Genomic DNA, 57,272 nt, shown 5'->3' on the forward strand with positions numbered 1-57,272 from the left:
TCCTGAATACGCCGAATCTGGTCGGCTCGATGGGCGCGTTGAGCGAGGCGGAGAGAGCCAGGGCGAGGACCTCGCGGGTCTGCGCCGGGTCGATCACGCCGTCGTCCCACAGCCGCGCGCTGGAGTAGTAGGGGTGGCCCTGGCGCTCGTACTGCTCGAGGATAGGCGCCTTGATCTTTGCCTCGTCCTCGGCACTCAGCGCGTTGCCGGCGCGTTCGGCCTGTTCGCGCTTGACCTGGGCCAGCACGCCGGCGGCCTGCTCGCCGCCCATCACGCCGATCCGCGCGTTGGGCCACATCCACAGGAAGCGCGGGTCGTAGGCGCGGCCGCACATGCCGTAGTTGCCGGCGCCGAAGCTGCCGCCGATGATCACGGTGAACTTCGGCACCTGGGCGCAGGCTACTGCCGTCACCAGCTTGGCGCCGTGCTTGGCGATGCCGCCGGCCTCGTACTTCTGGCCGACCATGAAGCCGGTGATGTTCTGCAGGAACAGCAGCGGGATGCCGCGCTGGCAGGCCAGTTCGATGAAGTGCGCGCCTTTCTGCGCGGCCTCGGCGAAGAGGATGCCGTTGTTGGCGAGGATGGCGATGGGGTAACCGTGCAGGTGGGCGAAGCCGCACACCAGGGTGGTGCCGAACAGCGCCTTGAACTCGTCGAACTCGCTGCCGTCCACCAGGCGGGCGATGATCTCGCGCACGTCGAACGGCTGCTTGCTGTCCACCGGGATCACCCCGTACAGCTCCTCGGCGGGGTACAGCGGCGCGCGCGGGGGCAGGGTGTTGAGCTTGCCCTGCTTGCTCCAGTTGAGGTTGGCGATGCAGCGGCGGGCGATGGCCAGGGCGTGCTCGTCGTCCTCGGCGTAGTGGTCGGCCACGCCGCTGGTCTTGCAGTGCACGTCGGCGCCGCCGAGGTCCTCGGCGCTGACCACTTCACCCGTGGCGGCCTTCACCAGCGGCGGGCCAGCGAGGAAGATGGTGGCCTGCTCGCGGACCATGATGGTCTCGTCGCTCATGGCCGGCACATAGGCGCCGCCGGCGGTGCACGAGCCCATCACCACGGCGATCTGCGGGATGCCCTGGGCGCTCATGTTGGCCTGGTTGAAGAAGATCCGCCCGAAGTGTTCGCGGTCCGGGAACACCTCGTCCTGGCGCGGCAGGTTGGCGCCGCCGGAGTCCACCAGGTAGATGCACGGCAGGCGGTTCTGCTGGGCGATGGCCTGGGCGCGCAGGTGCTTCTTCACGGTCAGCGGGTAGTAGCTGCCGCCTTTCACCGTGGCGTCGTTGCCGACGATCATGCATTCCACGCCTTCCACGCGGCCGATGCCGGCGACCACGCCGGCGGCGGCCACGTCTTCGCCGTAAACCCCGTGGGCGGCAAGGGCGGAAACCTCGAGGAACGGCGAGCCGGCATCGAGCAGGCGGTTGATGCGCTCGCGCACCAGCAGCTTGCCGCGCGCGCTGTGCTTGGCCTGCGCGGCGGCGCCGCCGCCTTCGTGGACGCGGCCGAGCAGGGCGCGCAGGTCCTGGACGCTCTCCAGCATGGTCGCGGCGTTGGCGGCGTATTCAGGAGAGCGCGTATTGATCTGGGTGCTAAGGATGGTCATCACGGACTCCGTCCGGGCTACAGGCTTCAGGCTGCAAGCGGCGGGCCGGCCTGAAGCCTGTAGCCTGCCGCCTGTAGCCGCTGTTATTTCGTTTCGTTGAACAGCTCGCGGCCGATCAGCATGCGGCGGATTTCGCTGGTGCCGGCGCCGATCTCGTAGAGCTTGGCGTCGCGCAGCAGGCGGCCGGTGGGGAACTCGTTGATGTAGCCGTTGCCGCCGAGGATCTGGATGGCGTCCAGGGCCATTTGCGTCGCGCGCTCGGCGGTGTAGAGGATCACCCCGGCGGCGTCCTTGCGGGTGGTCTCGCCGCGGTCGCAGGCCTGGGCCACCGCGTACAGGTAGGCGCGGCTGGCGTTGAGCTGGGTGTACATGTCGGCGACCTTGCCCTGGATCAGCTGGAACTCGCCGATGCTCTGGCCGAACTGCTTGCGGTCGTGGATGTAGGGCACGACCACGTCCATGCACGCCTGCATGATGCCGATCGGGCCGCCGGCGAGCACCACGCGCTCGTAGTCCAGGCCGCTCATCAGCACCTTCACGCCGCCGTTGACCGCGCCCAGGACGTTCTCTTCCGGCACTTCCACGTCGTCGAAGAACAGCTCGCAGGTGTTCGAGCCGCGCATGCCCAGCTTGTCGAACTTGTTGCCACGGCTGAAGCCCTTCCAGTCACGCTCGACGATGAACGCGGTGATGCCGTGGGCGCCCTTTTCCGGCTCGGTCTTGGCGTAGATCACGTAGGTGTTGGCGTCCGGGCCGTTGGTGATCCAGGTCTTGCTGCCGTTGAGCACGAAGCGGTCGCCGCGCTTCTCGGCGCGCAGCTTCATGGACACCACGTCGGAACCGGCGTTGGGCTCGCTCATGGCCAGCGCGCCTATGTGCTCGCCGCTGATCAGCTTGGGCAGGTACTTGGCCTTCTGCTCGGCGTTGCCGTTGCGCTTGATCTGGTTGACGCACAGGTTGGAATGCGCGCCGTAGGACAGGCCGACGGAAGCCGAACCGCGGCTGATCTCCTCGATGGCGATGACGTGGGCCAGGTAGCCCATGTTGGCGCCGCCGTATTCCTCGGCGACGGTGATGCCGAGCAGGCCCATGTCGCCGAACTTCTTCCACATGTCCACGGGGAACAGGTTGTCGGCGTCGATCTGCGCGGCGCGCGGGGCCAGTTCGCTGGCGACGAAGCCCTGCACCTGCTCGCGGAGCATGTCGATGGTTTCGCCGAGGCCGAAGTTGAGGGACGGGTAGCTCATGGTTGCACCTTTGTTGTACTTGGAATGCGGGGTAGGGCGCGTCAGGCGTTGGCGCGCTGTTTCTTCTCGGTCTCGGCCAGGGCCGCCAGGCAGCGTTCCTCGGCCGTGTCCAGTTCCAGCTTCATCTGCTCGATGTCGAGCAGCTGCTGCTCCAGCTGCGCGCGGCGCGCGGCGATCTTGCCCATGAAGGTCTCGAGCTGCTTGCGGTTGCCGCTGCTGGGGTCGTAGAGGTCGATCAGCTCCTTGCACTCGGCCAGCGAGAAGCCGATGCGCTTGCCGCGCAGGATCAGCTTCAGCGCCACCAGGTCCTTGGGGCTGTAGATGCGCTCCTGGCCGCGGCGCTCCGGGCTGAGCATGCCCTGCTCCTCGTAGAAGCGGATGGCGCGGGTGGTCACGTCCAGTTCGCGGGCCAGGTCGGAAATGCTGTAGGTGGTCGGCATCGGGCTTGCTCGTTTGTTTACCTTTACGTTAACGTAAACCTGCGTCGAGGGGCTGTCAATCACTTCGCCTCAAGCCGGCTGGCCCGCTAATTGCGTGCGTTGCCGGGCAACCGAGCGTCCTCTTTACTCAAGGGGAGGACGGGTGTAGACAGTCCCTGACCAGCCTGAGCGTCCCGCGCGGCCATGCACTGCGCGGACAAGCGGAGCCGAGATCGACATGACAAGAACAATAGGCAGCGACCTGCTGCGCGAGGCCCACCGGGCCCGTGAACGCCTGCAGCGCGAGGGCGAGCTACCCGCCGGCGTGCTGCGCGAGGAAATCGACGCCTCCTGGCGGCGCAGCCTGGGCCACGGCCTGGATTGCGGCGGCGCCAACGACCAGGAGCTGGACAACCGCGCCGGCATCGAGCTGCTGCTGGAGAACAACCGCCTGCTGCTCGACGCCGCCACCCCCGAGCTGGATTTCCTGCGCCAGCGCCAGGGCCACGACGCCCTGGTGATCCTGGCCAACGCCGACGCCACCATCGTCTCGGTGGCCGGCGCCCACGAGCGCCTGCGCCGCATCGGCCTGGAAGACATCACCCTGGGCGCCTGCTGGAGCGAGGCCGCGCGCGGCACCAACGCCCTGGGCACCGCCCTGGTGGAAGGGCGCGCCACCCAGATCGACTGCGGCGAGCACTACCTGGAACGCCTCAGCCGCTTCTCCTGCACCTCGGTGCCCATCAGCTGCCCGCAGGGCACGCTGCTCGGGGTGCTCGACCTGACCCGCGAAGGCCCCCTGGCCGGCCCGGTGGAAAGCCTCAGCCTGCTCAACCGCGCCGCGGTGCAGATCGAGGAACGGCTGTTCGCCGCCAGCTTCCCGGGGCAGGTGGTGCTGTCCTTCCACAGCCGCCGCCAGTACCTGGATTCGCCCTGGCAGGGCCTGCTGGCGCTGAGCCTGGAGGGCCGCATCCTGGCCCTCAGCACACCGGCCTGCCAACTGCTCGGCGCCGCCCGCGAGGTACTGATAGGGCGCCGCTGCGAGGACCTGCTGGGTGCCCGCGGCGAACAGCTGCTGGCGCGCCTGCAGCCCGGCGCCCTGGGCAGCCTGCAGACGGCCAAGGGCGAGTTCTTCTACAAGGTGCTGCAGGCGCCGCTGCGCAGCACCGCGGTGTCGGTGCCGGCGCGCCAGCCGCAGCGCCCGGCCCCGGCCGCGCCGGACCTGGAGGCCCTGGCTGGCGGCAACCCGCGCTACGCCCGCGCCCTGCGCATGGCCCGCCAGGGCCTGCTGAACGAGTTGCCGGTGCTGCTGCTGGGCGAGACCGGCAGCGGCAAGGAGGTGGTGGCGCGCGCCCTGCACCAGGGCAGTGCGCGGGCCGGCAAGCCGTTCATCGCGGTGAACTGCGCGGCCATCCCCGAAGGCCTGATCGAATCCGAACTGTTCGGCTACCGCGAGGGCGCCTTCACCGGCTCGCGCCGCGGCGGCATGGTCGGCCGGCTGCAGCAGGCCCACGGCGGCACCCTGTTCCTCGACGAGATCGGCGACATGCCCCTGGCCCTGCAGGCGCGGCTGCTGCGCGTGCTGCAGGAGCGCAAGGTGGCGCCGCTGGGCGCGGGCGAGGAGCAGGACATCGACGTGGCGCTGATCTGCGCCACCCACCGCGACCTCAAGCGCCAGGTGGAAGAGAAGCAGTTCCGCGAGGACCTCTACTACCGCGTCAACGGCATCAGCGTGCGCCTGCCGGCATTGCGCGAGCGCGACGACCTCGGCGAGCTGGCCCAGGGCCTGCTGGCCAAGCTGGGCGCTCCCGGGGTGCGCCTGGACGACGAACTCTTCGCGCTGCTGGCCGACTACCACTGGCCGGGCAACATCCGCCAGCTGGAGATGGTCCTGCGCACCGCCCTGGCCATGCGTGAGGAAGGCGAGGCCACGCTGGGCCTGGAACACCTGCCCGACAGCACCCTGGAAGAGCTCGCCGCCGGCGAGCGGCAGCCCTGCGGGCGCATCCGCGAGACCGAGATGGAGCTGATCCGCCAGGCCCTGGACCGCCACCAGGGCAACGTCTCGGCGGCGGCCGACGCGCTGGGTATCAGCCGCGCCACCCTGTACCGCAAGCTCAAGCAACTGAAGGGCGGCTGATGTTCTTCACCCGCCTGATCGACAGCGACGACCCCAAGGCCCTCAAGGACGCGCTGCACTGGCTGTACGGCTTCGTCCGCCCGCAGCGCCTGGCCATCCTCGGCCTGCTCGGCCTGGCCCTGTGCGCCTCGCTGCTGGCGCTGGCGCAACCCTGGCTGACCAAGCTGCTGATCGACGACGGCCTGCTGGCCCGCGACTTCCCCATGCTGGCGCTGCTGGCCGGGGCGATGATCGTGATCGGGCTGGTGGGCACGGTCCTCTCGGGGCTCAACCGCTACCTGCACACGCGCCTGTCCGGGCGCATCCTGTTCGCCCTGCGCGACGCGCTGTACCGCCACCTGCAGAGCCTCTCGCCGACCTTCTTCGCGCGCCGCCGCATCGGCGACCTGATGTCGCGGCTGGACGGCGACGTCGCCGAGATCCAGCGCTTCGCCGTGGACTCGCTGTTCTCCGCGGTGTCCGCGGTGATCGGCCTGGTCGGCTCGCTGGCGCTGCTGCTGACGCTGAGCTGGAAGCTGTCGCTGCTGGTGGCCGTGCTGATCCCGCTGGACGTGCTCTGGCTGCGCTGGATGCGCAAGAAGGTGGAGCGCGAGGCGCGCCAGCTGCGCGAGCGCTCGGCGGACCTGTCGTCGTTCTTCGTCGAGACCCTGCCGGCGATGAAGTTCATCCAGTCCGCCGGCCAGCAGGGCCGCGAGGCGCGGCGCCTGGAGGGCCTCGGGCAGGGCTACCTGGGCCAGCTGCTGCGCCTGCAGGTCACCGAGTTCTTCACCCAGGCGCTGCCGGGGACGCTGATGTCGCTGTCGCGCGCCTGCGCCTTCCTGGTTGGCGGCTACTGGGTGGTGCAGGGCACCTGGCAGCTGGGCTCGCTGATCGCCTTCTCCACCTACCTGGGCATGGCCATCGGCCCGGTGCAGAGCCTGCTCGGCCTGTACGTGGCGCTGCAGCGCATGACCGTCAGCCTGGGCCGGGTGATGGAGCTGCGCGGCGAGGCGCCGGGCGTGGCGTCGCCGGCGCAGCCCAGGCCGATGCCGAGCGTCGGCGAGCTGCGCCTGGAGGGCGTGAGCTTCAACCACGCCGGCCGCAGCCAGCCGCTGCTGGAGGGCGTGGACGCCTGCATCCCGGCCGGACGCAAGGTGGCCCTGAGCGGGCCGTCGGGCGTCGGCAAGTCGACCCTGACCGACCTGCTGCAACGCTTCTACGACCCGGACCAGGGGCGCATCCTGCTCGACGGCGTGGACCTGCGCGAGCTGGACCTGTTCGAGCTGCGCCGGCGCATCGCCGTGGTCAGCCAGGAGCTGGTGCTGTTCCGCGGCAGCCTGGCCGACAACCTGTCGTACAGCGCGCCCCACGTCAGCCGCGAAGAGATCGAAAGGGTGGCGACCCTGGCCCAGCTGGACGGCCTGGTCGCCAGCCTGCCCGAGGGCCTCGACAGCCCCCTGGGCGAGCGCGGCCAGCAGCTTTCCGGCGGGCAGAAGCAGCGCATCGCCATCGCCCGCGCCTTGCTGCAGGACCCGCTGGTGCTGATCCTCGACGAAGCCACCTCGCAGGTGGACGAAAGCACCGAGCGCGAAGTGATAGCCGCCATCGACCGGCTGTTCGCCGGGCGCACCCGCATCCTCGTCAGCCACCGTCCCTCGACCCTGGCCGAGGCCGACCTGCGCCTGGAGCTGCAGGACGGCCGGCTGAGCGTGCGCGAGGTGCCGCTGGTGGCCGTGGGAGGGCAGGGTGGCTGAGGTCCGGGTGGGCGTGGTCGATAGCGGCCACACCGAGGTACAGGCCGGTGTCGTGCTGGCCGGCCAGCGTTTCAGCCTGGCCGATGATGGACTGGACCGACTGCCATTGGCGACGGATGCCCTGGGCCATGGCTCGGCCGTGATCCAGGCGATTCTTTTCCGCGCGCCGCAAGCGCGCTTCAGCGTGGCCCAGGTGTTCGACGGGCGCGGCGTGACCAGCCCGTTGCAGATCGCCGCCGCGCTGCAGTGGCTGGGCGGGCAGGGCGTGCGCGTGGTCAACCTGAGCCTGGGGGTGCGCCAGGACCGGCCTCTGCTGCGTGAGGCGGTGGCCGAGCTGGTGGCGGCCGGGGTGCTGGTCTGCGCATCCAGCCCGGCGCGGGGCGAGCCGGTGTTTCCGGCGGCCTATCCGGGGTGGTGCGGGTGACCGGGGATGCGCGGTGTGGCGAGGGGGAGTGGTCCTGGCTGGGCAGTGCGCAGGCGGATTTCGGGGCGGCCGTGCGGGTGGCCGGGCAGGCGGGAGCGAGTCTGGGGTGTGCGGCTTTTTGTGGGCACCTGGTGGCGTTGCTGGGGGAGCGGCCGGCGTTATCGAATGAAGAATTGTTGGCGTTGATGCGTGAGGGGGCCGTGTACAAGGGGATCGAGCGGAAGGTGGGGTTATGAGTGGGGTTGGGGTTTCTTTCCCTCTCCCCAGCCCTCTCCCTGAAGGGAGAGGGGGCCGTTCGGCGTGGCTGGGAGTCCGGAGTCATCCTGTTGCTCCAGAGTTGCCGGCAGAATGCCAATCCTTGCCGCCGCTCCTTACAGTCCCCTCTCCCTTCAGGGAGAGGGTTAGGGAGAGGGGGCGGGCTTATCATCGGCACCACAGGCCCAGGCCCGCGATAGGGTTCAAATCCCCATGCCCCCAATCCTGATCCTCGGCGCCGGCCCCGCCGGAACCGCCACCGCCATCGGCCTGCGCCGCCTCGGCTACCCCGTCACCGTCATCAGCGAATGGCGCCGCTTCGCCGCCGTCGAAGGCGTCTCCCAACGCGTGCTCGACGGCCTGCGCCACGCCGGCCTCAACCACGCCCTGGCCTGCGCCGCGCCGCCCTCGCAACGGCGGGTGAACTGGAACGGCGCCGAGAGCGCCCAGAACGTCGAATTCATCCTCGACCGCCCGCTGTTCGACCAGGGCTTGCGCCAGGACCTGCGCGACGCCGGCGTCGAGGTGCTGGAAGACCGTGTGCTCAGCGTGGAGTCCGACGCCACGGGCCACCACGTGCGCCTGGAAAGCGGCCGGCAGCTGCAGGCCGGCTTCCTCGTCGAAGCCCGCGGCCGCCAGGCGCCGCTGAACCAGAAGGCCGGCAAGGCCCGCCGCGGCCCGGAAACCCTCAGCCTGCTCAGCCGCTGGCAGGGCGCGCCGGGGCCGGTGGCCAGCGCGGTGCAGAGCCTGGCCGATGGCTGGGCGTGGATGGCGCGGCTGGCCGATGGGCGCTGCTACTGGCAGCTGACCCTGGACGTGGCCAGCAGCGCGCTGCCACCCAAGGAGCAGCTACTCGACTACTGCCGCGAACGCCGCCAGCGCGCCGAACTCAGCCAGGCATTCTTCGGCGGCCACCCCGAGCAGGACCTGGAGCTGCATGCCCGCAGCAGCACGCCGATCCTCTGCCTGGAGGCCTGCGGCGAGGACTGGATCCGCGTGGGCGATGCGGCCATGGCGGTGGACCCGCTGTCCGGCAACGGCATCTTCCAGTCGCTGTCCTCGGCGCTGCAGGCCCCTGCGGTCATCAACACGCTGTTGCGCGCGCCGGCGCGCGGCGACCTGGCCAGGCGCTTCCACCAGCGCCGGGTGGAGCAGTTGTTCCTGCGCTTTGCCCGCGTCGGCCGCGACTTCTACGCCGAAGAAAAACAATGGCCCGACCAGCCCTTCTGGCAGGCCCGCCGCGCCTGGCCGGACGCGCAGCCCAGCCATGCCCCGGCGGACTTCGACGCCCTGCGCATCGAGCGCGCCCCGGTGCTGCGCGACGGCCTGGTGGACGAGGCCGAGGTGGTGGTCAGCCCCGACCAGCCCCTGGGCATCTGGCACCTGCAGGGCCTGGAGCTGGCGCCCTGGCTGCGGCGCCTGCGCAGCGAGCCGCAGGACCGGGTGCTGGCCGCGCTGCCGGCGGAGCAGCGGCGCATCTTCCAGGGCTGGCTGCTGAGCCAGGGCTACCGCCCGCGCTGATCAGGCCTTGAACTGCTGCACCAGGCGGTGCTGCTGCTCGGCGCTGTGGTTCAGCTGCTGGCTCAGGTGCGCCGAGCGCTCGGCCTGGTCCGACAGGGCCTGGGTGACGTCGCGGATGGTGCCGATGTTGCGGCCGATCTCCTCGGCCACGCTGCTCTGTTCCTCGGCGGCGCTGGCGATCTGCAGGTTCATGTCGCTGATCAGGTTCACCGCGCCGGTGATGCGCTGCAGCGCGTCTATGGCCTGGCGCGCCTGCTCGACGTTGTCCTGGGCCTGGCGGTAGCTGGCGTGCATGGCGTCGGCCACCGACAGGCTGCGCGCCTGCAGGTTCTCGATCACCTGGCGGATTTCCTCCACCGAGTCCTGGGTGCGCCGCGCCAGGCCGCGCACCTCGTCGGCGACCACGGCGAAGCCGCGCCCGGATTCGCCGGCGCGCGCCGCCTCGATGGCGGCGTTGAGGGCCAGCAGGTTGGTCTGCGCGGCGATGCTCTGGATCACCTCCAGGATCGCGCCTATCTGCTCGTTGCTGCGCGCCAGGTTCTGCAGCTCGCCCATGGCCTGGTTCATATCGCCGGCCAGGGCGTCGATGCCGGCGCTGGTGGCCGCGATGGTGGCGTAGCCGTCCTGGCTGGCGCGCTCGGCCTCGCCGGCGGCCTGGGCGGCGCTGGCCGCGCTCTGGGCCGAGGCGTTGGCGGTGGCGGACATCTCCTGCAGGGCGGTGGCGACCATGTCGATCTCGCGGAACTGCTGCTGGATGCCGTCGCTGGTCCGGCGGGCGATGGCGGCGGACTGGTCGGCGCCGGCGCGGGCCTCGCCGCTGGCCGCCTGCACCGCGGCGATGCTCGGCTGGAGCTTGTCGAGGAAGCGGTTGAAGGCTAGGGCCAGGCGGCCCAGCTCGTCGTGGCGCGGGTGGTTCAGGCGGCGGGTGAGGTCGCCTTCGCCATCGGCGATGTCTTCCAGCATGCGCGCCAGGCCGAGGATCGGCCGGCTGATGCCGCGCGCGGTGAGGGTGATGACGCCCATGCCCAGCAGCGCCACCAGCACGCCCAGGCCGACCTCCAGCCAGGTGCTGCGGGCGCGCAGGGCGTCCAGGGTATTCTTCAGCGACTGCGCCGGGGCCAGCAGCACCTGGCGCGGCACGCTGAGCAGGATGCCCCAGGGCTTGGCCCCGGGCAGCGGCGCCAGGCTGCTGAGCACGGAAACGTCGGCGCCCTGGTCGTAGGTCAGCGAGCGGCCCTGGGCCATGTCGCCCAGCACCTGGGACAGCGCCGCGTCCTTGAACGGCTGGCCGAGGCCGGCGGCGTTGGCGCTGTCGCTGGCCAGCAGGCCGTTGGGGCTGAGGATGCGGATGCGGCCCTGGCCGTCGAACAACTGGCGGCTGCCGGCCACGCTGCTCTGCTGCAGCGCGGCGAGGTCGATGTCGAAGCCCACGGCGGCGACGAACTTGCCGTTCTCCAGCAGCGGCAGGGTGATGCTGGTGACCAGCCGGCGCTGCCCGGAGGCATCGTCGAAATAGGGGTCGAGCACGCAGGGCGCCAGGCTCTCCCGCGGGCAGGTGAAGAAGGCGTTGTACGGCTGGCCGCTGGGGCCGGGGGTGGTGTCGGCCAGCACCTGCTCGGTGCCGACCACGCTCTGCTGCTGGCCGCCGCTGCGCAGCAGGTAGAGGGTGAAGCGGCCGTTCTCGTTGCTGCCCAGCTCGTCGCGGCCCTTGAAGCTGGCGTCGGCGCCGTCCAGGGTGTCGACGCCGAACACCACGAAGAGCCCGAGCAGCTCCGGGTGCGCGCCCAGGGTGCCGCCCATTTCCGCCACCAGCTTGCGCCGCAGTGCCTCGGCGCCGAGGTTGCCCTGGCGGTTCTGCTCGCGCAGCGCCAGCAGGGTGCGCGACAGGCCTTCGCCGAGCAGCAGCTTGTCCTGCAGCTGGCGTTGCAGCTGCAGGGCCTGCACCTGGCCCTGGGTCTGCAGGCTGGCGCGGGCGGCGTCGGCGAACAGCTTGCCGCTGTCGTCCTTGATCACCTGGCTGTCCTGGCGCGCCTGGTACAGCGACAGGCCGATCAGGGTGGCGGCGACGCCCAGCAGGCACAGGCCGGCCAGGCAGGTGATGCGGCCCTGGAGGGTGGACAGGATGCTACGCATGCAAAGGCCTCCATGAAAACCGCGAAACCCGCCGCCGCGCCACGGCCGGGATGGGGGCCGGCGGTGGCGCGGGGCGGGCTTGCGGTGCGTGGCTTAGAAGGTGGTGGTGAAAATCAGCTGGCTGTACAGGTTGCTGTCGTTGCTGCCGATCTGCACGCCGCCGTCCTCGGTGCTCTTCTTCGGCTTGTACAGGCCGATCAGCGGGGTGATGGTCAGGTTCGGGGTGACCATCCAGTCGGCGTACAGGTCCAGCTCGCGGCCGCTGAAGTTGCCCAGGTCGTTGTCCAGGGTATGGAAGTCGAACCATTGCAGGCCGACGTCGAAGCTCTCCGACGGGGTGATCTTGGCGCCGATGTTGTGGACCCGGGTGTTGCTGTTGAAGGGGCCGGAGTAGTTGCCCGCCACCTCGCCCTGGAACCAGGTGCCGAAGCCGCGGCTGAAGCCGTAGAACAGCGGGTCGAAGCCTTCCGAGAAGCGGCTGAAGCGGTAGCTGAGGTAGGGCTTCCAGGGCACGTCGGCGAAGGTCCAGCCGGCTTCCAGGTACCAGGCGTTCTCGTCGTCGGCGTGGCGCTTGTCCTGCCAGGCGTACTCGCCGGAGAGGAACAGGTTCTCGACGCCGGCGTTGCCCTGGCCGCGCACGCTCCAGGTCTTCATGTCCTTGCGGTCGAGCTGGGCGGGGGAGGCGTACTGCTCGTCGATGTCGGTGATGTCGATGTAGGTCAGGCCCAGGGTGCCGGCCTCGTCGACGTGCTCCAGGGTGCCGACGTACAGCTCGGGCTTGGCCTGGGCCGGGTTGTCGGACTTCAGGCGCATGATGTCGCCGCGCCAGCCTTCCTTGCCGCCGATGCGCAGCACCGCGGTCTCGTCGAAGCTGCGGCGGCCGGCCAGGTAGTAGGCGCCGCCGCGGTCGAACATGCCGTCGGCCAGGCCGTTGCCGAAGTTGAGGGCGTCGCCGTTGATCAGGAAGCCGTCGCCGACCACGATGTTCTGGCGGCCGAAGGACAGGTCGATGCCGTCCTCGCCCAGCACCGGGAACAGCTTGCCGGAGCGCCAGCCCAGGTAGGCGTCCTCGATCTTGGTGGTGCGCTCGGAGCCGTCGGTGAAGCCGGCGGCGTCGCCGTCGCCCCAGGTCGCCGAGCTGAGCAGGGCGAAGGCGCCATAGGCCGTGCCGGCCTCGCCCAGGCGCTGGTCGCCGCTCAGGCCGTACTTGATGAAGCCTTCCTGCCAGGAGGACGAGCCCTTGTCCTTGGTGCCGCTCTGCGCGTAGTTCTCCTGGCTGTGGAACAGCGCGTAGACCGCGGTGAGGTCGGCGTTGAGGTGGGTATCGTCGGTGGAATACAGCGAGTAGGCGCTGGCCTGGCCCGCGCCGGCGAGCAGCAGGGCGAGCAGCGTCGGGCGCAGGACGGTGGGTCTGGTCATGGCGTGCATCCGTATCGTTATTGTTGGCAGGGGACGAAACTGCCTGGGATGCTAAGGCCACGGGCGCTGCTGGCCTTGTGCCTGTCTGCCAAGTGCTTGGATGTGCTTGCCAGATGTCTGCGGGATCGCGGACGGAGTCCGCTCCTACGGTGGGACAGGTGCCTCACGGAAACCTGTAGGAGCAGGCCCTGCCTGCGATTCGCGCGCAGGGCGCGCTCCTACATGGGAATGGCGTGAGTGGCGCAGCGTAGGAGCGGATCTCATCCGCGAACCGCGCCGGAATTCCCGGCTATCGCGGACAAGGTCCGCTCCTACGTCCGTGCTCGACCGTAGGGCGAATAACCGTTCGCGGTTATCCGCCGTTGGCCGGAACGCCGGTGCCTGACGGCCGCGGCGGATAACGCCGTAGGCGTTATGCGCCCTACGGGTTGGAAAGAGGCGGCGCAGCCTGCAAGACAGTTGCTCCTACCATACGGGCGGGCTCGGCTTCTCGTAGGAGCGAGCTTGCTCGCGAAGGGGTTTCCGAATTGGGCATGGTGCGTGCTCTGAAGAGCGCCCTCTCCCTAATCCTCGGCTGCGCGCCCCGCCCTGAAGGGAGAGGGGACCGTTGGGCAGAGTTGGGTGTTCTGGAGTTAGCCGGTAGCACTGAAGGTTTCCGGCTGAAACCATTCTTTCGCTCGGCACGAACAAGCCCCCTCTCCCTTCAGGGAGAGGGCTGGGGAGAGGGGACGGTCTCCACCACAAACACAGCAGCTACCGGCAAGCCCCCTTCGCGAGCAAGCTCGCTCCTACGAAAAGCGGCCCCGTGGTGCCTGTAGGTGAACCAGGCCGGCGGCGCTGTCCGGGGCGCCGACAATCCCCCGGACAACGCCGCCGGCTTGGCTGCTCAGTGCCCGGCCGGTCTTGCGGCGGCGCGGCTGGCCAGCATGCGGCCGAGCAGGGCGATGAGGGTTAGGGCGATCAGCAGCACCGAGATGGCCGCCACCGCCGGGTCGATGTTGTCGCGCAGGCCGGACCAGATCTGCCGCGGCAGGGTGTTGACCTCGGTGCTGGTGACGAACAGGGTCACGGCGATCTCTTCCCAGCTCAGCGCGAAGCACAGCAGCGCGGTGCTGGCCACGCCCAGCTTGAGGTTCGGCAGCACCACCAGGAAGGTGGTCTGCGCCAGGCTGGCGCCGAGGTTGCGCGCGGCCAGTTCGATACGCCGGTCCAGTTGGCTCAGCGCCACCAGCATGGTCACCACGCCGTAGGGCACCACCATCACGATGTGGGCGATGGTCAGGCCGAACAGGGTGTCGTAGCCCAGGCCCGGGGCGAACTTGCTGACGGTGGTTTCCATGAAGTACAGGACCATCGCCGAGATCATCGGTGGGATCGCCATGGGCAGCAGCACCAGGCCGATCAGCAGGGTCGCCCAGCGCGAGCGCAGGTACCAGATGCCCAGGGCGAAGCTCACCGCCAGGGCGGTGGCGACCACGCAGGTGGCGCTGGCCACCACCAGGCTCTGGCCCACCGCCGAGAGCCACTCGGGGCTGTCCAGCAGCGCCTTGTAGTGGCGCAGCGACCAGTTGCCGTCGGGCATCGAGAGGAAGCGCTTGCCGGTGAAGGACACCGGGATCACCGCCAGCAGCGGGAACAGCATGAAGATCATCGCCATCGCGGCGAGCAGGCGGCTTGGCGCCTTGCTTTCGTGTGCGTTCATCTCGTCAGCCCACCAGTTTATCGACGCGGGTCATGCGCAACAGCGCCCAGATCAGCCCGGCCACCAGGGCCAGGAGGACCACCGAGAGCGCCGCGCCCAGGCCCCAGTTGCTGGTCTGGAACATCTGCAGGTAGACGTACTCGGCCACCATCACCGTCTGCCCGCCGCCGAGGATCGCCGGGGTGATGAAGAAGCCCAGGCAGAACACGAAGACGATGATGAAGGCGCCGAGGATGCCCGGCACCGTCTGCGGCACGAAGATGCTCCAGAAGGTGCGCAGCTGCCCGGCGCCCAGGCCGCGCGCGGCCAGCAGCACGCGCGGGTCGAGGCGACGCATGGTGGACACCAGCGGGAAGAGCGCGAAGGGCACCATGAAGTGGACCATGCCGATCACCACGCCCAGTTCGTTGCGCGTCAGCTGCAGCGGCTCGCTGGTGATCCCCAGCGCCTGCAGCCAGCCGTTGAGCAGGCCGTTGCTGCGCAGCGCGATCAGCCAGCCGAAGGCGCGCACCAGCACCGACAGCCAGAACGGGATGAACACGCAGATTTCCACCATGCGCTGCCAGAACGGCGAGCTGTACACCCAGCAGTAGGCCATCAGGTAGGCGATCAGCAGCGACACCACGCTCACCGTGGTGCACAGGCGGAAGGTGCGCCAGAGCACGTCGTGGATCGCCGGGTCGCTGGCGATGCGCTGGTACTGCTCGATGCCCGGGGTGGGCAGGCTGAAGCTCCAGCCCACCACCCCGGCGAAGGGCAGCACGTAGAACAGCAGCAGCACCAGCGGCAGCGGCGCCAGCAGGAAGGCCAGCTTCAGCCGCGAGGGGTTCTCGGCCATTGGCTTATCTCACTTGGACACGTGGGTCAGGTACTGCTCCAGGGCCACCGCATAGTGGTCGGTGTACCACTCGTGGCTGAGCATGATCTGCCGTGGCAGGTTGTCCGGATCGGTGCAGTTCAGGTGCCTGCGGTCGGCCGGGATGAGCGAGGCGGCGGCGGGGTTGGCCGGGCCGTTGCCGAACAGCTTGAACAGCTCCACCTGCGATTGCGGGTCCTGGGCGTAGGCGATGAAGCGCATGGCCGCGTCCTTGCCCGCCGGGTTGCCCTTGAGCACGCCCCAGTTGCTGCAACCGAGCAGGGCGTTGTCGAAGGTCCACTTGATGCGCCCTTCGCTGTCCTCGGTGATCACCTGGGCGCGGGTGTTCCAGATGGCGCCCATGCTCACTTCGCCCTCGATCAGCAGCTGCTGGGTCTCGGCGCCCGAGCCCCAGAAGGCCAGGATGTGCGGCTTGAGTTCGTCGATCTTCTTCAGCGCCCGCGGCACGTCCAGCGGGTAGAGCTGGTTCGCCGGCACGCCGTCGGCCAGCAGCGCGGCTTCCAGCATGCCGTTCATCCACTTGTACAGGGTGCGCTTGCCGGGGAAGGCCTCGATGTCCCAGAAGTCCTTCCAGGTCTTCGGCGCCTTGTCGCCGAAGCGCTCGCTGTCGTAGGCGATCACGTAGCTGAGCATGTAGTCGGCGATGCCGTATTCGTAGGCGAAGCCGGGCAGCACCTTGTCCTTCGACACGATGCTGTAGTCGATGGGCTCGACCAGGTTCTCCCTGCCCAGGTTCTGCAGGATGGAGCTTTCCGCGTCGACCACGTCCCAGCTCACCCGGCCGCTGCTCATCTGGGTGCGGATGGCGCCTTCGGTGGGGCCGCTGCCGTCGATCTTCACCGGGATGCCGGTGGCCTTGGAGAAGCCCTCGGTCCAGGCCTTGCCGAATGCCTTGATGGCGTCGCCGCCCCAGTTCACCACCACCAGCGGCTTGTCGCCGGCGGCGAAGCCGACGCCGCTGCGCAGGGCCAGGGGCAGGGCGGCCAGCAGGCCCATGCCCTTGAGGAAGGTGCGGCGGTCGACCTGGCCGCGACGGGCCTTGTCCATGAGGACTTCGATGCAGTCTTGCTGGTGCGGGTTGAACATGTGTGCAGCTCCCAGGCAGGGGATGGCGAAAGGGGGAGGGCGCGCGCGGGCGCCCCGGCGATCAGGCGAGCAGCAGGCTCTTCTCGATGGGCCAGCTCAGCCACACGCGGGCGCCCTGGTCCAGGCGCGCGGCCTGGTGCTCGGCGTGCACCGCCAGGCTCATGGGCGGCGCGCCCTCGGCGGCGGTGGCCAGGCCCAGCTCGGTGCTGGCGCCCTGGTAGGTCTTGGTGGTCAGCACCGCCTGCACCACGTTGTGGCCTTCCACCAGTGGCGGCGCGCTGTGCAGCTGCATGTGCTCCGGGCGCACCGCCAGCAGCGGCGCGGCGGCGTCCAGGGCGGCCGAGGGTTCGGCGTGCAGCTCGGCGTCGCCGAAGCGCCCGCGGGCCAGGGCGCCGGCGCGGCCCACCTGGCTCAGCGGGAACAGGTTCATCTTGCCGAGGAATTCGGCGACGAAGCGGTTGGCGGGCTGGTTGTAGATGGTCTGCGGGCTGTCGATCTGCGCCACGCGGCCGCGGTTGAAGATGGCGATGCGGGTGGACAGGGCGAGGGCTTCGTTCTGGTCGTGGGTGACGAAGACGAAGGTGGTGCCTACCTGGCGGTGGATGCGCTGCAGCTCCGCCTGCAGCTGCTCGCGCAGGTTCTTGTCCAGCGCCGAGAGGGGCTCGTCGAGCAGCAGCAGGTCGGGCTCGAAGACCAGCGCGCGGGCGATGGCCACGCGCTGCTGCTGGCCGCCGGACAGCTCGCCGGGGCGCTTGCCGCGGTGCTCGCCCAGGCCCACCACTTCCAGCATCCGGCGCACCCGGCGGTTGCGTTCCTCGGCCTTCACGCCGCGGATCTTCAGCGGGAAGGCGACGTTGTCGTCGATGCTCATGTGCGGGAACAGCGCGTAGCCCTGGAACACCATGCCGAAGTTGCGCTTCTCGGCCGGACGCCGGGTGATGTCCTGGCCGTGGGCCTCCAGGCGCCCGCTGGATGGGTCCTGGAAGCCGGCGAGGATCATCAGGAAGGTGGTCTTGCCGGAGCCGGAGGGGCCGAGGAGGGTGAGGAACTCGCCCTGGCGAATGTCGATGGAGACATCGTTCAGTGCGTGGAAATCGCCATAGCGCTTGCCGATGTCGATGGCACGAAGTTGGGGCTGTCGCTCCACTGCATTTACCTCGTTTTTTCTTGTTCTTCTCGGGTTGCCGACCCTTCGGTCAGCAGCCCTTTTGCGCAGTATTGTCAAATCCCTCTTCGCTTCAATCGCGTTTTTTCGCCGTCATTGTTCAAATTCCTTCACCTGTTTCCTTCGCCAATCACGCCGCCGCGACTGCCCTTGCGGAATTGCTCGGACAGCCGCAGCTCGGCCTTCATCCAGGCCTTGAAGGCCTGCACGTCGGGGCGTTCGGTCTTGGCCGCGTCGGTGACGAAGTAGTAGCGGTTCGGCGGCTCGATGGAGACGTTGAACAGCCGCACCAGCTGCCCCTTGGCCATGGCGTCGCCGCTGACCAGGGCGTCGCCCATGGCCACGCCCTGGCCGGCGATGGCCGCCGACTGCACCAGGTGCGCGTCGGAGAAGACGATGCCGTTGCGCACGTTGAGGTCGCGCACCCCGGCGGCCGCGGCCCACAGCAGCCAGTCGGAGTGGTCGACCATGTGCAGCAGCGGCAGGTTGGCCAGGTCCTCGGGCGAGTCCAGGCCGCCGGCGGCGTTGAGCAGCGAGGGGCTGCACACCGGGAAGGTGTCGAGGGTGGCGATCAGCTCCACGTGCAGGTCCGGCCAGTCGCCCACGCCGTAGGCGATGAACAGGTCGACGTCGCGGTTGCTGACGTCGTCGGGGATGCGCGGCGCCACCAGGTTCAGCTCCACCTGCGGGTGGGCGCGCTGGAACTGGCCGATCTGGTGGCACAGCCAGTAGGTGGCGAAGCCCGGGGTGCAGCTCACGCACAGGCGCCCGGCGATCTCCTGGGCGTCGGTGAAGCGCCGCGCCTCGTTGAGGATGGCCAGGGCGCGCTGGGTCTCGCGGGCGAAGTATTCGCCGCGGTAGGTGAGCACGATGCCGCGCCCGGCCTTCTCGATCAGCGCGGTGCCCAGGCAGTCCTCCAGGCTGTGCAACTGGTGGCTCACGGCGCTGCGGGTGAGGCTCAGCTCGCTGGCCGCGGCGGACAGGCTGCCCAGGCGGGCGACGGCGTCGAGCACGCGCAGGGCGGTCATCGAGGGGAAACGCATGGAGTCACTCCTGGCGCGCTTGCGCGCGCCGCTGGCGGAAGCCTTCCGGGGTGGTCCCGGCATGGCGCAGGAAGGCACGGTGGAAGCTGGTGACGTGCTCGTAGCCGAGCAGGAAGGCGATCTCCTGCAGGCTCATGTGGCTGGCCAGCAGGTAGCGCTCGGCCAGGGCCATGCGCACCTCGTAGACCACGCCCTTGAAGGTCAGGCCGTGGGCGCGCAGGCGCCGCTGCAGGGTGTGCGGCGGCAGGCGGAAGTGTGCGGCGGCCTGCTCCAGGTCCGGCAGCGGCACGCGGGCGTTCTGCAGCAGGTAGAAGCGCAGGTCGTCGGGCAGCGCCTCGCCGCTCTCGAAACTGGCCAGGGTGGCCGCGCCCTGGGCCTGGCACAGGCGCAGCACCGAGGGGTTGGAGGTGGAGAAGGGGCGGTCGTGGAAGGCCCTGGGGATGCGCAGTTCGGCGCGGCTGGTGGCGAATTCCACGCGGCCGGGGAAGATTTCGTCATAGAGCGCGGCATGGGCCGGCGCGGCGAACGGCAGGCGCACCTGCATGCCGTCGCACTCGGCCAGCTCCGGCAGGCGCTGGCACAGCCAGCGCCAGGTGCTGCTGAACCATTCCTCCAGCAGCGCCTGGCTTTCCATCGGGCTGTAGGGCGGCGCCTGCAGGGCCAGCACCAGGTGCTCGCCGTGTTCCTCGCGGGCCACGTGGATGGGGTGGGGCAGCAGGCTGGAGGGCTGGCCCAGGGAGATGTCCCAGGAGCGTCGCAGGTTGGCCGCGCTGATCAGCGCGTAGCCGATCACCCCGAGGTCGAACAGGTTGTAGCGCTGGCCCAGGCGCAGGAAGAAGTCGCTGGCGCCGAGCAGCCCGGCGGCCTGGCGCAGCAGGCGGTAGTAGCGGGCGAAGGTCATGCCGGCGGCGGCCTCGGCGGCCGGCACGCCCAGGCCGGCGAGCAGCGGCGCCAGGGGCGGCAGGTGCGGGCGGGCCTGCCATTCCTCGAGGAAGCGCTGGTATAGCTGGCGCGCGGCGTAGTCGATCTCGGACTGCTGGTCGGGCATGGATGTTGTTGTTATCTGAGGCTAGCGAGTTGTCATCTTATGCTAGTCCGCGGCCGCTGGCAGCTCCCTATACTCGGCGCAAAACAACAAGGGAGCACCGAGATGACGGCGCCCGATACTTTCCGTTCGTCCCATTCGCCTGCCAACCGCCACGCCGACCTGCTGCTGCGCAACGGCCGCTTCTACACCCTCGACCCGGCGCAGCCCTGGGCCGAGGCCGTGGCCATTCGCGACGGCCGCTTCCTCGCCGTCGGCCGCGCAGAGACGCTGGAGCACCTGGTGGGGCCGCGGACCCTGCAGCACGACCTCGGCGGGGCCTTCTGCATGCCCGGCCTGCACGACATGCACACCCACCCGGACCTGGCCCTGGCGCCACGCTACGCCGACGACCTCGACGTCGGCATCGAGGACCCGAGCCCCGAGCAGCTGGCCGCGGCCATCCGCGCCTACGCCGACAGCCACCCCGGCGACGGCTGGGTCTACGGCCAGTACTGGGTGCGCTACACCTTCCGCGAGGCCGGGCTGAAGCCGGGCCGCGAGTGGCTCGACAGCGTGCTGCCGGACCGCCCGGTGGCGCTGCTCGACCGTATGTGGGGGACCATGATGGCCAACTCCCGCGCCCTGGCGCTGGCCGGCATCGACGCCAGCACCCCCGACCCGCGCAACGGCTACCTGGAGCGCGACGAGCTGACCGGCGAGCCCAACGGCCTGCTGATCGACGGCGCCTACGCGCTGATCCACGCCGCCATGCCGCCGACGCCCATCGAGGTGCTGCGCCGCGCCTACCGCGACGGCGTGCATTTCCAGAGCGCCCGCGGCGTGACCGCCAGCAAGTACGTGCACGTCTGCGAGCGCCGCCTGCAGGCGCTCAAGGAACTGGACGACGCCGGCCAGCTGACCCTGCGGGTGGAAGCAGCCATCAGCTGGCAGGACGACATCTTCCCGGTGCGCCGGCGCTGGGAACTGCTCAGCGGCGAGCGCCACTACTACCGCAGTGCGCGGCTGTCGGCCAACGCGGTGAAGTTCCACTTCGACGGCACCGTGGAACCGCGCTCGTCCTTCCTCATCAGCCCCTGGCCGGGCGAGGACAGCTGGCGCGGCAAGCTCAACCTGACCCCCGAGCACATCACCGACATGGTGGTGGACATGGACCGCCGCGGCATCCGCGTCATCGCCCACTGCACCGGCGACGGCGCCTCCGACGTGTTCCTCGACGCCGTGGCCGAGGCGCGCCGGCGCAACGGCTTCAGCGGCATCCGCCACCAGTGCGCGCACAGCACTATCCTGCACCCGGGCAACCTCAGGCGCTTCCGCGAGCTGGAGGTGATCGCCGAGTTCTCCCCGGCGGCCTGGTACCCCACGCCCTTCGCCAGCGGCGCGCGCTCCGGCTACGGCGCCGAGCGGCTGAAGCGCATCTACGACTACAAGGGCGTGCTGGCCGCCGGCGGCATCGCGGTGATGGGCACCGACTGGCCGGTGGCCTCCATCGACCCCTGGCTGGCCCTGGAGACCATGGTCACCCGGCAGAACCCCTGGAACGACGACCCGGCCTGCTTCGGCGAGCCCATCGGCCTGGAGCAGGCGCTGAAGGTGGTGACCCTCAACGGCGCCCACGCCATGGGCCTGGAGGCGCTGACGGGGAGCATCGAGGCCGGCAAGTCGGCGGACTTCATCGTCCTCGACCGCGACCTTTTCGCCCAGCCGCCGCGCGGCTACATCCACCGCACCCAGGTCGAGCAGACCTTCGTCGAGGGCCGCCCGGTGTACGACCGCCAGGGCACCTTCGCCAACGGCCCGCTGCAGGCGGTATGGCAGGGCGAGGTGCCGCAGGTGATGGGGGACGACCGATGAGCATCCCGGTGACCGTGGTCGCCGGCTTCCTCGGCGCCGGCAAGACCACCCTGCTGCGCCGCCTGGTGCGGCAATGCGCCGGGCAGCGCCTGGCGCTGATCGTCAACGACTTCGGCGAGCTGAACGTGGACGCCGAGATGATCGCCGAGCAGAGCGACGCGGTGTACGCCCTGCAGAACGGCTGCCTGTGCTGCACCATGCAGGACGACCTGCTGGCCCAGCTCGGCCGCCTGGCCCAGGTCCAGCCGCCGGTGGAACGCATCGTCATCGAATGCAGCGGCGTGGCCGACCCGCAGCCGATCGTCCAGGCCCTGGGCTACCCGCAACTGCGCAGGCACATGCACCTGGATGCGCTGGTCACCCTGGTGGACGCCGCCCGCAGCCAGCCGCTGGAAGGCGAATACGCGCAACTGGAAAGGCGCCAGGCGGCCGCGGCCGACCTGCTGCTGCTGAACAAGGCCGACATCGCCACGCCGGAACAACTGCAGGCCCTGCGCCAGCGCTTCGGCGAGCCGCGGCGGATGCTGCAGACGGTGCAGGCGCAGATTCCCGACGAGCTGCTCTACGGCGAACGCCCGGACGCACGCCCGCAGCGCCTGCAGGCGGTGGGCAGGCAGAACCACGGCGAGCTGTTCGACAGCTGGACCTGGCGCCACGCCGGACAGCTCGACCCGCAGCGCCTGCGCGCCTGGCTCGAGCAGTTGCCGGAGGGCCTGTTCCGCCTCAAGGGCCGCGTCCAGGTCCGCGGCCGCGAACAGCCGTTGTGGCTGCAGTACGTGGGCGGCCGCAGCCAGTTCCTGGCGGCGCAGGCGCAGGAGGGGGAGAACTGCCTGGTGTTCATCGCCAGCGCCGATGCCGGGCTGCGCGAAAGGCTGGAGGCCGGCCTGGAGCAGTGCCTGGCGGCCTGAGCCGTTGCGGGCCCTGGGGGCGGCGGATAACGCCGTAGGCGTTATGCGCCCTACGCGGTGATGGGCCGACGGGGAAGATGGGCGATATCACCCTGTAGGAGCGGACTCCGTCCGCGATAGCCGGTCGTTCCGGCGCGATTCGCGGATGAGATCCGCTCCTACGGGTTGCCCATGCACCGTGCCCCCTTTGTAGGAGCGCGCCCTGCGCGCGAATCGCGGGCAGGGCCCGCTCCTGCAGTTGCCGTGAGACACGGCTTTCCCACCCCGTAGGAGCGGGGCGGCTCAGCACACCGCGATATGCGAATCCGCCCGTGGTTCGGTGCCGCCGCAGAGTACACCGGTGACGGGGTCGCGGACGATGATCTGGCCGCGGCCGTAGTCGGTCAGGTCGCAGGCCACCTGCACCTCGTGGCCGCGGCGGGCGAGGGCGAAGGCCAGGTCGCGCGGGGCGGTCTGCTCGATGCCCACCTTCATACCGCCCAGCCATTGCCAGCGCGGGGCGTCCAGCGCCGCTTGCGGGTTGAGGCCGAAGTCCACCAGGTTCATCACCATCTGCACATGGCCTTGCGGCTGCATGTAGCCGCCCATCACGCCGAAGGGGCCGACCGCCACGCCGTCCTTGCTGAGGAAGCCGGGGATGATGGTGTGGAAGGTCTGCTTGCCCGGGGCCAGGGCGTTGGCGTGGTCGGGGTCGAGGCTGAATTCCGAGCCGCGGTTCTGCAGGGCGATGCCGCTGTCCGGCAGCACCACGCCGGAGCCGAAGCCGTGGTAGGCGCTCTGGATGAAGGAGACCATGTTGCCTTCGCCGTCGGCGGCGGCGATGTACACCGTGCCGCTGGCGTGCGGGTCGCCGTGGCGCGGTGGCTGCGCGCGCTCGCCGATCTCCTGGCGGCGGCGGGCGGCGTAGTCGGCGCCGAGCAGGTCGGCGCAGGCCACGCGCATGTGCTCGGGGTCGGTGATGTAGTGCAGGCCGTCGGCGTAGGCCTTCTTCATCGCTTCCAGCTGGCGGTGCCAGGTGAGCTGGCTGTCGCGCTGGTCGAAGTCGAAGCCCTGGAGGATGTTCAGCGTCATCAGGGCGATCAGGCCCTGGCCGCTGGGCGGGATTTCCCAGACGTCGTAGCCGCGGTAGTTGGTCTTGATCGGCTCGACCCACTTCGGTCGGTAGCCGGCCAGGTCCGCCGCGCCCAGGTGGCCGCCGCTGGCGGCGGCATGGGCGGCCAGGCGCCGGGCGATGGCGCCGCGGTAGAAGCTTTCGCACTTCGTCTCGGCCAGTTCGGCGAGGGTCCGCGCCTGGGCCGGGTTGCGGAACAGCTGGCCGGCCCGCGGCGCCTCGCCGTCGACCAGGAAGGTGGTGAACCAGGCTTCCAGGGCCGGTTCGCGCTCGCGGCTGGCCTGGTATTCGCGGCGGGCGATTTCCCACTGGTGGGCCACCACCGGCGACACCGGGAAGCCGTCGCGGGCCAGGGCGATGGCCGGTTGCAGCAGGTCGGCGAAGGGCAGCTTGCCGAAGCGCTCGGACAGCGCGGCCCAGGCCGAGGGAATGCCCGGCACCGTGACCGGCAGCCAGCCGTGCACCGGCATCTTCGCGTGGCCGGCGGCCTTCACCGCGTCGATGCTCAGCGAGGCCGGGGCATGGCCGCTGGCGTCCAGGCCGTGCAGCTTGTCCTTGACCCAGACCAGGGCGAAGGCATCGCCGCCGATGGCGCAGCCGGTGGGCTCGACCACCGTCAGCGCCGCCGCGGTGGCGATGGCAGCGTCGATGGCGTTGCCGCCGGCGCGCAGCATGGCGATGCCGGCCTCGGCGGCCAGCGGCTGCGAGGCGGCGACCATGCCGTTGCGGGCGAAGACGCTCTGGCGCTGGGAGGCATAGGGGTATTCGTGGGCGGAGAAACGCAGCATGGAGGGCGTCCTTGAATCAGAGTACGCGGCTGAGGAATTCCCGCGTGCGCGGGTGGTGGGGGTTGCCGAACACCTGGGCCGGCGGGCCTTCTTCGATCAGCTCGCCCTGGTGCAGCACCACCACGCGGTCGGCCACTTCGCGGGCGAAGCCCATCTCGTGGGTGACCACCACCATGGTCATGCCTTCCTCGGCCAGCTCCTTCATCACCTGCAGCACCTCGCCCACGGTTTCCGGGTCCAGCGCGCTGGTGGGTTCGTCGAACAGCATCGCCTGGGGCTTCATCGCCAGGGCGCGGGCGATGGCCACGCGCTGCTGCTGGCCGCCTGAGAGCTGCGCCGGGTAGTGCTCGGCCTTGTCCGCCAGGCGCACCCGGGCGAGCAGCCGGCGGGCCAGTTCGATGGCTTCGCCGCGGGGGAGGCCGAGCACCTGGGTCGGCGCCTCGATGATGTTCTCCAGCACGGTCATGTGCGGGAACAGGTTGAAGCGCTGGAACACCATGCCGATGTCGCGGCGGCGGCGGGCGATGTTGCTCTCCGAGTCGCGCACCAGCTTGCCGTCGGCGCGCTCGCGGTAGCCCATCAGCGCGCCGTTGACGCGGATGCTGCCGCCCTGGATGTCCTCCAGCAGGTTGATACAGCGGATGAAGGTGGTCTTGCCCGAGCCGGAGGCGCCGATCAGCACCACCACCTCGCCCCGGTGCACGTCCAGCGACACGCCCTTGAGGATTTCCAGCGGGCCGAAGGCCTTGTGCACGTCGCGGGCCTGGATCACCACGTCTTTCGCGGTCGGGATCATCTCAACGCCCCCTCAGCAGTTTCATGGCCTGCTGGCCGAACATCCGGCTCGGCGCCGGGGCGTGGCCCTCGGACCGCCCGAAGCGCTTCTCCAGCCAGCGCTGGAAGAAGCCCCAGAGGGTGGTCAGCAGCAGGAAGTAGATGGCCACCACCAGGTACAGCTCGAACACCCGGAAGGTCGCCGAGGTGACCATCTGGGTGCTCAGCAGCAGTTCCTGCACGCCGATCACGCTGACCAGGGTGGTGTTCTTCAGCATCACGTTGAACTCGTTGCCCAGCGGCGGAACGATGACGCGGAAGGCCTGGGGCAGGACGATGCGCCGCATCAGCTTGGCGAAGGTCATGCCCAGCGAGCGCCCGGCCTCGTACTGGCCCTTGTCCACCGCGCCGATGCCGGCGCGGATGATCTCGGCCATGTAGGCGCCCTCGTTGAGGCCCAGGGCTATGATCGCCGCCTGGATGTTGCCGGGCAGGACGAACAGCCCAAGGTCCAGGTCCTCGAAGCGGAACACCCCGCCCGCGGCCAGCGCCGTGTAGAGGAAGACGATCTGCACCAGCAGCGGGGTGCCGCGCATCAGCCACACGTAGAAGCGCACCGGGTACTGCAGCAGCGGGTTGGACGACAGCCGCATCAGCGCCGCCAGCAGCCCGAGCACGCAGCCCAGGAGCATGGCGCTGACGGCGATCACGCAGGTCAGCCAGAGCCCGTACAGGTAGATGTCGCTCGGCTTGAGCAGGTATTGCCAGAACACGTCCCAGCTGAAGTTCATGGTCGCTTACCTCGGCTCAGTCGAGCTTGTCGCCTTCGATGTGCCACTTGGCGAGCAACGCCTGGTAGCTGCCGTCGGCCTGCATGTTCCTGATGATCTGCTGCACCGCTTCGCTGAGCTGCTTGTCTTCCTTGCGGATGCCCAGCCCGGTGAGGATGCGGGCGAAGGCCGGCACGCCGATCTCGAACAGGTCCGGGGCCATGCCCTGGTAGTAGCCGGCGGTTTCCACGGTGGTGCCGTAGGCGTCGGCCTGCTGGATGCGCAGGGCCTGGAAGGCGTCGGTGTCGGTGTTGTAGACGATGACCTTCAGCGGCGCCTTGCCGGCCTGCTTCAGCTTCTCGTTATGGGCGTCGAGCAGGGTGCGGATGGTCGAGCCGTTGAGCACCGCCACCTTCTTCCCGGACAGGTCGTCCAGGGTATGGATGCCCTTGGGGTTGCCCTTGGCGACCACCACGGCCTGGCTGGAGTACATGTAGTTGACCATGTCGATCACTTCGCGCCGCTCGGGCTTGTCGAACAGCTGGTCCACCAGCATGTCGCACTGCCTGGCCAGCAGCGCCGGGATCAGCCCGGAGAAGGGTGTCACCCGCCATTCGATGCGCTTGTCGCCCAGGCGCTTGGCGATGGCCTCGCCTAGGTCGACGGTCACCCCGGTGAGCTTCTGCGAGGCGTCGTAGAAGCCCATGGGCGGGGAGTCCATGCCGCCGCAGAAGACCACCTTGTCGGCGGTTTTCAGGCGGTCGGGGATCTTCACCGCGTCGGCGTGGGCCAGCGGGGCGGTGAGGCAGAGGGCGAGAAGGCACTGCGGAATCCTGCGTACGAACATGTTCAGCTCCAGTGGGTGGGGTTGCCGTGGCAGTTCAACGGGACAGGCGAAGGCCGGGTCTCAGGCGCCCGTCGCTTCGAGGAACTTCAGCAGCGAGGGCACCGTGCCCTCGATGTGCTCGCAGAGCACCCGCTCGGCTTCGCGGGCGTCGCCGCTGCGCAGGGCGTCGAGGATCACCGCGTGCTCCTCGCGGGCGCTCATCGGCTTGTCGACGTGCTGCAGCCACAGGCGCATGTGTGGCTCGATCACCGAGTACAGCGCGTTGATCTGCCGCAGCAGCCGCGGGCGCTCGGCCAGGCTGCAGAGGTATTCGTGGAAGACGCGGTGGCGGCTCACCCACTCGGCGCTGTCGTCGCGGTAGTCGTCCATCTCGTCCAGCAGGCGTTCCAGGCGCGCCAGCTGGCGTTCGCCCAGCTTCGGCACGGCGAGGCGGATGGCCAGGCCTTCCAGGGCGCTGCGCATCTCGAAGACTTCGCGCATCTCCTCGATGTTCAGCCCGCTGACGATGGCGCCGCGGTTCGGCCGCAGCGTCACCAGGCCCTCGGCGGCCAGGCGGCGGAAGGCTTCGCGCACCGGCATGCGGCTCATGCCGATGTCGTTGGCGATGTCTTCGGCGATCAGGCGGTCGCCGGTGCGGTACTGGCCCTTGCAGATGGCGTCCAGCAGGTAGCTGTAGGCCTCTTCCTCGGCGGTTACGGGTTGGCGGTCGTAGTTGGGTACCAGGCGCATGGGGCGCTCATTTTGGATTTCTGTATCCAATTATCCATGCATGCAATCAAGCAGGTGCCGTGCCAGGATGGTTGTTCGAGGCGCAAGTATTTGATCTGCCGGGAATTCAGGGGAAATGGGGGAGGGCGGCGGGCTGCCGGTGGGGCATCGAAAGGTAACTTCCTGGCCGCGCCGTGCGTCATGCTGGTGCGTGGCGGGCACTTTTGGTAACGCGGCGGGGACGTTCGTCGGGGCGGGGCCCGGGCGGTCGTGTCGCGGCGGTATCGGCGGGCGTCGATGCATGGCCCGCTGCCTTCGCGCCGTCGCATGCCCGCGACCGTCGGTCTCAGCCGAAAGAATGGCCGTGATGCCCACCCTTGACGCCTCGCTGGCGGCCTGGTGAGCTTGGCGCGGGCGCCCAGGGGGCGTTCGCTGGTTCGCTGGCGCTTGCAATTTGACGGCTGTGTTCCAAGCTAGGTCAGGGCATCGCTTTCTGTTAAGGTTCGCGGATTCGATGGCGCTCGCACAGCGCCCGGTTCCACTCTTTATGCATGAGGTGCTGTGTGATCAAGGTGCTGGTGGTCGATGACCACGATCTGGTGCGCACCGGAATTACCCGCATGCTGGCCGACATCGAGGGCCTGCAGGTGGTGGGGCAGGCGGAGTCCGGCGAGGACGCCCTGCGGCTGGCCCGCGAGCTCAAGCCCGACGTCGTCCTGATGGACGTGAAGATGCCCGGCATCGGCGGCCTCGAAGCCACCCGCAAGCTGATGCGCAGCCAGCCGGACGTGCGCGTCCTGGCCGTGACCGTCTGCGAGGAAGACCCGTTCCCCACGCGCCTCATGCAGGCCGGCGCCTCCGGTTACCTGACCAAGGGCGCGGCCCTGGAGGAAATGGTCCAGGCCATCCGCCAGGTCTTCGCCGGGCAGCGCTACATCAGCCCGCAGATCGCCCAGAGCCTGGCGCTGAAGTCCTTCGAGCCGGAGAAGGGCGGCTCGCCGTTCGACTCGCTGTCCGAGCGCGAGATCCAGATCGCCCTGATGATCGCCAACTGCCACAAGGTGCAGAGCATCTCCGACAAGCTCTGCCTGTCGCCCAAGACGGTGAACACCTACCGCTACCGCATCTACGAGAAGCTCTCCATCACCAGCGACGTCGAGCTGGCGCTGCTGGCGGTGCGCCACGGCATGGTGGATGCCAGCAACTAGATGAGCGCGGTGTTCGATTCGGCGGCCTACCTCGCCACCTGCAGCGGCCGCCCCGGCGTCTATCGCATGTTCGATGCGGACGCCAAGCTGCTCTACGTCGGCAAGGCGAAGAACCTCAAGAAGCGCCTGGCCAGCTATTTCCGCAAGACCGGCCTGGCGCCCAAGACCGCCGCCCTGGTGGCGCGCATCGCCCAGGTCGAGACCACCATCACCGCCAACGAGACCGAGGCGCTGCTGCTGGAGCAGACGCTGATCAAGGAGTGGCGGCCGCCGTACAACATCCTCCTGCGCGACGACAAGTCCTATCCCTACGTCTACCTGTCGAGCGAGGACGAATACCCGCGCCTGGCCCTGCACCGTGGCGCCAAGAAGGCCAAGGGCCGCTACTTCGGGCCCTACCCGAGCGCCGGCGCCATCCGCGAGAGCCTGGCCCTGCTGCAGAAGGCCTTCCTGGTGCGGCAGTGCGAGGACAGCTACTTCCGCAACCGCACCCGGCCCTGCCTGCAGTACCAGATCAAGCGCTGCAAGGGCCCCTGCGTCGGCCTGGTCGAGCCCGAGGAATATGCCGTGGACGTGCGCCACTCGGTGATGTTCCTCGAAGGCCGCAGCAACCAGCTGGCCGACGAGCTGAGCAGCGACATGGAGCAGGCGGCGATGCGCCTGGACTTCGAGCGCGCCGCCGAGCTGCGCGACCAGGTCGCCATCCTGCGCCGCGTGCAGGACCAGCAGAGCATGGAGGGCGGCAACGGCGACGTCGACGTCATCGCCGCCATGGTCAACCCCGGCGGCGCCTGCGTGCACCTGATCAGCGTGCGCGGCGGGCGGGTGCTGGGCAGCAAGAACTTCTTCCCCCAGGTGGGCATCGAGGAAGACCTGAGCGAGGTGCTGCTGGCCTTCCTCGGCCAGTACTACCTGAGCCACCATGAGCGCGAGCTGCCGGCCGAGCTGATCGTCAACGCCGTGCACGAGGACTTCCCGGTGCTGGTGGAGGCCATCGCCAGCGCCCGTGGCCGCGAGCTGGAGATCAGCCACCGGGTGCGCGGCACCCGTGCGCGCTGGCAGCAACTGGCAATCACCAATGCCGAGCAGGCCCTGGCCGCGCGCCTGGCCAACCGCCAGCACGTCGCCGCGCGCTTCGAGTCCCTGGCCGAGGCGCTGGACCTGGACGAGCCGCCGCAACGCCTGGAGTGCTTCGACATCAGCCACTCCAGCGGCGAGGCCACGGTGGCCTCCTGCGTGGTGTTCGGCCCCGAGGGCCCGCTGAAGTCCGACTACCGCCGCTTCAACATCGAGGGCATCACCCCCGGCGACGACTACGCCGCCATGCACCAGGCCCTGACGCGGCGCTTCAGCCGCCTGAAGGAGGGGGAGGGCAAGATGCCCGACATCCTCCTGGTGGACGGTGGCAAGGGCCAGTTGGCCATGGCCCGGGAAGTGCTCCAGGAGCTGGCGGTGAGCGGGCTGATCCTGCTCGGCGTGGCCAAGGGCGTGACGCGCAAGCCGGGCCTGGAAACCCTCTACCTCAACGATGCCGAGCACGAATTCACCCTGCCGGGGAATTCCCCGGCGCTGCACCTGATCCAGCAGATCCGCGACGAGTCGCACCGTTTCGCCATCACCGGCCACCGCGCGCGCCGCGGCAAGGCCCGGCGCACCTCGAGCCTGGAAGAGGTGGCGGGCGTGGGGCCCAAGCGCCGCCGCGAGCTGCTCAAGCATTTCGGTGGGTTGCAGGAACTGGGCCGGGCCAGTATCGAGGAGATCGCCAAAGCCCCGGGCATCAGCAAAAAGCTGGCCGAGCAGATTTATGCTGCCCTGCACAGCGAGTAGAATGCCGGGCTCAACTCACCGGCCAGTGGTCCCGATGAATATTCCGAACCTGCTCACTCTGCTCCGCGTCCTGCTCATCCCGATCTTCATCCTGCTGTTCTACATGCCGTTCCCGGGCAGCCACCTGGCCTCCAGCGCGGTGTTCGCCCTGGCCGCGGCGACCGACTGGCTGGATGGATACCTGGCGCGCAAGCTGGGCCAGAGCACGCCGTTCGGCGCCTTCCTCGACCCGGTGGCGGACAAGCTGATGGTCGCGGTGGCCCTGGTGCTGCTGGTGGAAGAGCACGCCAACCTGTGGCTGACGCTGCCGGCGGTGATCATCATCGGCCGCGAGATCGTGGTCTCGGCGCTGCGCGAATGGATGGCCGAACTGGGCGCCCGCGCCCACGTCGCCGTGTCCAACCTGGGCAAGTGGAAGACCGCCGCGCAAATGGCGGCCCTGGTGATCCTGCTGGCCAACGCCCCGGTGTTCACCTTCTGGGTGCTGCTGGGCTACGGGCTGCTGATCGTCGCCGCGGCCCTGACCCTGTGGTCCATGCTGCACTACCTGCTGGCCGCCTGGCCGCACCTGAGCACCACCCCGAAAGAGAAATAACTTTTTTTGAATCAAAGGGTTGACGAGGCTCCAGAAAAAGATAGAATGGCGCCCGTCAACACGACGCGGGAATAGCTCAGTTGGTAGAGCACGACCTTGCCAAGGTCGGGGTCGCGAGTTCGAGTCTCGTTTCCCGCTCCAAATATTGACTTGCAGGGTTCGATGAATTCTGCAAGTCGCTGAAGAAAGGGCCGAAAGGCCCTTTTTTCGTTTCTGCACCATCTGCCGGAATCCACCCCCGGCCAGGGCTTTCAGGCCCATCTTCAAGTCCAGCCTTTCCGCAGGCACTTTCCGGATTCCTGCTGACGAAAGGCCCAATCCCAGGATCGGTCGTAATCAGGCGTTCCGGGTTGCGTACCGGGTTTCGGCAACTGTTTCGTTATCCGTTCCCCGCAGCGCCGTGATCACGACGGCGCTGCGGGCGTTGCGCCACTCAGTCGAGCCCGAACAGGCGTGCGGCGTTGCCGTGGAAGAAACGCTCCTGGACCTGCTCGGCCAGGCCGAGGCGCAGGGCGTCCTCGATGCTCTGGCGGATGGGCCTGAAGGTATAGGACGAGCCGAACAGCAACTGGTCGGCGAGGAAGCCGTTGGCTGCCTGCACGTAGGCTTCGCTACCGGGCAGGAACAGGTACATGTCCGGCACCAGGTGGATGTTCTCGTAGCGGAAGGCCAGGCCGATGGCCTGCTGCACGTTGGGCCAGAAGCCGTGGTAGACGACGATCCGCAGGTCGGGGAAGGCCCGGGCCACTGCCGCCAGTCGGCCGGGGTCGTTGTAGGCCGGGTCCGGCGTCGTCGGCCCGCTCATCAGGAACAAGGGAATGGCGCGCTTCTGCAGGTGCTCGTAGATCGGCCAGTACAGCGCATCGTCAGGGTGCCGGGCCGGTTCGCCGAAGCCGGGTTCCAGGTCGATGCCGGCGAGGCCCAGCTCGTCGATTGCATGATCGATCTCCGCAAGCGCAGCTTCCACGCCCTGCAACGCCGGGTCCACCGCGCCTATGCCAAGCAATTGCGCATGGCCATTCACGATGGCGTGGATCCGTTCGTTGGGCAGGTGCTGCGTTGGCGTATGCCGACCGACCACCACGGCCTTGTACAGGCCGGCGTCGCGCACCTCGGCAAGGAAGCCTTCGTGGCTCAGCGAGCGTTCGAAGTGGGTATCGTCGCCACGGGTGCCGACGCGCCGGTTCAGCCAGCGCGCCGTAGCGTGTTCGGCCGAGCCGGGCACGGCGCCGAAGAAGGGATGCAGGAAGGCGGGGCGGCAGCGCATGTCGATGATCTTCATGCTCGGATCTCCTGTTCCCGGTCGTCGTGGGGGAGGCTTGGGTCGCCGGAAGGTGGTGGGGCGCAGAAAGCGTCCAGACTCATGTTGCTATCCTCGTTGCCATCGTCGAAGTTGGGGCGTTCCCCGTGGGTGCACGCATGGCACGGGGTCTTGCTGGAATTCGGATCGACAGGCGTTCCCTTTGTGCTTTGCCCCGGCAGGCGCAGGCGATGCTGAACATGCCAGTCAGGTTGACGCTGCGCCCCTGGCAGGGCAGGGCTCATGCGAGGTGTTCCCGGGAATACGCCGTGGTGCCCCGAGGCAATCCCTGTGCCACCGGCGCCCCCAGTGGCTCCGGGAGCTGTGGCCTTGCGCCGGGCCTTTACTGTTGCTCTTCCGGCCATACTGTTGGGCGGCTGTCTCCAGGCCAACAGTTGGCCCGGTCCGCCGCAGCCGACTTCAGGGCCTCCAGGCGTGGCCCGGGACGAAAATGTCCTGGCTCATCTTCTGGTCTATTTCGCCGCCGCGAGCCCGCATCCGTCACGGAGGCGCCCGGCCCGTCGCTGGGTGGGCGGCCGTGCGGGCCTGCATCCAGCGGTAGAACCACCGCTTGGCGAACTCCACGGCCAGCAGGTAGGCCAGCACCATCCCGCCGAGCAGGGCGTAGAACATCGCCGGTGGCGGAACGAAGCCGAAGTAGCGTCCCGGCGGCGTGAAGGGCAGGGCTATCGCCAGGGCCACGACCGCCAGCGAGGTCAGCGTCAGCAGCGGGTGAGCATGGCTGCCGAGCGGGTTGCCGCGGGTGCGGATGATGAAGATCACCAGCACCTGGGTGCACAGCGACTCGACGAACCAGCCGGTCTGGAACAGTTTCTCGCCGGCCTGCAGCACGTGCAGCATGACGTAGAAGGTGAGGAAGTCGAACACCGAGCTGATCGGCCCGATGATCAGCATGAAGTTGCGGATGAAGTCCAGGTCCAGCACCTGCGGGTGGCGGATGTCCCGGGTATCCACCTTGTCCAGCGGAATGGCGATTTCCGAGAGGTCGTAGAGGGTGTTGTTGAGCAGTATCTGCGTCGGCAGCATGGGCAGGAACGGCAGGAACAACGCCGCGCCGGCCATGCTGAACATGTTCCCGAAGTTGGAGCTGGTTCCCATCATGATGTACTTCATGACGTTGCCGAAGGTCCGGCGGCCCTCCAGCACGCCGGAGAGCAGTACGTGCAGGTCGTGCTTCAGGAGGATCATGTCGGCCGCCTCCTTCGCCACGTCCACCGCCGAATCCACGGACAGGCCGACGTCCGCCACGTGCAGCGACGGCGCATCGTTGATGCCGTCGCCCAGGTAGCCCACCACATGGCCGCGGGCGCGCAGGGCCCGGAGCACGCGTTCCTTCTGCCCGGGGTTGACCCGGCAGAACAGGTTGGCCGTCTCCACCCGGGCGCGCAGGGCCTGGTCGTCCATCCCGGCTATTTCCTTGCCGGTCAGCAGGCCCCTGACCGGCACGCCCAGTTGCCCGCAGACGTGCCGGGTGACCAGGTCGCTGTCGCCGGTGACGATCTTGATGCCCACGCCAACCCTGGCGAGGGCGGCCAGGGCGGCGCCGGCGCTGGCCTTGGGTGGGTCGAGAAAGGCCACGAAGCCGGCCAGCACCAGCGCGCTCTCGTCGTCGACCCGCGCATGGGGATGGTCCCGTGGGACCGGGCGCCAGGCGATGCCCAGCACCCGTAGCCCCTCCTGTTCGAGGGCGTGGTACTGGCCATGGACGGCTGCCTGCGCGGTTTCGTCCAGGGGGCGTGCGGCGGCTTCCGGCCCGCTTTCGTAGTGCGTGCAGAGGCCGAGAACGTCGTCGGGTGCGCCCTTGACCACCAGCCAGCGTGTCTGGCCATTGTCGATGAGCACGGAGACACGGCGTCGCTCGAAATCGAAGGGGACCTCGTCGATTTTCCGCCAGTTGCCCGGTTCGACCTGGCGATTGGCGAGGATGGCTTCGTCGAGCGGGCTCTTCAGGCCGGTCTCGAAAAAGCTGTTGAAGTAGGCCCGCTCCAGCACCCGCGCGCTGGGCCGGCCGAGTGGATCGACATAGCGTTCGAGGTGGATGACCGCTTCGGTCAGGGTGCCCGTCTTGTCGGTGCACAGGACGTCCATCGAGCCCAGGTCCTGGATGGCCGACAGGCGCTTGACGATCATCTGCTTGCGGGCCATGCGCAGGGCCCCGCGGGACAGGGTGACGGAAACCACCATCGGCAGCAGCTCCGGCGTCAGGCCCACGGCCAGTGCCACGGCGAACAGGAACGACTCCAGCCAGGGTTTGTGGAAGGCGGTGTTCACCAACAGCACGAACAGCACCATGAGCATCGTCAGGCGCATGATCAGCAGGCCGAAGCGGCGCGTGCCGAGTTCGAACGAGGTCGGCGGCGAGGGCCGCGCGATGCTGTCCGAAATGGCACCGATGGCGGTCCGGGCGCCGGTCCTGACCAGGCGCACCCGGGCGCTGCCGCTGATCACCGAGGTGCCCATGAACACCGCATTGCTGGCCTCGGCCAACTCGGTGGCCGAGTCGGGGGGCCGCTCCGGGTGTTTTTCCACGGGGTAGGGCTCGCCGGTCAGCAGCGCCTGCTTGACGAAGAAGTCCCGTGCCTCGAGCACCAGGCCGTCGGCGGGAACCATGTCGCCGGCGCTGAGCAGGACCAGGTCGCCGGGCACCACGTCCGTGACCGCGACCTCCAGCGGTGCGCCGTCGCGCAGTACGCTGGTGCGCACGGCGACGGATTGCTGGAGCTTTTCCGCCGCGGCATTGGCCCGGTATTCCTGGACGAAGTCCAGGGTGACGCTCAGCAGCACCATCGTGGCGATGATCGTGAAGTTGACCAGTTCGCCACTGAACGCCGAGACAGCGCTCGCGGCCAGGAGGATGAGCACCAGCGGATTCCTGAAGCGGCTGAGGTACTGACGCAGCATCGAGCGCCCGCGAGGCCGGTGAAATGCATTGGGCCCGAAGCGGGCGAGGCGCTCCCTGGCCTCGCTGGCCGACAGGCCTTCGTGGGGGCCTGTGGGCTCTGTGCCTGCGCTCGTATCCAACCACCAGGGCCCGGGAGGCGCATCGTTCGGCATGTGAGTGGTCTCGGCCAGGAGCGTCGGTATCACCGCAGTGTAGTGCGGCCCGGCCGCCCGGCAATTCCGCAGAGGGCGCCCCAGGCGCGTACAGCTTCGCGCCACGCATGAGTCTCTTTCGACGGCACCAGCGCCATTGCCCTCGATGCTGGCGCCATGGTTCAGGGCGAAATTGCTGGATCGGTACCGCCCGCAGCTTTTCCCCTTCCTGGTGGACGTGCTGGGCTGGATCGAGCGGCGCAGGGCATCCACTGGTTGCGTTGGAAGAGATGCCCAACTCCGATGGCGTGGGAGAGGATGAGCCTCGGCGGCCGGAGGGCTGCTCGACCGGTCGTCGCTACCGGGCAGCCTTGAGTTGTTGCCAGGCCTCGTCGAGCGAGTGTCGCTGGTCTGCTTTCAGGCTTTCCAGCAGGTAGGAGCGGCGCCGTTGTTCCACACTCATTACCTGCCTGGGCGCCTGCTTCAGTAGCGCCCGCCTGAAGAAGGCGCGCTCAGCCCTCCCTCCTGCCGAGCCCCAGACAGAAAAGACCGCCGGGTTGCCCCAGGCGGTCTTTTCAATCCGCGGCGTTGCTCACAAACAAGCCGTAGCCGGACGCGCTACCCGGGCGGAATCGATCGGGTAGCGCGTCCCGGCCTCACCAGTTGTAGCTCACCTTGGCCGTGATCTCGCGGCCCGGGTTGTAGTAGTCCGCGCTACCGCGACCGACCACGTGCTGCTCGTCGAACAGGTTGCTGACGTTGATGGCCAGGTCGGTGTCCTTGAGTATCTGGTAGTTGAACGCGGCATCGAACAGCGTGGTGGCGTCGCTCTTGCCGGTATTGTTGAAGTCGCCGAAATAGTAGGCCCCTGTGTAGCGGGCGCCCAGGCCGACGCTGACATCCGTTCCCGGCACGCTGTAATAGCTCCAGAGCGAAGCCGAGTGCTTGGGTGCGGAGACGAGCTGGTTGCCCTTGATCGACACGACCTCGTAACCCGTCCCGGCCCATACCTGCAGCGCACCGCGAAGCACCTCGGTGTCCATGTAGGAGTAGCCGCCGACCAGGCTCAGGCTCTCCGTCAGCTCGGCCTTGACCTCCAGGTCGAGGCCACGCACGCGCTGCGAGCCCACGGTCTGCTGGTCGATGACGCCGTTCGGCTGCACGACCGCGGTGGCGACATCGTCCTGGGTCAGCTGGTAGACGGCAGCGGAGAACAGCGCGTTCATCTCCTGCGGCGAATACTTCACACCCACTTCGTACTGGGTGCCGCGCTCCGGAGTGACGCCGACCTCGGGCGGGGAAACCGACTCCACCATGCTGACGTAGGTGGAAACCTCATCGTTGACGATATAGGTCAACGCGCCGCGGAAAGAGTTTTCCGAGAAGCTGTCCGAGGACTTGACCCCGTAGAGGTGGTCGGTTTCGGAAACGTCCATGGAGTCGTTGCGCATGCCGGCGGTGACGATGAAACGCTCGAAGAACGACAGGTTCTGCTGCAGGAACACCGACTTGATGGTGCTGTCCTGGTCCTTGTCCTGGTAGACGATGGCCGGCGAAACGCCGCGGTATACCGGGTTGGCAACGTCTATCGGGTCGGCGGAGCCATAGACGGAAACGTTCTTGGCAGAGGAGTCGAGATATTCCACGCCGACGATGCTGCTGCTATCGATGTTCTCGAAGCGCGCGTCGTACTGCAGCATCAGGTTGCCGTTGAACTGCTCGGCGTCGCTGTCGGAACCCAGGTAGCCACGGTCGACCAGGGTTCCGGTATGCCCGGAAGCGTCGCTGATATAGGCATAGCCGTATTCATCGCTCAGGTCGCTGTGGCGCAGGTTGCTGCGCAGGGTGAAACCGTTGTCGAAATCATGGGTGAAGTTGGCGCTGACGTTGGTGCGCTCGACATCGTGGAAGTTGTAGCTCGGCTCGCCGAAGAACTTGTCGCGGTCATACTCCCTGTCCATCGGGTAACCGCCACTGTTGGGCGTGTTGTCCTGGCGCAGGTGATCCACCACCAGGGTGGCGGAGGTATAGGCCGTCGGCGCCCAGGTCAGGCCGCCCATCAGGAAGTTGTTGTCGTCCTGGGAGTGGTCGTATTCGCGATCGCTGTCCTGGAACTTGCCGGTGAAGCGGTAGGCCAGGGTCTTCTCTTCGTTCGCATCGCCGGTGTCCAGGCCGGCCTCCATGTGGTTGAACGAGCCGTAGGTCGCATAGACCTGGCCGAACTTGTTGAAACGCGGCTGCTTGGTCACGAAGTTCACCGAGCCGCCCGGGTCGGCCGGGCCGAACAGCGTGGAGTTGGCGCCGCGCAGCACCTCGACGCGCTCATAGGCGAAAGGCTCCTCGCGCACGCCACGCATCGAGCCCAGGGTCAGGCCATCACGGTAGGTGGTGGCCTGGAAGCCGCGAATCAGGAAGTAGTCGTTGCGGTCATCGGTGCCGTAGTAGTCGGTGATGGTCCCCGGGGTGTACTGGAGGATTTCCTCGGTCGTGCTGGCGCTGCGCTGCTCGATTTCCTTCTGGGTCACGACGGAAACCGAGGCCGGGGTATTCTGGATGTTGGTCGCCACCTTGCCGCCGACCCACAGTTCCCGGGTCACCACCGAGGCGGAGGGGTCGTCCGCTACCGCCTGGGCGTTGACGATGACGGGAGCGAGGCGATAGGGCTCCGCGCTTGGCGCCCTCTGCAGCCCATAGCTGCCATCGGCCTGCTGAACGGCCTCCAGGCCGGTTCCGGAAAGCAGCGCGGCCAGGCCGTCCGACACCGTGTAGCTGCCTTGCAGGCCTGGGCTGGTCACGCCCTCGGCCACGCTGCCGGCACCGACCAGGTACACGCCTGCCTCACGGGAAAAACGCGTGAGCGCGCTGGCCAGCGGGCCGGCGGGAATGTCGTAGCTGCGCTCGGCGCTGGCCACGACGCCGTCCCCGGCCATGGCGACCGGCGACCAGGCCGCCAGGCCCACGGCGCTGCCCGATAGCGCCAGGTGAAGCGCCAGGGTCAGCGGGCGCAGGGCAAAAGCGTGTGCGACAACACCCGGGTGGGCAGCGTGCGGGTGACAGCGGAGGGACATGGACGGCATTCCTCTGGGGACAAGGGTTGATGAGCGAAGACCCTCGACAGCCGATGCCATACGGCCCCTCAAGGCACCGATGCGGCGATGTTTCACGTCTTCTCACTGGGTAAACCAGCGAGCAGGCGAAACCCGGAACCCTTTTTCCGATTTTTTTTGCCCGCCTTGCTCAGCGCCGGGCTTCGATGCTCGCCCACCAGGGCAGGGGCTGTTCGATACGGATCGGCAACGCCGAGGCCAGCATGCGCAGCACGCGCTCGGAGTCCTGGATAGGGAAGTTGCCATACACCCGCAGGTCGGCCACCTCATCGGCAACGCCGAGGTGGCCGTGGCGATAGCGGCGCAACTCCTGCACCACCTCGCGCAGGGAAATGTTGTCGGCCAGCAGCGAGCCCTGGATCCAGGCTTCACGGGCCGCGTCGGCGGCCTGGCTGTCACCGATGTGGCGGGCGCTGAAATGCGCCTGCTGGCCGGCCTTCACCACGCGGACGGCGCCCTTGGCAGTGCGTATTTCCACCGCGCCCTCATAGACGGCCAGCCAGGTTCGCTCGCCCTCACAGCGCACGTTGAAGCGCGTGCCCAGGGCTTGCAGGCGCCCATGTTCGGTCTCGACGTAAAAGGGCCGCGCGCCCTTGGCGGTGGCGATGAACACCTCGCCGCGCAGCAAGGTGACGCGGCGAGCCCGGGCACTGAACGCCAGGTCGATGGCACTGGCGGTGTTGAGCCAGGCGCGGGAGCCATCGGCCAGGGTTATCGCACGTTGCTCGCCAGTGGCGGTACGGTAATCCGCGCCCCAGGCCATCAGGCCGGGCGGCAGCAGCGCTTCACGCCAGCCCAGCCAACCGCACAGGGTGCCAGTGCCGATGGCCGCCATTGCGGTCAGCAGCCGGCGACGCGAATGCATGCGTTCGGCGGCGATACCCAGCGCATCGGCGGCCAGGTGCATGTCGGGCCGGCCACGCAGCGGCTCGAAGTTGCGGCTGACGCCTTCGACATAACGCCAGGCCTGCTCGTGCATCAGGTCCGCGCCCAGCCATGCCTGCCAGTGGGCGCGCTGCTGGGCACTGGCCTGGCCGTCACGCAGGGTGGCGTACCAGTAGGCCGCCTGCTCCAGCACGGCGTGCGAGGGCAGGGGGCTTTCGTGACCGGGGCTTGCCATCAGTAGAGCGGCTCCTGGCGCAACGCGGCAACCGTCTCGCCGGCGCGCAATGTCAGGCACGCGAGCATGGCCTGGGCCACGTACTTGCGCACCATGCGCCCGGAAACCCCCAGCTGCGCGCCGACCTCGTCGTCGGTCATCTCGCACACCACGGCGAGGGTAAAGGCCCGTGCCGCCTTGGCGGACAGCGTCTGCAGCATGCAGCTGATTTCCTCCAGGGCCTGCAGAACCGCGGCCTGCCGCTCGGCGGAGGGGCACTGCTCTTCCGGCAGCGCCGCCAAGGTGTCGAGCCAGGCGCGTTCGATTTCCTGGCGCCGCCACAGGTTGATGCACAGGTTCCTGGCGGTGGTTCGCAGGTAGGCGCGCACTTCGGCCATGCTGGCGAAGCGCGGCTGGCTGGCCCCGCCGATCAGCCGCAGGAAGGTGTCGTGGGCCAGGTCCGCGGCATCGCTGGCGTGCCCCAGGCGCCTGCGCAGCCACGCCTGCAGCCAGCCGTGATGGTCGCAGTACAGTGTCTCCAGCGATGGGGGAGTGGCATAGGCAGATGAACTCACAGACAGTCACCACGCCGCTGGGTGGTGTCCCGCGGCCATCAGAGTCTTTTGGTAAATGAGAATCGATACTAATCATCACATAGCTTGCCATTGGCCAGCAACTCGGCGCCTCTGCCGGTGCTGCTCATATCGATGAGTCGTATAATTCCTGGGCTGCCGACAGAGGCCCGGCCAGGTCGCCTGGAAGGTCCACACTGGAGATCGGCCCGGAGGTGAGCGAGATGAAAGTCCGTATCTACCGTTATCTCCCGGAACAGGATGCAGCGCCGCGCCTGCAGGACTACACCTACGACCTGCAGCCGGGCGAGGACATGATGGTGCTCGACCTGCTCGAGCACCTGAAGACCCAGGACCAGACGCTGACCTACCGGCGCAGCTGCCGCGAAGGCGTCTGCGGCTCCGACGGCATGAACATCAACGGCGCCAACTGCCTGGCCTGCATCACCAGCGTCTCGACCCTGCTCCACGGCGGGCAACTGCCATCCGGGCAGTCGATCAGGCCGCTGCGGGGCGACGTGGACATCGTTATACGGCCATTGCCCGGCCTGCCGGTGATACGGGACCTGGTCGTCGACATGCGGACGTTCTACAGGCAGTACGAGCGGATAAAGCCCTACCTCATCAACGACGAGCCACCACCAGCCATCGAGCGGCTGCAGTCGCCGGAAGACCGGGCCAGGCTGGATGGCCTGTACGAGTGCATCCTGTGCGCCTGTTGCTCGACACAGTGCCCATCCTGGTGGTGGAACCCGGACCGCTTCATCGGCCCGGCGGGCCTGTTGAATGCCTACCGCTTCCTCGCCGACTCCCGCGACACGGCCACCGAGGCGCGGCTGGCGGCGCTGGACGACCCCTTCAGCGTGTTCCGTTGCCGCTCGATCTACAACTGCATCGCCTTCTGCCCGAAAAAGCTCAAGCCACGGGCGGCCATCGGGCATATCGAGAGGCTGCTGCTGAAGCGCGGTACCTAGCCGGAGGCAGCCGCTCATGCCGGCGGCGAGCGGGGGCCAAGGGCTTGAGGGAGGGCCCGCCCCGTTCCCGCTCGCTGCGGGAGGTTTTCACGGCGGCCCTGCTGGGACGCCTGATGGTGGTGCTCGACGACGCCACCCTGGGCGAGATCATCCGCCTGATAAGCGGACTTCGCCTCTTCTTCCGTTGGGGAGGGAAGCCCGTATCACGGGCGAGTCGGTAGGGGCGTGATGGACTGGCTGCGGGCAGGCAGGTGTCTCCCGGACATACGCTTCAATAGACGTCCCTGAGGTAGCGCTTCTGCTCGCTCAACGAGCGTAGGTACTGTGCGGCACCTTCCTCGTCGAGACCGCCATGGGCCCGGACCACCTCTCGGAGCGACTGGTCGACGTCCTTGGCCATGCGGTTGGCATCCCCGCAGACGTAGAAGTACGCGCCTTCTTCCAGCCAGCGCCAAAGCTCGGCGCCGTGCTCGCGCATGCGGTCCTGCACGTAGATCTTTTCCGCCTGGTCGCGGGAGAAGGCCAGGCTCAGGCGGGTGAGCAGGCCGTCTTTGTGCAGGGTTTCCAGTTCGTCCCGGTAGTAGTAGTAGTCGGTGGCCGCATGCTGTTCGCCGAAGAACAGCCAGTTGCGTCCACCATCGCCGCGCGCCCGGCGTTCGTGCAGGAAGCCGCGGAACGGTGCCACGCCGGTGCCCGGGCCGATCATCACCATCGGCCGGTCGCCCTGTTCCGGCACGCGGAAGTGCCGGGATGCCTGGACGAAGACCGGTACCGGTGACTCGCCGGTCCGGTCGGCCAGGTAGGTCGAGGCTACGCCCTTGCGCCGGCCGTAGCGGACGCTCGAGACGGTCAGGTGGACCTCGCCGGCCTGGGCCTTGGGGCTGGAGGAGATGGAGTAGAGGCGCGGCTGCAGGCGTTTGAGGGCGCCGAGGAACTCGCCGGCGTCGTGGCGCGCCGGGAACATCTGCAACACGTCGGCCAGTTGCCGTCCCCACAGCCAGTCCTTCAGCTCGGCCTTGCGCGGCCCCAGCAGTTCGCGCAGTTCCGCCTGGCCACTGCGTTCGGCGACCAGGGCCAGGGCTTCGCCGCTGGGCCGGGCGATCTCGTAGTGGTCCGCAAGCGCTGCCCGCAAGGGCATGTCGCCGACCTTGGCGACGGTCACGGACTGTTCCCCGCTCAGACCGGTAAGCAGCAGTACTTCCTCGACCAGCTCCGGGCAGTTGCGTGGCCAGACGCCGAGAGCGTCACCGGCTTCGTACTGCAGGCCCGAGTCGTCCAGGGCGAAGGCGAACTGGCGGGTGTCCTTGCTGGCGCCGTCGCCGTTCAGCCGCCGGTTGAGGACCAGGCGCAAGGGCACGGGATGCTCCTTGCCGATCGCTACCGGCGTTGCTGAAGGTGTCGGAGGGGGCGTGCTGGCGGCCGGCTTTCCGGGCTCCAGCTGTGCCAGCAGCTCGCCCAGCCAGCGTTCCGCGGTTTCCTCGAAGTCGGTGTCGCAGTCGAGGCGTGCGCCCAGGCGGCTGGCACCCAGCTCGGCCAGGCGGCGGTCGAGGTTCTTGCCGTGCTGGCAGAACTGGTCGTAGCTGGGGTCGCCCAGGGCGAGCACGGAATAGCGCAGGTGGGCCAGGTCCGGCGTGCCTGCGTTGAGCGTTTCCCAGAAACTGCGGCCGTTGTCCGGCGGGTCGCCGTCGCCGAAGGTGCTGCTGAGCAGTACCAGGTTGCGTACGCTGCCGAGCTTTTCCGCCGGGTAGCTGTCCATGGCGGCCAGTTCCACGTTGCATCCCACGGTTTCCAGGCGCTTGGCGACGCGCTCGGCCAGGGCCTCGGCGTTGCCGGTCTGGGAAGCCCAGAGCAGGGTGACAGGGGCCGCGTCCGCCGCTTGCGGGGTGGGCAGCGACTGCTGGACGGGGGCCTCGAGTTGCACCGGCTGCTGGTTGGCCCGGCTGAACATGCCGGCCAGCATCCCGTCGAGCCAGAGCCGCGTCGGTATGGCCAGGGGCGCACTGGAGGGCAGGGTGGGGACGCCCGCATTCGGGGTGATCCGCAAGCCGCCGATGAAGCCGCTCATGTAGGCGCGTTCGGGCTCGCTCAAAGGCGGCGGTGTCGTGCCGGACACACCGAGCAGGGCGGCGAATGCATCGACAGGGGCCATATCGATTTCCTCGGGCAAGGGGTGGGGAGCATCCGCGTGGCTGCGAGCCGCGGGCGTTTCCAGGAACTGGTGGTCGACCAGTTCGACGCGGCGCAGGCTGACGGCGCAGAACTTGAATTCCGGCTGTTGCGAAAGCGGGTCGATGGCGTCGCTGGTGACGGCGTTGATCGCCAGGTTCTCGCCATACAGGTCGTTCCAGTGGAAGGGCGCGAAGCAACCGCCGGGCAGCACCCGGTCGGTCACTACCACGGGCAATACGGCGTGGCCACGGCGGGAGCGGATCTCCAGGTGGTCCTTGTCGCGCACGCCGAGGTCTTCCGCGTCTTCCGGGTGGATTTCGACGAAGGGGCCGGGGTTGAGCTTGTTGAGGGTGGCGATCTTCCCGGTCTTGGTCAGGGTATGCCACTGGTGCTGCAGGCGGCCGGTGTTGAGCACGAAGGGATAGTCGGCGTCGGGCATTTCCGCCGGGTCGAGGTGCGGCCGGGCGAAGAACTGCGCCTTGCCGCTGGGCGTGGGGAAGGCCAGGCGGGGGCAGGAGCCGTCGTCACTGAGCCTGGGTTTCTGGCTGATGCCGTCGTTGAGGTAGCGGATGGGCGCGCGGTCGTCGCTTTCGGTATCGGCGCATGGCCATTGCAGCGGGGTTTCGCGCAGGCGCCGGTGGCTGGCGCCGCGGATGTCATAGCCGGTCTTGGGGTTGTGGAAGCGCTTGATCTCCTCGAACACCTCTTGCGCCGAGGCGTAGCAGAACGCTTCGGCGAAGCCCATGGCGCGGGCCACCTCGGCGATGATGCGCCAGTCGGCCATGGCTTCCCCGGGCGGTTCCACCGCCTGCTGCATGAGCGTCAGGTTGCGTTCGGAGTTGATCATCACGCCTTCGGCTTCGGCCCAGAGTGCCCCGGGCAGCAGCACGTCGGCGAAGCGGTTGGTCTCGGTGTCGAGGAAGGCGTCCTGGGCGATCACCAGTTCCGCGGCCTGCAGGCCCTCGATGACCTTGCCGCGGTTGGCGACGCTGGCCACCGGGTTGGTGCAGATGATCCAGCAGGCCTTGATCTTCCCGGCGGCCATGTCCTCGAACAGGGCGATGGTCCCGCCGCCCAGGCGGGTGTGCAGGGTGCCTTCGGGGACGCCCCAGGTCCGCTCGACGAAGCTCCGGTCGTCCTCGACCAGCACCGAGCGCTGCCCTGGCAGCCCCGGCCCCATGTAGCCCATCTCGCGACCGCCCATGGCGTTGGGCTGGCCGGTCAGGGAGAAGGGGCCGCTACCGCTCTGGCAGATCTTGCCGGTGGCCAGGTGCAGGTTGCAGATGGCATTGGTGTTCCAGGTGCCGTGGGTCGACTGGTTCAGGCCCATGGTCCAGCAGCTCATCCAGGCGCCGGCCTCGCCGATCCACTGCGCGGCCTGGCGCAGGGCCGCGGGATCGAGGCCGGTCAGTTCGGCGACCCGTTCCGGCGTGTATTCGGCGAGGAAGGGGGTAAGGTCTTCCCAGCCTTCGGTGAACTCGGCGATGAACCGTGCGTCGGTGTGGCCGTTGGCGTGCAGCAGGTGCAGCAGGCCGTTGAGCAGCGCCAGGTCGGTGCCGGGGCGTATCTGCAGGAAGAGGTCGGCCTTCTCGGCGGTGGCGTTGCGCCGCGGGTCGACGACGATCAGCCTGGCCCCGGCCTTGACCCTGTCCATCAGGCGCAGGAAGAGAATGGGGTGGCAGTCGGCCATGTTGGCGCCGATGACGAAGAACACCTCGGCCTTGTCGAAGTCCTGGTACGAGCCGGGCGGGCCGTCGGCGCCGAGGGAGAGCTTGTAGCCGCTGCCGGCGCTGGCCATGCACAGGCGCGAGTTGGACTCGATCTGGTTGGTGCCGACGTAACCCTTGGCCAGCTTGTTGACCAGGTACTGCGCCTCCAGCGACATCTGCCCTGATACGTAGAAGGCGATGGCGTCGGGGCCATGGGTGTCGAGAATGCTCCGCAGACGCTTGGCTGTGGAACCTATGACCTCGGCGATCGGCGCACGCGCCGGCTCGCGGGTTCTGTCGTCGCGCCGGTAGGCATGTTCCATGCGGCCGGACTCGGCGATGGCCTGGCTGCAGGTGCTGCCCTTGGTGCACAGGCGGCCGAAGTTGGTCGGGTGCTGCTTGTCGCCCGTCACCTTGGTCACGCGGCCGTCCCGCACCTGCATGACGATGCCGCAGCCGACGCCGCAGTAGGGACACACGCTCCGAATCGTCTTTTCCGCCATGGCCGTTCCCGCCCCTGAAAAGCAAAAACGCCATGCAGCCCTCCGTTGTCACGGGGGCTGCACGGCGTCGTTGTCGTGAGTGGGGCGATCGACGTTGATCGCCCGGGGTCAACCAGGCAATGCCTGTGCCAGCTACCGGCCGACCGGCTGGAAGCGCCGCCGCTGGCGGGCCTCAGGGCGACTGACAGCGCCTGGGCGGGTAGCACCTGCACCAACAAATGGCGACGTGCTCCAGATTGCGCCATGGCCTGGCGCCGATTGTCCAGCGGGCTCCTTGGCACTGCACAGCCGGCTTGAAAGCACGTGCGCTTGATAACCGGGCCTTATCAGGTGATCCAGCCAAACGATTGGATCGCCCATGAACGCCCGAACCATGATGGCCGCACCTGACCGGTCAGCCGACACGGCAGGAACGAGCAACCCAATAACAAGGAGACTCACGTGGCCAAAGTAATCTGCGTTCTCTATGACGACCCCGTAGATGGCTATCCCACTCGCTACGCCCGCGACGACCTGCCGAAGCTGGAGTGCTACCCCGACGGGCAGACCCTGCCCACCCCCGAGGCCATCGACTTCACGCCCGGTACCCTGCTGGGCAGCGTCAGCGGTGAACTGGGCCTGCGCAAATACCTGGAGTCGCTGGGGCACGAGTTGATCGTGACGTCCAGCAAGGACGGCGCCGACAGCGTTCTGGACCGTGAACTGCACGACGCCGAGATCGTCATCTCGCAGCCCTTCTGGCCGGCATACATGACGGCGGAGCGCATCGCCCGGGCGCCGAAGCTGAAGATGATCGTCACCGCCGGCATCGGCTCGGACCACACCGACCTGCAGGCGGCGATGGACCACGGCATCACCGTGGCGGAGGTCACCTACTGCAACAGCAACAGCGTGGCCGAGCACGTGCTGATGATGATCCTCTCGCAGGTGCGCAACTACATCCCGTCCTACAACCAGGTGGTGCAGGGGGGCTGGAACATCGCCGACTGCGTGGCGCGTTCCTACGACCTGGAGGGGATGCACGTGGGCACCGTCGCCGCCGGGCGCATCGGCCTGCGCGTGTTGCGCCTGCTCAAGCCGTTCGACGTGAAGCTGCACTACCTGGATCGCCACCGCCTGCCCGAAGCGGTGGAAAGGGAACTCAACCTCACCCATCACGACAGCCTGGAAAGCCTGGCCCGGGTGTGCGACGTAGTGACTCTCAACTGCCCGTTGCACCCGGAAACCGAGCACATGATCAACGCCGATACGCTCAAGTACTTCAAGCGCGGCGCCTACCTGATCAACACCGCGCGCGGCAAGCTGTGCGACCGCGATGCCATAGTCGCGGCCCTGCAGAGCGGCGATGCGTGCCGGGTTGCCCTCGCTGCTACAGTGCAATTGATCGTCCCGAACGGGCTCTATGCTCCCATCCAGCCCGGGCAGGCATTGGGATAGGGTCTTGAGCAGGGCGTCGAGATCGTCAGGAGCATGGGCATGGCGATTGGACCCGCTTCGCGAATGGGGCGCGAGTCGGCCGAAGCGATCGGGGCAATTTAACAATCGGTCATTGGTGCTACAAATTATCATTTGCATCTTTGGGCAAATAGGAAAAGGCCTACGCCCGATGACAGTCTTGTGGTTGCCATTGGTAATAGCTGCAGATGGATGTTGTACGAGCTGGTAGAAAGATGTCCTTGCGGACATGGCCTTCGGCATGAATTCTGCGCGCCAACCGGAGTTCAATGGTTTCGTGTGAGGCCTATTCGTTTTCTGATACGCAAGACGTTCCAGCACCTCAGGCTTAGCCTGGGGTGGATTGCCGAAAAGGCTCCTGCCGCCAGCCGGGTCATGAAGAAATTTAATCTCAGGTGTTGCCAGTCTTGTCCCATTAGTCCATAATCCCGGCCATCGAAAGCGCAGGGCGATGAAAACTCTGTGTAATCAATAGGTTAGAGCTTGAAAGAGAGCCAGACCTAACAGAATTGCAGCGAATCGCAACGCGGTTTGCCAGGTTCAAAGGCTGAGTAGCAGAGTGGTTATGCAGCGGATTGCAAATCCGTGAACGCCGGTTCGATTCCGACCTCAGCCTCCAACATGAAAGCCCCGAAGACGCAGGTCTTCGGGGCTTTTTCTTTTCTCCTCCAGGCAAGTATTTCCCGTATTGCTCGCGCCGACGCCTGCTTCGAGCAGCGGTGGCATGCGGGTTGACAGGCTCCATGGCTGGGCGGAGCATCGCGGGTATTACCTTTGACTACTCGGGGCGTGATGGCCACTTCGGTGAAGCTCGACGATGCGATGATGGCGCGCATACGCAACCTTGCGGGGATGCGCCAGCGTTCACCACACTGGATCATGCGTGAGGCGATTGCCCAGTATGTTGAGCGCGAGGAAAGGCGTGAGGCGCTGAATCGTGAGACGGCGGTGGCATGGGATGAGTATCAGGGCACCGGCAAGCATGTGACGTCCGAAGCGGTCAATGAGTAGCTGAACACTTGGAGTGAGGTTGACGAGCGGCCCGCTCCCGCACGCGAGTGATCTACGCTCCGGCCGCGATACGCGATCTCGAATGCCTTCGGGAATACTTGCGCTCCAGGAGTCCTGATGCGGCCAGGCGGGCTGCTCAGGCGGTCGTCCAGGCCACCCAGGCGCTGGGAAATCGCCCGCAGGTGGGACGGATAATCGAGAGCCTGCCCGTCTCCTTCAGAGAATGGCCAATCGAGTTCGGTGATAGCGGCTATGTCGCCCGGTATCGCATCGATAACGAGACCATAGTGATTCTCGCCATTCGGCATCAACGCGAAGCGGGCTATTGATCGCGGCCGAGTCCGCTATGCGCAGGTATTTGCGTCATGGCTGGGGCGAGCGTTCTTCGGGCGGGACATCCGCAAAAGAAAAGCCCCGTGGGAGCGAACCCACGGGGCTTTTCACACGGAGCAGCCGGACTTACTTCTTGCCGCCGAGCGCGCCGCCCGCCGCGCCACCCAGGCCGGCGCCGATGGCTGCGCCGGTGCTGCCGCCGAGCTTGTTACCGATGATCGAGCCGCCGGCTGCACCCAGGCCGCCACCGATGGCCGCCTTGGTCTTCCGGCCTTTCTTGGCGGTGGCTGCGCCACCCGCGGCGCCACCGAGACCGGCGCCGACCGCGGCACCGGTGCTGCCGCCCATCTGCTGGCCGATGACGTTGCCCAGGGCACCGCCCAGGCCGCCGCCGACGGCTGCCTGGGTGCCGCCGCCGGCCATGGCGGCTTGGGCGAACAGCAGGCTCAGGGCCAGGGCGGGGAGTGCTTTGTGCATATTGCTAACCTCGAGGAATGAAGGGCGGCAGGCTTGCCGCCCGGGATGGTCGATCGTCCGGATCGCATGCCGACCCGTGGTGTGAATTCGCTGGCGGTTTCAGACCGGCCGGAGCCGTTCCGGTTCCCAGGGGCGCGAAATTCTACCGGGCCCGGCGTTTCTCTGCTCGTCTCGCCGCCTGCCGGAGGCTCTGAGAGGTAGATGGCGTTCTGATGTCATGCATCGTTCGCCATGGCATACTGTCATCCTGAAATTGCGCTGCTCAAGGATGAGAGATGTCGCGCTTCGAATGGCTCGTAGTGGCCGCCGCTTGCCTTGTCATCGCCTGTTATCTGGTCGTCTGCCTGTTGCTCCCCTCCGAGTACATCGCGCCCGGCTGGCTGCCGCTGCGCTAGCCCGCACCGTCTAGAGTGAAGGGGAGACCCGGTCGCGGAGGTGCCCGGCATGGCTGGCGTGTATCGGCGGTTGCTCTGGCACGGCCTGCTGCTGTTGTTGCTCGGCCTGCTCACCGGGCTGGTCGAGGCGCAGCTGAGCAATCCGCGCATGGCCCTGGCGGCCCACCTGGAGGGCATCCTCAATGGCCTGCTGTTGCTGGCGCTGGGGGCTATCTGGGGCGAGGTGGCGCTGTCGTCCCGGTGGCAGGGTGTCGCCTTTTGCGCATTGCTCTACGGCGCCTATGCCAATTGGGCCTTCACCCTGCTCGCCGCGGTCTTCGGCACCGCGGCCATGTCGCCCGTCACCGCCGCGGGGCATCGCGGGGAGCCCTGGCAGGAACTGCTGGTGACCTTCGGTTTCGTCAGCGTCGGCCTGGCGATCATGCTCGCCATCGTGCTGCTGCTCTGGGGACTGCGCGGCAGGGCTGCGCGCCGGGAAGGGTAAGTGGCTGGCCGTCGCGTCCCTGCTCGGCCGGCCATGTCCTCAGCAAGAGGGCCAGGCATATTGCCATTACGCGACAGCGAAATAAACATACATTCTCGTGTGCATGTATGCGGGCCGCTCATGTCCCCGGCCGGCACGGCGTTTCAGGTGGTCGATGAGCGGTGGAAAGAAAAAGCCTCGCGGGTGAGGCGAGGCTTCTTCGTACTGCCGATGGGGGCTGGTCCGTCAGCCTTCCTGCAGTATAGATGGGTGATGTTACTTTGATATTGCATATGGACGAGCGATACGCCCTTTCGTCAGGGAACCCGCAGGGCAGGGGCTGCATGCTGGGTGGCCAGCATGGAAAGCGGCAACGGCCCGTCGAGGGTGGCGATCACGGTCGCTCCGCTGCGTGCCCGCAACAGGTTGCGAACCGCGCCGACGCGCTGGCGGCTCAGGGGCAGGCGGATTTCCGTGCCTTCGATGCCGATGCTGGCCGAATAGGCGTCCCAGCGCAGGTTGCTGACCAGGCTGCTGCGCACCAGGTGGCTGCGATGGATGCGGATGAACGCTTCGGCGAACTCGATTTCCAGGGCCTTCAGGGTGGCGTCGAAATGGATCCGGCCCTTGGCGGTGAAGGCTGTCACATACTTTTCTTCCGCGCTGAAATGCGTGATGTCCTTGGTTTCGATGACGACCAGGGACCTGCCCACGCGAGTGGCAATGCGTTGCCTCATCGGAACTCTCCTGTTTGGCGTTTCGTGATCCACTGAACGTCAAAGTCTTGTACCGATGATGGCGCTGTGCCGGTTTTTCGGCAGTTATGTGACTGGATTCACATTGTCCCGCTGTCCGGGAGGTGGCAGAAGAAAAAGCGGCCGCATCCGGGGTAATGCGGCCCAAGCCGGGGTTGGCTTCCCTTCCGCCCGTGGGTGGGCAGCTTATGCGACATGGGAGATGGCAAAAAGCCGGTAATTCCGACTAGTCCCTTGTGCAGGGGACGCAGGGTGCGCAGCGAGCCTCGGGGAGGGCGGAATCGGCTGCGCCATCAAGTGCTTAGGCGCCCGGCCCCGGCTTTACCGCAACGAGTCGACTCGGTATAGTCTCGGCCCTTCCACATTGCCCGGTGGCCGAACTCTTCCGGCCTCGGCAATGCCCGCCCGGCTCGGATGGTGAAATTGGTAGACACAGCGCACTTAAAATGCGCCGGCCTAACGGTCTTGCGGGTTCGAGTCCCGCTCCGAGCACCAGAATTCCTCCCTGCATTCCCGACTTGCCGACTCGGCAGCGTGACAATCGGCCGCGCTGCCAACGCTCGCCGCCGCATCGTCCGCCGGCTTGCGCAAGGGGGATGCGCCTGACCGCTGGTCAGAATGCAACTCGCTGAAATCTTTGAGAAATATTGTTGTCCTACGGTGCTCGCACTTTGTCATGAGGACCTGACGTGCAACGTGCAGCCCGTAACATCCGCAAGGTGCTGGACTCGGTAGCCAGCAACAACGAAGCCACTGCCATCGAAGTGATGCGCGCCGTGGAGCAAGTGCCGGACGAACTGCTGCGCCAGCGGTTGCTCAAGGCCATTCATCACCTGAACCAGGACGCCGCCGAATTGCGCGCCCTGCGCGACGAGGTCACCGGGGCGGACATTCGCCTGGCCTGAGTTTGGCGCGCGGCTGGCGGCCCGGCCCGTGTAGCCGGGAGGGCCGTCCTGCTCCTGTGCGACTGTGTCCGCTGCGGATCCACCACCTCGCCCAGCCCCTGCGAGCTCATCGCTGGCCGTCGGGTTCATCCGGACGAGCCTGTCGGGCGAGGGGACCTGAGGAAGGGGGCTGTATGGAGCTTCCGAAAAGCCTGGATGACGGCGGCCTGCGGCCGCCTCAGCGATGATTCCACGCCAGCCAGCCGGCATGACGCCTGCGCGGGGCCGGCTCCGGCTGCGCCTGGGGTGCCGGCGCCTCGTGGGGATGGGCCGGGGTTTCGCTGCGCGAATGCAGCCGGGCCCTGCGCATGGGCACGCGCAGGAAGGCCCAGAGCGTGACGCCCGCCAGCAGCAGCCAGCCGAAAATCATGAGTGTGACGAACGTGCCAGGATTCATGCTGAAAGTCCTCGCCCCCACACGAAGGATAGACCACGCCGCAGCGGTTGCCGGCGGCCATCAATGGAGTGGCGGATGGCTTGCCGGGTTCGCATTATTTCTGGTATCTGTATGTATGTACAGTATTCCGAGGGTGCCCCGCCATGTCTCATGCCGCTTTCCATCCTGCCGTCGCCGATCCGTCGGCGTTCCTCCAGGCGCAGCCGCGGTCGCTGGATGACCTGCTCGAGCTGCACACGCCCCATACCTACATAGTCCGCGCACATGGCGATGGTATGACCGGTGCCGGCATCCACGACAATGACCTGCTGGTGGTGGACCGCGCTTCCCTGGCCTGTTCCGGCGAGGTGGTGGTGGCCGCGGTGAACGGCGAGCCGCTGATCCGCCGCCTGGACATCATCGACGGCGCCTACGCGCTGCTGCCGGCCAACGACCGCTACCCGCCGATCCGCATCGGCGAAGGCGACGAACTGGCGATCTGGGGCGTGGTGCGCTGGAACCTGCACCGCCTGGCCAGCTGAGCCACTAGCGGAAATCGCGGCTGGGCACGTCCAGGCCGCTGAGCAGGGGCGTCAGGTCGACCAGTTGCTCGGCGATCATGTGGCGCACGCCGCTCTCGCTTTCCAGCCGGCCGCGCACCTGCAGCAACTGCGCTTGCAGGAAGACGCGGCGCTGGCGCTCGGCAACGTCGCGCCAGACCACGACGTTGACCAGGCCGAACTCGTCCTCGAGGGTGACGAAGGTGACGCCGCTGGCGGTCTGCGGCCGCTGCCGACCGATCACCAGCCCGGCGACGCTGAGTGGCCGGCCGTGCTCCAGGCCGGGCAGCTCGCGGGAGCTGCGGCAGCGCAACGCTTTCAACTGGCCGCGCAGCAGGCGCAGCGGGTGTGGGCCTAGGGTGGTGCCCAGGCTGGCGTAGTCGGTGAGCATTTCCTCGCCCAGGCTGGGCAACGGCAGGCTCACCGCGGCCTCCGCCATGGCGTCTTGGCCGGCGAACAGCGGTAGCTGCGGTTCCACCCCGGCCACGGCCCAGCGCGCCCGGTGGCGATGCCCGGCCAGGCCGCGCAGGGCGCCGGCGTCGGCCAGGCGCTCGCGGGCCGCGGCGTCCAGGCCGGCCCGGTAGCTGAGGTCCTCGACGCTTTCGAAAGCCCGCCGCTCGCGGGCCTGGACGATGCGCTGGGCCAACTCCTCGCGGAAGCCGCGGACCATGCGCAGCCCCAGGCGGATCGCCGGCTGTGCCTCGCCCTTATCCTCCAGGCTGCAGTCCCAGTGGCTGTAGCGCACGTCCACCGGCAGCACCTCGATGCCGTGGCGGCGGGCATCCTGCAGCACCTGGTCGGGGCTGTAGAAACCCATCGGCCAGCTGTTGACCAGGGCGCAGGCGAAGGCTGCCGGCTCGTGGCACTTCAGCCAACTGCTGGCATAGGTGAGCAGGGCGAAGCTGGCGGCATGGGATTCGGGGAAGCCGTAGCTGCCGAAGCCCTTTATCTGTTCGAAGATGCGCTTGATGTAGTCCTCGGTATAGCCCTTGGCGCTCATGCGTTCGAACAGCCGCTGGCGATGTGGCTCCAGGCCCCCGTGACGCTTCCAGGCGGCCATGCAGCGGCGCAGTTCGTCGGCCTCACCCGGGGTGTACTTGGCGGCGATGATCGCCAGTTGCATGACCTGCTCTTGGAACAGCGGGACACCGAGCGTGCGCTTGAAGACCGGGATGAGTTCTTCGTGCGGATACACGACCGGTTCTTCCTTGTTTCTGCGGCGCAGGTAAGGATGCACCATGTCACCCTGGATCGGCCCTGGGCGGACGATGGCGACTTCGATCACCAGGTCGTAGAAGTTCTCGGGCTTTAGCCGCGGCAACATGGCCATCTGCGCCCGGGATTCGATCTGGAACACCCCGATGGTGTCTGCACGGCTGATCATCGCGTAGGTTTCCGGGCAGTCCTGCGGCAGCTCGGCAAGGGTCCAGCGCTTGCCGCGATAGTCCGCGATCAGGTCGAAGCAGCGTCGCAACGCGCTGAGCATGCCCAGGGCAAGCACGTCGACTTTCAGCAGGCCTACCGCATCCAGGTCGTCCTTGTCCCATTGGATCAGGGTGCGTTCGGGCATGGCGGCATTTTCCACCGGCACCAGGGTTTCCAGGGGATGCTGGGAAATCACGAAACCACCCGGATGCTGCGACAGGTGGCGGGGAAAGCCGATCAGCTCGCGGGTCAGTGCCAGCACTCGGCGAAGCACCGGACTGTCCGGATCGAAACCACCTTCGCTCAGGCGATCCTGCGGCGGGTCTTCGTCGCTCCAGCGCCCGCAGCAGTCGGCCAGGGCATTTACCTGGTCGGGCGGTAGGCCCAAGGCCTTGGCTATGTCGCGAATTGCGCCGGCGCTGTGGTAGGTACTGACAACAGCAGTCAGCGCCGCGCGCGAGCGGCCATAGTGACGAAACACGTACTGGATGACCTCCTCGCGGCGTTCGTGCTCGAAGTCGACGTCGATATCCGGCGGCTCGTTGCGCTCGCGGGAGATGAAGCGTTCGAACAGCAGGGTACCCTGGGACGGATTCAGCTCGGTGATCCCCAGGGCGAAGCACACCGCGGAGTTGGCCGCCGAACCCCGGCCTTGGCAGAGGATGTGCTGACTGCGGGCAAAGGCGACTATGTCGTGGACAGTCAAGAAGTAGTTGTCGTAGCCGAGCTCGGCGATCAATGCCAGTTCGTATTCGATCTGTTTGCGCACCTCTGCTCCGCAGCCGCCTTCCGGCCAGCGGCGCAGCAGACCCTTTTCAGTCAGCTCACGCAGCCAGGTGGTAGGCGTATGCCCTGCGGGCACGAGTTCGCGAGGGTACTGATAGAGCTCGCGTAGCTGGCGGAGTTCGAAACTGCAACGCCCCGCGATCCGTAGCGTCTCCTCCAGCAACTGCGCCGGATACAGCTCGGCCAGCACTTCCCGCGGGCGCAAGTGGCGTTCGCCGTTGGGGAACAGGTGGGCGCCGGCCTCGCTGACCGGCAGGTGGTGACGGATGGCCGTCATGCAGTCCTGCAGGGCCCGGCGGCCGCGGCTGTGCATGTGCACGTCGCCGCAGGCCACGGCGGCGATGCCATGGCGGGCGGCCTGGGCCAGCAGGGCCTGCAGGCGGGCACTGTCGTCCGCGCCGCGGTGCAGCCCGACGCCCAGCCAGAGGCGTTGCGGGAAGCGTTCGCGCAGCCAGGCGCCATCCGTATCCGCTGCCGTGTCGGGCAGCCAGATCGCCAGCAGGCCTTCCAGGTCGGCTTCCAGGTCCTCGCGCAGCAGGCGGTAGCTGCCCTTGTCGGCGCGGCGCCGGGCGTGGGTGATGAGCCGGCAGAGGTTCTGGTAGCCGGCGAGGTTCTCGGCCAGCAGGACCAGCTTGGGGCCGGCCTCGATGCGCACCTCGCTGCCGACGATCAGCGCCAGCTCGAATGCCTTCGCCGCCTGCCAGGCGCGGACGATGCCGGCCAGGCTGCATTCGTCGGTGATGGCCAGGGCGCGGTAGCCCAGGCGTGCGGCGCGCTCGGAGAGTTCATGGGCGCTGGAGGCACCGCGCTGGAAGCTGAAGTTCGACAGGCAGTGCAGCTCGGCGTAGGCCGGGGTCATGCGAACCAGCCGTGGATCAGCCACGGCCCCTCGCTGCCGACCTCGCGGTAGACCCAGGCCTGCTGGCCGGCGCGGGTCTGCACCCGGTAGTAGTCGCGGCGCATGTCCGCGCCATCCCACCAGCCGGACTCGATGCGCTCCGGCCCGGCGAGCACCCGGGGCAGGCTTTCGCGCAGCGCCTGTGGCTGCCGCAGCAACCAGCCGGGGCGCGGCCCGCAGGGCGGCAGGGGGAGGGCGCGCGGGCTTTCCCGGGGTTGCCAGGCCTGTTCCGGGCGGTGCTCGGCGAGGGCCCCCAGGCCGTGCACGGCATCGTCGCCCAGGCGCGCGCGCAGGCGTTCGCGCAGCTGTTCCCAGGGCTGCGTCTGCTGCGGGCGCTCGTCGAACAGCTGGCGTAGCCCGGGGGCGAAGGGCGGCAGGTCGTCGGCCTGCAGGCGCACGGCCTGTACCGCGGCGGGCAGTTGCAGCTGTTCCAGGCGGCCGCGGCTCAGCTCGAAGAGCATGGCCGGCTCGCGCTCGGCGCTGAGCAGGCCGACCGGCATGCAGGTTTCGCCGCGGCCGTGGTGCTCCAGGTACAGCTCGAAGCGCTGCACGCCGCTGTCGCGCCCGGCGAGGAAGGCGGCGAGGTCGCCGGTCAGGCGGCGCAGGGGGAAGAGCAGGGCCTGGGTCGATTCGACGTCGAAATTCAGCTCGATGCGGCTCTCGAAGCGTTCCGGTGGCCGGTAGAAGTCCAGGGCCAGCGACCGCTGGCCGAGCAGGTTGTCGACCTGCCGCAGCAGTTCCGCCGGAAAACGCCGAGCCAGGCCGTCGCGGGGCATGGCGAGCAGTTGCTGCAGGCTGCGCAGGCCCATGCGCGCCAGGCTGGCCACGCTTTCCCGGGGTAGCCCGCAGCGCTCCAGGGGCAGGCGCCCGAGGACGCTGCGCAGGGCTTCCGGGTGTTCCACCACCAGGCCGTCACCGGCGTTGACCAGTACCCGCGCGGCCGCGGGGGTGGGCGCCACGCCGATGCGGTGGCTGAAGCCCAGGGCCCGCAGTTCCTCGCGCAGGCGGGCCTCGAAGCGTGGCCAGGGGCCGAACAGCGCCAGGCTGGAGGCGACCTCCAGCAGCAGCGCGCGCGGGTAGTGCTGGCTGACCTGGGAGCTGAAGCCGTAGGCCCAGGCGGCGAGCAGGTCCTGGCTGCGCTGGATGGCGGCCAGGTCGTACTCGGCGCAGTCGAAGTCGCGGCACAGGGCGCGTGCCGCGGTCAGCGACAGGCCGGGGCGCAGGCCGAGCCGGCGGGCCGCCGGGTTGACCGCCTGCAGCACGCGCCGTTGTGGCGGGCCGGCTAGCAGGGCGAGGGGCGCCTCGGGATCGCTGCGCTGGCGCAGGGCGGCGTCCATGGCCAGCTGTGGCAGGAGAATGCAGGCCCAGCGCATGGCGACCTCAGTGCAGGGCGGCCAGCGGCAGGGGGCTGGCCGGGGCCAGGCCGCCACGGCACTTGAGCACCCGCAGTTGCGCCGGGCGGGTTTCGACGGCCAGGCGCAGCGCGGCCGGCGAGGGGTTGTACGCCTCGCGCAGCGGGCGGAAGGCGAAGGCCAGGGTCTGGCCGCTTTCCGCCGCCACCTGCAGGCGGCGCAGGGCACGGTCGTCGGCCTGCTGCGGCCAGCACAGCACGGCGCCGCAGCAGCCCGAGCGCAGGCATTGCTCGGTCGCCCAGAGCGCATCGCGGCCACTGGCCTCGACCCAGGCCAGGTGCTGCAACTCGACG

43 protein-coding genes, 3 tRNA genes and 1 pseudogene (2 of these 47 cut by a window edge) are annotated in these 57,272 nt (G+C 68.1%); 19 read left to right on the plus strand and 28 right to left on the minus strand.

Annotated elements, in window-relative coordinates; all coding sequences use genetic code 11:
• The 3 genes from PKO50_RS13050 to PKO50_RS13060 form a co-directional block, all read right to left on the minus strand.
• Positions 1–1,603: the 5' portion of a carboxyl transferase domain-containing protein gene (locus PKO50_RS13050; protein ID WP_275629943.1), read on the minus strand. Its footprint begins 5 nt before the window's first position; the window shows 1,603 of its 1,608 coding nt (coding positions 1–1,603); its start codon is at positions 1,601–1,603; the stop codon falls past the left edge of the window.
• 83 nt (positions 1,604–1,686) lie between these two features.
• Positions 1,687–2,850: an isovaleryl-CoA dehydrogenase gene (locus PKO50_RS13055; protein ID WP_109934452.1), complete on the minus strand. Its 1,164-nt coding sequence runs from the start codon at positions 2,848–2,850 to the stop codon at positions 1,687–1,689.
• A 41-nt stretch (positions 2,851–2,891) separates the two neighbouring features.
• The gene (locus tag PKO50_RS13060; protein ID WP_275629944.1) at positions 2,892–3,290 is read right to left on the minus strand and encodes a MerR family DNA-binding transcriptional regulator; all 399 of its coding nucleotides are present in this window, start codon (positions 3,288–3,290) and stop codon (positions 2,892–2,894) included.
• 217 nt (positions 3,291–3,507) lie between these two features.
• Between PKO50_RS13060 and PKO50_RS13065 the strand changes: the two genes are divergently transcribed.
• The 4 genes and pseudogenes from PKO50_RS13065 to PKO50_RS13080 all read left to right on the plus strand — a co-directional run bounded on the left by PKO50_RS13065 (position 3,508) and on the right by PKO50_RS13080 (position 9,342).
• Positions 3,508–5,409 (plus strand): sigma-54-dependent Fis family transcriptional regulator, encoded by a 1,902-nt coding sequence (locus PKO50_RS13065; protein WP_275629945.1) that lies wholly within the window; start codon positions 3,508–3,510, stop codon positions 5,407–5,409.
• A complete protein-coding gene (locus tag PKO50_RS13070; protein ID WP_089391405.1) occupies positions 5,409–7,142 on the plus strand; it encodes an ABC transporter ATP-binding protein in 1,734 nt (577 codons plus the stop codon). Before PKO50_RS13065 ends, PKO50_RS13070 begins: the two co-directional genes overlap by 1 nt.
• A pseudogene (locus PKO50_RS13075) lies at positions 7,135–7,802 on the plus strand (S8 family serine peptidase). The gene PKO50_RS13070 and the pseudogene PKO50_RS13075 overlap by 8 nt, the downstream one beginning before the upstream one ends.
• Positions 7,803–8,034: 232 nt before the next feature.
• Positions 8,035–9,342 carry a tryptophan 7-halogenase gene (locus PKO50_RS13080; protein ID WP_275629946.1) on the plus strand — a complete coding sequence of 436 codons (1,308 nt, stop codon included), beginning with the start codon at positions 8,035–8,037 and terminating at the stop codon, positions 9,340–9,342.
• Here the strand turns inward: PKO50_RS13080 and PKO50_RS13085 are convergent, their stop codons facing one another.
• From PKO50_RS13085 to PKO50_RS13120, 8 genes are all read right to left on the minus strand, one after another.
• Positions 9,343–11,475 (minus strand): methyl-accepting chemotaxis protein, encoded by a 2,133-nt coding sequence (locus PKO50_RS13085; protein ID WP_275629947.1) that lies wholly within the window; start codon positions 11,473–11,475, stop codon positions 9,343–9,345.
• 93 nt (positions 11,476–11,568) lie between these two features.
• The gene (locus tag PKO50_RS13090; protein ID WP_109932472.1) at positions 11,569–12,894 is read right to left on the minus strand and encodes a hypothetical protein; all 1,326 of its coding nucleotides are present in this window, start codon (positions 12,892–12,894) and stop codon (positions 11,569–11,571) included.
• Positions 12,895–13,780: 886 nt separating this feature from the next.
• Positions 13,781–14,596, minus strand: coding sequence for an ABC transporter permease (locus tag PKO50_RS13095; protein WP_109933835.1), 816 nt, complete (start codon positions 14,594–14,596; stop codon positions 13,781–13,783).
• A 4-nt stretch (positions 14,597–14,600) separates the two neighbouring features.
• On the minus strand, positions 14,601–15,434 hold the full coding sequence (locus PKO50_RS13100; protein ID WP_275629948.1) for an ABC transporter permease: 834 nt from the start codon (positions 15,432–15,434) through the stop codon (positions 14,601–14,603).
• A 9-nt stretch (positions 15,435–15,443) separates the two neighbouring features.
• Entirely contained in the window at positions 15,444–16,559 is a 1,116-nt protein-coding gene (locus PKO50_RS13105; RefSeq protein WP_275629949.1) for an ABC transporter substrate-binding protein, read from the minus strand.
• 61 nt (positions 16,560–16,620) lie between these two features.
• Positions 16,621–17,706, minus strand: coding sequence for an ABC transporter ATP-binding protein (locus PKO50_RS13110; protein WP_275629950.1), 1,086 nt, complete (start codon positions 17,704–17,706; stop codon positions 16,621–16,623).
• A 128-nt stretch (positions 17,707–17,834) separates the two neighbouring features.
• Positions 17,835–18,767, minus strand: coding sequence for a LysR substrate-binding domain-containing protein (locus PKO50_RS13115; RefSeq protein WP_089391398.1), 933 nt, complete (start codon positions 18,765–18,767; stop codon positions 17,835–17,837).
• A gap of 4 nt (positions 18,768–18,771) precedes the next feature.
• Entirely contained in the window at positions 18,772–19,815 is a 1,044-nt protein-coding gene (locus tag PKO50_RS13120) for an AraC family transcriptional regulator (protein WP_275629951.1), read from the minus strand.
• Between the two features lie 102 nt (positions 19,816–19,917).
• On the opposite strand from PKO50_RS13120, the gene PKO50_RS13125 reads away from it, so the two are divergent.
• Together PKO50_RS13125 and PKO50_RS13130 are read left to right on the plus strand one after the other, a co-directional pair.
• Entirely contained in the window at positions 19,918–21,666 is a 1,749-nt protein-coding gene (locus tag PKO50_RS13125; protein WP_275629952.1) for an amidohydrolase, read from the plus strand.
• A complete protein-coding gene (locus PKO50_RS13130; protein ID WP_275629953.1) occupies positions 21,663–22,574 on the plus strand; it encodes a GTP-binding protein in 912 nt (303 codons plus the stop codon). The genes PKO50_RS13125 and PKO50_RS13130 overlap by 4 nt, the downstream gene beginning before the upstream one ends.
• A 282-nt stretch (positions 22,575–22,856) precedes the next feature.
• Here the strand turns inward: PKO50_RS13130 and PKO50_RS13135 are convergent, their stop codons facing one another.
• From PKO50_RS13135 to PKO50_RS13155, 5 genes are read right to left on the minus strand one after another with little or no spacing between them, the layout of a single operon-like run.
• On the minus strand, positions 22,857–24,473 hold the full coding sequence (locus tag PKO50_RS13135; RefSeq protein ID WP_275629954.1) for a gamma-glutamyltransferase family protein: 1,617 nt from the start codon (positions 24,471–24,473) through the stop codon (positions 22,857–22,859).
• A gap of 16 nt (positions 24,474–24,489) precedes the next feature.
• Positions 24,490–25,269 (minus strand): amino acid ABC transporter ATP-binding protein, encoded by a 780-nt coding sequence (locus tag PKO50_RS13140; protein WP_275629955.1) that lies wholly within the window; start codon positions 25,267–25,269, stop codon positions 24,490–24,492.
• A 1-nt stretch (position 25,270) separates the two neighbouring features.
• A complete protein-coding gene (locus tag PKO50_RS13145; protein WP_275629956.1) occupies positions 25,271–26,038 on the minus strand; it encodes an amino acid ABC transporter permease in 768 nt (255 codons plus the stop codon).
• 16 nt (positions 26,039–26,054) lie between these two features.
• On the minus strand, positions 26,055–26,864 hold the full coding sequence (locus PKO50_RS13150; protein WP_275629957.1) for an ABC transporter substrate-binding protein: 810 nt from the start codon (positions 26,862–26,864) through the stop codon (positions 26,055–26,057).
• Between the two features lie 60 nt (positions 26,865–26,924).
• The gene (locus tag PKO50_RS13155) at positions 26,925–27,593 is read right to left on the minus strand and encodes a GntR family transcriptional regulator (RefSeq protein ID WP_109933845.1); all 669 of its coding nucleotides are present in this window, start codon (positions 27,591–27,593) and stop codon (positions 26,925–26,927) included.
• Positions 27,594–28,135: 542 nt separating this feature from the next.
• Here PKO50_RS13155 and uvrY point away from each other — a divergent pair.
• From uvrY to PKO50_RS13175, 4 genes are all read left to right on the plus strand, one after another.
• Complete coding sequence (uvrY, locus tag PKO50_RS13160; protein ID WP_009619673.1) at positions 28,136–28,780, plus strand: UvrY/SirA/GacA family response regulator transcription factor; 645 nt, start codon at positions 28,136–28,138, stop codon at positions 28,778–28,780.
• On the plus strand, positions 28,781–30,607 hold the full coding sequence (gene uvrC / locus PKO50_RS13165) for an excinuclease ABC subunit UvrC (RefSeq protein WP_275629958.1): 1,827 nt from the start codon (positions 28,781–28,783) through the stop codon (positions 30,605–30,607). It abuts the gene before it with no gap.
• Between the two features lie 34 nt (positions 30,608–30,641).
• Entirely contained in the window at positions 30,642–31,202 is a 561-nt protein-coding gene (pgsA, locus tag PKO50_RS13170; RefSeq protein WP_009619678.1) for a CDP-diacylglycerol--glycerol-3-phosphate 3-phosphatidyltransferase, read from the plus strand.
• A gap of 65 nt (positions 31,203–31,267) precedes the next feature.
• Positions 31,268–31,343: transfer RNA gene (locus PKO50_RS13175), tRNA-Gly, on the plus strand.
• A gap of 292 nt (positions 31,344–31,635) precedes the next feature.
• Here PKO50_RS13175 and PKO50_RS13180 read toward each other — a convergent pair.
• The 5 genes from PKO50_RS13180 to PKO50_RS13200 all read right to left on the minus strand — a co-directional run bounded on the left by PKO50_RS13180 (position 31,636) and on the right by PKO50_RS13200 (position 40,337).
• On the minus strand, positions 31,636–32,484 hold the full coding sequence (locus PKO50_RS13180; RefSeq protein WP_109933847.1) for an amidohydrolase family protein: 849 nt from the start codon (positions 32,482–32,484) through the stop codon (positions 31,636–31,638).
• Positions 32,485–33,003: 519 nt separating this feature from the next.
• Entirely contained in the window at positions 33,004–35,577 is a 2,574-nt protein-coding gene (gene mgtA / locus PKO50_RS13185; protein ID WP_275629959.1) for a magnesium-translocating P-type ATPase, read from the minus strand.
• Between the two features lie 635 nt (positions 35,578–36,212).
• Positions 36,213–38,624 carry a TonB-dependent siderophore receptor gene (locus PKO50_RS13190; protein ID WP_275629960.1) on the minus strand — a complete coding sequence of 804 codons (2,412 nt, stop codon included), beginning with the start codon at positions 38,622–38,624 and terminating at the stop codon, positions 36,213–36,215.
• Positions 38,625–38,793: 169 nt separating this feature from the next.
• The gene (locus PKO50_RS13195) at positions 38,794–39,783 is read right to left on the minus strand and encodes a FecR domain-containing protein (RefSeq protein WP_275629961.1); all 990 of its coding nucleotides are present in this window, start codon (positions 39,781–39,783) and stop codon (positions 38,794–38,796) included.
• On the minus strand, positions 39,783–40,337 hold the full coding sequence (locus PKO50_RS13200; RefSeq protein ID WP_109933850.1) for a sigma-70 family RNA polymerase sigma factor: 555 nt from the start codon (positions 40,335–40,337) through the stop codon (positions 39,783–39,785). The genes PKO50_RS13195 and PKO50_RS13200 overlap by 1 nt, the downstream gene beginning before the upstream one ends.
• 221 nt (positions 40,338–40,558) lie before the next feature.
• Between PKO50_RS13200 and PKO50_RS13205 the strand changes: the two genes are divergently transcribed.
• Positions 40,559–41,308, plus strand: coding sequence for a succinate dehydrogenase iron-sulfur subunit (locus PKO50_RS13205; protein WP_275629962.1), 750 nt, complete (start codon positions 40,559–40,561; stop codon positions 41,306–41,308).
• 271 nt (positions 41,309–41,579) lie between these two features.
• Here the strand turns inward: PKO50_RS13205 and PKO50_RS13210 are convergent, their stop codons facing one another.
• Entirely contained in the window at positions 41,580–45,689 is a 4,110-nt protein-coding gene (locus PKO50_RS13210; protein WP_275629963.1) for a bifunctional nitrate reductase/sulfite reductase flavoprotein subunit alpha, read from the minus strand.
• A 441-nt stretch (positions 45,690–46,130) separates the two neighbouring features.
• Here PKO50_RS13210 and PKO50_RS13215 point away from each other — a divergent pair, with 441 nt between their 5' ends.
• The 4 genes from PKO50_RS13215 to PKO50_RS13230 all read left to right on the plus strand — a co-directional run bounded on the left by PKO50_RS13215 (position 46,131) and on the right by PKO50_RS13230 (position 48,484).
• Positions 46,131–47,126, plus strand: coding sequence for an NAD-dependent formate dehydrogenase (locus PKO50_RS13215; RefSeq protein WP_275629964.1), 996 nt, complete (start codon positions 46,131–46,133; stop codon positions 47,124–47,126).
• 563 nt (positions 47,127–47,689) lie between these two features.
• Positions 47,690–47,763 (plus strand) — tRNA-Cys (locus PKO50_RS13220).
• A gap of 173 nt (positions 47,764–47,936) precedes the next feature.
• Positions 47,937–48,155 carry a ribbon-helix-helix domain-containing protein gene (locus PKO50_RS13225; protein WP_275629965.1) on the plus strand — a complete coding sequence of 73 codons (219 nt, stop codon included), beginning with the start codon at positions 47,937–47,939 and terminating at the stop codon, positions 48,153–48,155.
• A gap of 47 nt (positions 48,156–48,202) precedes the next feature.
• Positions 48,203–48,484 carry a type II toxin-antitoxin system RelE/ParE family toxin gene (locus PKO50_RS13230; protein WP_109933868.1) on the plus strand — a complete coding sequence of 94 codons (282 nt, stop codon included), beginning with the start codon at positions 48,203–48,205 and terminating at the stop codon, positions 48,482–48,484.
• 130 nt (positions 48,485–48,614) lie between these two features.
• Here the strand turns inward: PKO50_RS13230 and PKO50_RS13235 are convergent, their stop codons facing one another.
• Complete coding sequence (locus tag PKO50_RS13235; protein ID WP_275629966.1) at positions 48,615–48,965, minus strand: bacteriocin; 351 nt, start codon at positions 48,963–48,965, stop codon at positions 48,615–48,617.
• 444 nt (positions 48,966–49,409) lie between these two features.
• Between PKO50_RS13235 and PKO50_RS13240 the strand changes: the two genes are divergently transcribed.
• Positions 49,410–49,844, plus strand: a complete 435-nt coding sequence (locus PKO50_RS13240) for a hydrogenase (RefSeq protein ID WP_109933870.1) — start codon at positions 49,410–49,412, stop codon at positions 49,842–49,844.
• A 296-nt stretch (positions 49,845–50,140) separates the two neighbouring features.
• Here PKO50_RS13240 and PKO50_RS13245 read toward each other — a convergent pair whose 3' ends face one another.
• Complete coding sequence (locus tag PKO50_RS13245) at positions 50,141–50,560, minus strand: LytTR family DNA-binding domain-containing protein (RefSeq protein ID WP_275629967.1); 420 nt, start codon at positions 50,558–50,560, stop codon at positions 50,141–50,143.
• 426 nt (positions 50,561–50,986) lie between these two features.
• On the opposite strand from PKO50_RS13245, the gene PKO50_RS13250 reads away from it, so the two are divergent.
• Positions 50,987–51,073: transfer RNA gene (locus PKO50_RS13250), tRNA-Leu, on the plus strand.
• Between the two features lie 194 nt (positions 51,074–51,267).
• Complete coding sequence (locus PKO50_RS13255) at positions 51,268–51,483, plus strand: hypothetical protein (protein ID WP_009619935.1); 216 nt, start codon at positions 51,268–51,270, stop codon at positions 51,481–51,483.
• A gap of 217 nt (positions 51,484–51,700) precedes the next feature.
• Here PKO50_RS13255 and PKO50_RS13260 read toward each other — a convergent pair whose 3' ends face one another.
• Positions 51,701–51,919: a hypothetical protein gene (locus tag PKO50_RS13260; RefSeq protein ID WP_109933872.1), complete on the minus strand. Its 219-nt coding sequence runs from the start codon at positions 51,917–51,919 to the stop codon at positions 51,701–51,703.
• A gap of 143 nt (positions 51,920–52,062) precedes the next feature.
• Between PKO50_RS13260 and PKO50_RS13265 the strand changes: the two genes are divergently transcribed.
• A complete protein-coding gene (locus tag PKO50_RS13265; RefSeq protein WP_109933873.1) occupies positions 52,063–52,440 on the plus strand; it encodes a S24 family peptidase in 378 nt (125 codons plus the stop codon).
• Between the two features lie 4 nt (positions 52,441–52,444).
• Here PKO50_RS13265 and PKO50_RS13270 read toward each other — a convergent pair whose 3' ends face one another.
• The 3 genes in view from PKO50_RS13270 to imuA are tightly spaced (at most 7 nt apart) and all read right to left on the minus strand, a layout consistent with a single transcriptional unit that may run on beyond the window.
• Positions 52,445–55,528 carry an error-prone DNA polymerase gene (locus PKO50_RS13270; protein WP_275630473.1) on the minus strand — a complete coding sequence of 1,028 codons (3,084 nt, stop codon included), beginning with the start codon at positions 55,526–55,528 and terminating at the stop codon, positions 52,445–52,447.
• Positions 55,525–56,940 (minus strand): DNA polymerase Y family protein, encoded by a 1,416-nt coding sequence (locus tag PKO50_RS13275; protein ID WP_275629968.1) that lies wholly within the window; start codon positions 56,938–56,940, stop codon positions 55,525–55,527. The genes PKO50_RS13270 and PKO50_RS13275 overlap by 4 nt, the downstream gene beginning before the upstream one ends.
• A gap of 7 nt (positions 56,941–56,947) precedes the next feature.
• Positions 56,948–57,272, minus strand: partial view of a translesion DNA synthesis-associated protein ImuA gene (imuA, locus tag PKO50_RS13280; RefSeq protein ID WP_109933876.1) — the 3' portion only. The gene runs 293 nt beyond the window's last position; only the last 325 of its 618 coding nucleotides appear in the window; its start codon lies off the right edge, out of view — the gene reads right to left on this strand; it ends in the stop codon at positions 56,948–56,950.

It is taken from the genome of Pseudomonas sp. 273, assembly GCF_029201425.1.
Taxonomy (GTDB): Bacteria; Pseudomonadota; Gammaproteobacteria; order Pseudomonadales; family Pseudomonadaceae; genus Pseudomonas; species Pseudomonas delhiensis.

Excerpts from the sequence above, each read along its gene's own strand:
- PKO50_RS13055 (WP_109934452.1), bottom strand. The coding sequence starts at position 2,850 with ATGAGCTACCCGTCCCTCAACTTCGGCCTCGGCGAAACCATCGACATG.
- PKO50_RS13060 (WP_275629944.1), bottom strand. The coding sequence starts at position 3,290 with ATGCCGACCACCTACAGCATTTCCGACCTGGCCCGCGAACTGGACGTG.
- PKO50_RS13065 (WP_275629945.1), top strand. The coding sequence starts at position 3,508 with ATGACAAGAACAATAGGCAGCGACCTGCTGCGCGAGGCCCACCGGGCC.
- PKO50_RS13070 (WP_089391405.1), top strand. The coding sequence starts at position 5,409 with ATGTTCTTCACCCGCCTGATCGACAGCGACGACCCCAAGGCCCTCAAG.
- PKO50_RS13080 (WP_275629946.1), top strand. The coding sequence starts at position 8,035 with ATGCCCCCAATCCTGATCCTCGGCGCCGGCCCCGCCGGAACCGCCACC.
- PKO50_RS13085 (WP_275629947.1), bottom strand. The coding sequence starts at position 11,475 with ATGCGTAGCATCCTGTCCACCCTCCAGGGCCGCATCACCTGCCTGGCC.
- PKO50_RS13090 (WP_109932472.1), bottom strand. The coding sequence starts at position 12,894 with ATGACCAGACCCACCGTCCTGCGCCCGACGCTGCTCGCCCTGCTGCTC.
- PKO50_RS13095 (WP_109933835.1), bottom strand. The coding sequence starts at position 14,596 with ATGAACGCACACGAAAGCAAGGCGCCAAGCCGCCTGCTCGCCGCGATG.
- PKO50_RS13100 (WP_275629948.1), bottom strand. The coding sequence starts at position 15,434 with ATGGCCGAGAACCCCTCGCGGCTGAAGCTGGCCTTCCTGCTGGCGCCG.
- PKO50_RS13105 (WP_275629949.1), bottom strand. The coding sequence starts at position 16,559 with ATGTTCAACCCGCACCAGCAAGACTGCATCGAAGTCCTCATGGACAAG.
- PKO50_RS13115 (WP_089391398.1), bottom strand. The coding sequence starts at position 18,767 with ATGCGTTTCCCCTCGATGACCGCCCTGCGCGTGCTCGACGCCGTCGCC.
- PKO50_RS13120 (WP_275629951.1), bottom strand. The coding sequence starts at position 19,815 with ATGCCCGACCAGCAGTCCGAGATCGACTACGCCGCGCGCCAGCTATAC.
- PKO50_RS13125 (WP_275629952.1), top strand. The coding sequence starts at position 19,918 with ATGACGGCGCCCGATACTTTCCGTTCGTCCCATTCGCCTGCCAACCGC.
- PKO50_RS13130 (WP_275629953.1), top strand. The coding sequence starts at position 21,663 with ATGAGCATCCCGGTGACCGTGGTCGCCGGCTTCCTCGGCGCCGGCAAG.
- PKO50_RS13135 (WP_275629954.1), bottom strand. The coding sequence starts at position 24,473 with ATGCTGCGTTTCTCCGCCCACGAATACCCCTATGCCTCCCAGCGCCAG.
- PKO50_RS13140 (WP_275629955.1), bottom strand. The coding sequence starts at position 25,269 with ATGATCCCGACCGCGAAAGACGTGGTGATCCAGGCCCGCGACGTGCAC.
- PKO50_RS13145 (WP_275629956.1), bottom strand. The coding sequence starts at position 26,038 with ATGAACTTCAGCTGGGACGTGTTCTGGCAATACCTGCTCAAGCCGAGC.
- PKO50_RS13150 (WP_275629957.1), bottom strand. The coding sequence starts at position 26,864 with ATGTTCGTACGCAGGATTCCGCAGTGCCTTCTCGCCCTCTGCCTCACC.
- PKO50_RS13155 (WP_109933845.1), bottom strand. The coding sequence starts at position 27,593 with ATGCGCCTGGTACCCAACTACGACCGCCAACCCGTAACCGCCGAGGAA.
- uvrC (WP_275629958.1), top strand. The coding sequence starts at position 28,781 with ATGAGCGCGGTGTTCGATTCGGCGGCCTACCTCGCCACCTGCAGCGGC.
- pgsA (WP_009619678.1), top strand. The coding sequence starts at position 30,642 with ATGAATATTCCGAACCTGCTCACTCTGCTCCGCGTCCTGCTCATCCCG.
- PKO50_RS13180 (WP_109933847.1), bottom strand. The coding sequence starts at position 32,484 with ATGAAGATCATCGACATGCGCTGCCGCCCCGCCTTCCTGCATCCCTTC.
- mgtA (WP_275629959.1), bottom strand. The coding sequence starts at position 35,577 with ATGCCGAACGATGCGCCTCCCGGGCCCTGGTGGTTGGATACGAGCGCA.
- PKO50_RS13190 (WP_275629960.1), bottom strand. The coding sequence starts at position 38,624 with ATGTCCCTCCGCTGTCACCCGCACGCTGCCCACCCGGGTGTTGTCGCA.
- PKO50_RS13195 (WP_275629961.1), bottom strand. The coding sequence starts at position 39,783 with ATGGCAAGCCCCGGTCACGAAAGCCCCCTGCCCTCGCACGCCGTGCTG.
- PKO50_RS13205 (WP_275629962.1), top strand. The coding sequence starts at position 40,559 with ATGAAAGTCCGTATCTACCGTTATCTCCCGGAACAGGATGCAGCGCCG.
- PKO50_RS13210 (WP_275629963.1), bottom strand. The coding sequence starts at position 45,689 with ATGGCGGAAAAGACGATTCGGAGCGTGTGTCCCTACTGCGGCGTCGGC.
- PKO50_RS13225 (WP_275629965.1), top strand. The coding sequence starts at position 47,937 with ATGGCCACTTCGGTGAAGCTCGACGATGCGATGATGGCGCGCATACGC.
- PKO50_RS13235 (WP_275629966.1), bottom strand. The coding sequence starts at position 48,965 with ATGCACAAAGCACTCCCCGCCCTGGCCCTGAGCCTGCTGTTCGCCCAA.
- PKO50_RS13240 (WP_109933870.1), top strand. The coding sequence starts at position 49,410 with ATGGCTGGCGTGTATCGGCGGTTGCTCTGGCACGGCCTGCTGCTGTTG.
- PKO50_RS13245 (WP_275629967.1), bottom strand. The coding sequence starts at position 50,560 with ATGAGGCAACGCATTGCCACTCGCGTGGGCAGGTCCCTGGTCGTCATC.
- PKO50_RS13260 (WP_109933872.1), bottom strand. The coding sequence starts at position 51,919 with ATGAATCCTGGCACGTTCGTCACACTCATGATTTTCGGCTGGCTGCTG.
- PKO50_RS13265 (WP_109933873.1), top strand. The coding sequence starts at position 52,063 with ATGTCTCATGCCGCTTTCCATCCTGCCGTCGCCGATCCGTCGGCGTTC.
- PKO50_RS13270 (WP_275630473.1), bottom strand. The coding sequence starts at position 55,528 with ATGACCCCGGCCTACGCCGAGCTGCACTGCCTGTCGAACTTCAGCTTC.
- PKO50_RS13275 (WP_275629968.1), bottom strand. The coding sequence starts at position 56,940 with ATGCGCTGGGCCTGCATTCTCCTGCCACAGCTGGCCATGGACGCCGCC.